Source organism: Nocardioides sp. CFH 31398, from assembly GCF_022436705.1.
Lineage (GTDB): Bacteria > Actinomycetota > Actinomycetes > Propionibacteriales > Nocardioidaceae > Nocardioides.
Genome location: NZ_JAKUHT010000010.1, coordinates 1 through 56770 on the forward strand (window position 1 = coordinate 1; position 56770 = coordinate 56770).

54 protein-coding genes (1 of these 54 cut by a window edge) are annotated in these 56770 nt (G+C 74.1%); 28 read left to right on the forward strand and 26 right to left on the reverse strand.

Annotated features, from left to right (window positions below; genetic code table 11):
• Positions 1-97: 97 nt before the first annotated feature.
• Positions 98-1015, reverse strand: a complete 918-nt coding sequence (locus tag MJ876_RS09135; RefSeq protein WP_240235967.1) for a MaoC/PaaZ C-terminal domain-containing protein — start codon at positions 1013-1015, stop codon at positions 98-100.
• Between the two features lies 1 nt (position 1016).
• A complete protein-coding gene (locus tag MJ876_RS09140; protein WP_240235968.1) occupies positions 1017-2357 on the reverse strand; it encodes a 3-oxoacyl-ACP reductase in 1341 nt (446 codons plus the stop codon).
• 185 nt (positions 2358-2542) lie between these two features.
• On the opposite strand from MJ876_RS09140, the gene MJ876_RS09145 reads away from it, so the two are divergent.
• Both MJ876_RS09145 and MJ876_RS09150 read left to right on the forward strand, forming a co-directional pair.
• Positions 2543-3826: an acetyl-CoA C-acetyltransferase gene (locus MJ876_RS09145; protein ID WP_240235969.1), complete on the forward strand. Its 1284-nt coding sequence runs from the start codon at positions 2543-2545 to the stop codon at positions 3824-3826.
• A 73-nt stretch (positions 3827-3899) separates the two neighbouring features.
• A complete protein-coding gene (locus tag MJ876_RS09150) occupies positions 3900-5903 on the forward strand; it encodes an ATP-binding protein (protein ID WP_240235970.1) in 2004 nt (667 codons plus the stop codon).
• Between the two features lies 1 nt (position 5904).
• On the opposite strand, the gene MJ876_RS09155 is transcribed toward MJ876_RS09150, so the two are convergent.
• From MJ876_RS09155 to MJ876_RS09215, 13 genes are all read right to left on the reverse strand, one after another.
• On the reverse strand, positions 5905-6612 hold the full coding sequence (locus tag MJ876_RS09155) for a TetR/AcrR family transcriptional regulator (protein ID WP_240235971.1): 708 nt from the start codon (positions 6610-6612) through the stop codon (positions 5905-5907).
• 34 nt (positions 6613-6646) lie between these two features.
• Positions 6647-7207 carry a GNAT family N-acetyltransferase gene (locus tag MJ876_RS09160; protein WP_240235972.1) on the reverse strand — a complete coding sequence of 187 codons (561 nt, stop codon included), beginning with the start codon at positions 7205-7207 and terminating at the stop codon, positions 6647-6649.
• Positions 7204-7761 carry a DinB family protein gene (locus MJ876_RS09165; protein ID WP_240235973.1) on the reverse strand — a complete coding sequence of 186 codons (558 nt, stop codon included), beginning with the start codon at positions 7759-7761 and terminating at the stop codon, positions 7204-7206. The genes MJ876_RS09160 and MJ876_RS09165 overlap by 4 nt, the downstream gene beginning before the upstream one ends.
• Before the next feature lie 32 nt (positions 7762-7793).
• The gene (locus MJ876_RS09170; protein ID WP_240235974.1) at positions 7794-9320 is read right to left on the reverse strand and encodes an ATP-dependent DNA ligase; all 1527 of its coding nucleotides are present in this window, start codon (positions 9318-9320) and stop codon (positions 7794-7796) included.
• A 92-nt stretch (positions 9321-9412) separates the two neighbouring features.
• Positions 9413-10528 carry an MSMEG_0565 family glycosyltransferase gene (locus MJ876_RS09175; RefSeq protein ID WP_240235975.1) on the reverse strand — a complete coding sequence of 372 codons (1116 nt, stop codon included), beginning with the start codon at positions 10526-10528 and terminating at the stop codon, positions 9413-9415.
• Entirely contained in the window at positions 10525-11370 is an 846-nt protein-coding gene (locus MJ876_RS09180; protein WP_240235976.1) for a carbon-nitrogen hydrolase family protein, read from the reverse strand. Before MJ876_RS09180 ends, MJ876_RS09175 begins: the two co-directional genes overlap by 4 nt.
• A gap of 1 nt (position 11371) precedes the next feature.
• Positions 11372-12643 (reverse strand): MSMEG_0569 family flavin-dependent oxidoreductase, encoded by a 1272-nt coding sequence (locus MJ876_RS09185; RefSeq protein WP_240235977.1) that lies wholly within the window; start codon positions 12641-12643, stop codon positions 11372-11374.
• On the reverse strand, positions 12640-12948 hold the full coding sequence (locus MJ876_RS09190) for an MSMEG_0570 family nitrogen starvation response protein (RefSeq protein ID WP_240235978.1): 309 nt from the start codon (positions 12946-12948) through the stop codon (positions 12640-12642). Before MJ876_RS09190 ends, MJ876_RS09185 begins: the two co-directional genes overlap by 4 nt.
• Entirely contained in the window at positions 12941-13825 is an 885-nt protein-coding gene (locus MJ876_RS09195) for a carbon-nitrogen hydrolase family protein (protein WP_240235979.1), read from the reverse strand. Before MJ876_RS09195 ends, MJ876_RS09190 begins: the two co-directional genes overlap by 8 nt.
• Positions 13822-15252 (reverse strand): MSMEG_0567/sll0787 family protein, encoded by a 1431-nt coding sequence (locus tag MJ876_RS09200; RefSeq protein WP_240235980.1) that lies wholly within the window; start codon positions 15250-15252, stop codon positions 13822-13824. Before MJ876_RS09200 ends, MJ876_RS09195 begins: the two co-directional genes overlap by 4 nt.
• Complete coding sequence (locus MJ876_RS09205; RefSeq protein ID WP_240235981.1) at positions 15252-16334, reverse strand: MSMEG_0568 family radical SAM protein; 1083 nt, start codon at positions 16332-16334, stop codon at positions 15252-15254. Before MJ876_RS09205 ends, MJ876_RS09200 begins: the two co-directional genes overlap by 1 nt.
• Before the next feature lie 7 nt (positions 16335-16341).
• The gene (locus MJ876_RS09210; protein ID WP_240235982.1) at positions 16342-16866 is read right to left on the reverse strand and encodes an MSMEG_0572/Sll0783 family nitrogen starvation response protein; all 525 of its coding nucleotides are present in this window, start codon (positions 16864-16866) and stop codon (positions 16342-16344) included.
• 50 nt (positions 16867-16916) lie between these two features.
• Positions 16917-17768: an amidohydrolase family protein gene (locus tag MJ876_RS09215; RefSeq protein ID WP_240235983.1), complete on the reverse strand. Its 852-nt coding sequence runs from the start codon at positions 17766-17768 to the stop codon at positions 16917-16919.
• Positions 17769-17900: 132 nt separating this feature from the next.
• Between MJ876_RS09215 and MJ876_RS09220 the strand changes: the two genes are divergently transcribed.
• The 4 genes from MJ876_RS09220 (at position 17901) to MJ876_RS09235 (ending at position 21231) form a co-directional block, all read left to right on the forward strand.
• Positions 17901-19292 carry an AMP-binding protein gene (locus MJ876_RS09220; protein ID WP_240235984.1) on the forward strand — a complete coding sequence of 464 codons (1392 nt, stop codon included), beginning with the start codon at positions 17901-17903 and terminating at the stop codon, positions 19290-19292.
• Positions 19293-19314: 22 nt separating this feature from the next.
• Positions 19315-20232, forward strand: a complete 918-nt coding sequence (locus tag MJ876_RS09225) for a DNA-3-methyladenine glycosylase (protein WP_240235985.1) — start codon at positions 19315-19317, stop codon at positions 20230-20232.
• 85 nt (positions 20233-20317) lie between these two features.
• Positions 20318-20473 (forward strand): CopG family transcriptional regulator, encoded by a 156-nt coding sequence (locus tag MJ876_RS09230; RefSeq protein WP_240235986.1) that lies wholly within the window; start codon positions 20318-20320, stop codon positions 20471-20473.
• Positions 20470-21231 carry a VOC family protein gene (locus tag MJ876_RS09235; protein WP_240235987.1) on the forward strand — a complete coding sequence of 254 codons (762 nt, stop codon included), beginning with the start codon at positions 20470-20472 and terminating at the stop codon, positions 21229-21231. Before MJ876_RS09230 ends, MJ876_RS09235 begins: the two co-directional genes overlap by 4 nt.
• Positions 21232-21465: 234 nt before the next feature.
• Here MJ876_RS09235 and MJ876_RS09240 read toward each other — a convergent pair whose 3' ends face one another.
• Complete coding sequence (locus MJ876_RS09240) at positions 21466-22668, reverse strand: phosphatidylserine/phosphatidylglycerophosphate/cardiolipin synthase family protein (protein WP_240236072.1); 1203 nt, start codon at positions 22666-22668, stop codon at positions 21466-21468.
• Between the two features lie 148 nt (positions 22669-22816).
• On the opposite strand from MJ876_RS09240, the gene MJ876_RS09245 reads away from it, so the two are divergent.
• Positions 22817-24175, forward strand: a complete 1359-nt coding sequence (locus MJ876_RS09245) for a M14 family zinc carboxypeptidase (RefSeq protein WP_240235988.1) — start codon at positions 22817-22819, stop codon at positions 24173-24175.
• A 31-nt stretch (positions 24176-24206) separates the two neighbouring features.
• Here the strand turns inward: MJ876_RS09245 and MJ876_RS09250 are convergent, their stop codons facing one another.
• The 3 genes from MJ876_RS09250 to MJ876_RS09260 form a co-directional block, all read right to left on the reverse strand.
• Positions 24207-25292 carry an alkaline phosphatase family protein gene (locus MJ876_RS09250; RefSeq protein ID WP_240235989.1) on the reverse strand — a complete coding sequence of 362 codons (1086 nt, stop codon included), beginning with the start codon at positions 25290-25292 and terminating at the stop codon, positions 24207-24209.
• On the reverse strand, positions 25289-26164 hold the full coding sequence (locus tag MJ876_RS09255; protein WP_240235990.1) for a hypothetical protein: 876 nt from the start codon (positions 26162-26164) through the stop codon (positions 25289-25291). Before MJ876_RS09255 ends, MJ876_RS09250 begins: the two co-directional genes overlap by 4 nt.
• A gap of 111 nt (positions 26165-26275) precedes the next feature.
• Positions 26276-27862, reverse strand: coding sequence for a GMC oxidoreductase (locus MJ876_RS09260; RefSeq protein WP_240235991.1), 1587 nt, complete (start codon positions 27860-27862; stop codon positions 26276-26278).
• Between the two features lie 133 nt (positions 27863-27995).
• Here MJ876_RS09260 and MJ876_RS09265 point away from each other — a divergent pair, with 133 nt between their 5' ends.
• The 5 genes from MJ876_RS09265 to MJ876_RS09285 all read left to right on the forward strand — a co-directional run bounded on the left by MJ876_RS09265 (position 27996) and on the right by MJ876_RS09285 (position 33153).
• A complete protein-coding gene (locus MJ876_RS09265; protein ID WP_240235992.1) occupies positions 27996-28556 on the forward strand; it encodes a TetR/AcrR family transcriptional regulator in 561 nt (186 codons plus the stop codon).
• 53 nt (positions 28557-28609) lie between these two features.
• Positions 28610-30736: an excinuclease ABC subunit UvrB gene (uvrB, locus tag MJ876_RS09270; RefSeq protein ID WP_240235993.1), complete on the forward strand. Its 2127-nt coding sequence runs from the start codon at positions 28610-28612 to the stop codon at positions 30734-30736.
• Positions 30733-31170: a VOC family protein gene (locus tag MJ876_RS09275; protein WP_240235994.1), complete on the forward strand. Its 438-nt coding sequence runs from the start codon at positions 30733-30735 to the stop codon at positions 31168-31170. Before uvrB ends, MJ876_RS09275 begins: the two co-directional genes overlap by 4 nt.
• 16 nt (positions 31171-31186) lie before the next feature.
• On the forward strand, positions 31187-31753 hold the full coding sequence (locus tag MJ876_RS09280) for a hemerythrin domain-containing protein (RefSeq protein WP_240235995.1): 567 nt from the start codon (positions 31187-31189) through the stop codon (positions 31751-31753).
• 116 nt (positions 31754-31869) lie between these two features.
• Positions 31870-33153, forward strand: a complete 1284-nt coding sequence (locus MJ876_RS09285; protein WP_240235996.1) for a nitrate/nitrite transporter — start codon at positions 31870-31872, stop codon at positions 33151-33153.
• On the opposite strand, the gene MJ876_RS09290 is transcribed toward MJ876_RS09285, so the two are convergent.
• Positions 33107-34162 carry an AbrB family transcriptional regulator gene (locus MJ876_RS09290; RefSeq protein ID WP_240235997.1) on the reverse strand — a complete coding sequence of 352 codons (1056 nt, stop codon included), beginning with the start codon at positions 34160-34162 and terminating at the stop codon, positions 33107-33109. The two genes, MJ876_RS09285 and MJ876_RS09290, sit on opposite strands and share 47 nt — an antisense overlap.
• A 46-nt stretch (positions 34163-34208) precedes the next feature.
• On the opposite strand from MJ876_RS09290, the gene MJ876_RS09295 reads away from it, so the two are divergent.
• The 4 genes from MJ876_RS09295 (at position 34209) to MJ876_RS09310 (ending at position 38331) form a co-directional block, all read left to right on the forward strand.
• Complete coding sequence (locus MJ876_RS09295; protein WP_240235998.1) at positions 34209-35204, forward strand: NAD(P)/FAD-dependent oxidoreductase; 996 nt, start codon at positions 34209-34211, stop codon at positions 35202-35204.
• Between the two features lie 63 nt (positions 35205-35267).
• Positions 35268-36530, forward strand: a complete 1263-nt coding sequence (locus MJ876_RS09300; protein ID WP_240235999.1) for a glycosyltransferase family 4 protein — start codon at positions 35268-35270, stop codon at positions 36528-36530.
• Positions 36524-37240, forward strand: a complete 717-nt coding sequence (locus MJ876_RS09305; protein WP_240236000.1) for a methyltransferase domain-containing protein — start codon at positions 36524-36526, stop codon at positions 37238-37240. The genes MJ876_RS09300 and MJ876_RS09305 overlap by 7 nt, the downstream gene beginning before the upstream one ends.
• Positions 37237-38331, forward strand: coding sequence for a prenyltransferase (locus tag MJ876_RS09310; protein WP_240236001.1), 1095 nt, complete (start codon positions 37237-37239; stop codon positions 38329-38331). The genes MJ876_RS09305 and MJ876_RS09310 overlap by 4 nt, the downstream gene beginning before the upstream one ends.
• A gap of 12 nt (positions 38332-38343) precedes the next feature.
• On the opposite strand, the gene MJ876_RS09315 is transcribed toward MJ876_RS09310, so the two are convergent.
• From MJ876_RS09315 to MJ876_RS09335, 5 genes are read right to left on the reverse strand one after another with little or no spacing between them, the layout of a single operon-like run.
• Entirely contained in the window at positions 38344-39012 is a 669-nt protein-coding gene (locus MJ876_RS09315) for a class I SAM-dependent methyltransferase (protein WP_240236002.1), read from the reverse strand.
• Entirely contained in the window at positions 39009-39788 is a 780-nt protein-coding gene (map, locus tag MJ876_RS09320; protein WP_240236003.1) for a type I methionyl aminopeptidase, read from the reverse strand. The genes MJ876_RS09315 and map overlap by 4 nt, the downstream gene beginning before the upstream one ends.
• A 42-nt stretch (positions 39789-39830) precedes the next feature.
• Positions 39831-40760 (reverse strand): DMT family transporter, encoded by a 930-nt coding sequence (locus MJ876_RS09325; protein ID WP_240236004.1) that lies wholly within the window; start codon positions 40758-40760, stop codon positions 39831-39833.
• Positions 40757-41452 carry an MBL fold metallo-hydrolase gene (locus MJ876_RS09330; RefSeq protein WP_240236005.1) on the reverse strand — a complete coding sequence of 232 codons (696 nt, stop codon included), beginning with the start codon at positions 41450-41452 and terminating at the stop codon, positions 40757-40759. The genes MJ876_RS09325 and MJ876_RS09330 overlap by 4 nt, the downstream gene beginning before the upstream one ends.
• The gene (locus MJ876_RS09335; RefSeq protein ID WP_240236006.1) at positions 41446-42168 is read right to left on the reverse strand and encodes a maleylpyruvate isomerase family mycothiol-dependent enzyme; all 723 of its coding nucleotides are present in this window, start codon (positions 42166-42168) and stop codon (positions 41446-41448) included. The genes MJ876_RS09330 and MJ876_RS09335 overlap by 7 nt, the downstream gene beginning before the upstream one ends.
• 204 nt (positions 42169-42372) lie before the next feature.
• Here MJ876_RS09335 and uvrA point away from each other — a divergent pair, with 204 nt between their 5' ends.
• The 12 genes from uvrA (at position 42373) to MJ876_RS09395 (ending at position 56642) form a co-directional block, all read left to right on the forward strand.
• Positions 42373-45330, forward strand: a complete 2958-nt coding sequence (uvrA, locus tag MJ876_RS09340) for an excinuclease ABC subunit UvrA (RefSeq protein ID WP_240236007.1) — start codon at positions 42373-42375, stop codon at positions 45328-45330.
• Positions 45331-45405: 75 nt separating this feature from the next.
• Entirely contained in the window at positions 45406-45861 is a 456-nt protein-coding gene (locus MJ876_RS09345) for a Rieske (2Fe-2S) protein (RefSeq protein ID WP_240236008.1), read from the forward strand.
• A 53-nt stretch (positions 45862-45914) separates the two neighbouring features.
• Positions 45915-47417, forward strand: a complete 1503-nt coding sequence (locus MJ876_RS09350; RefSeq protein WP_240236009.1) for a M20/M25/M40 family metallo-hydrolase — start codon at positions 45915-45917, stop codon at positions 47415-47417.
• 74 nt (positions 47418-47491) lie between these two features.
• Positions 47492-49492 carry an excinuclease ABC subunit UvrC gene (gene uvrC, locus MJ876_RS09355; RefSeq protein WP_240236010.1) on the forward strand — a complete coding sequence of 667 codons (2001 nt, stop codon included), beginning with the start codon at positions 47492-47494 and terminating at the stop codon, positions 49490-49492.
• On the forward strand, positions 49489-50364 hold the full coding sequence (gene rapZ, locus MJ876_RS09360; RefSeq protein ID WP_240236011.1) for an RNase adapter RapZ: 876 nt from the start codon (positions 49489-49491) through the stop codon (positions 50362-50364). The genes uvrC and rapZ overlap by 4 nt, the downstream gene beginning before the upstream one ends.
• Before the next feature lie 2 nt (positions 50365-50366).
• A complete protein-coding gene (gene yvcK, locus MJ876_RS09365) occupies positions 50367-51365 on the forward strand; it encodes a uridine diphosphate-N-acetylglucosamine-binding protein YvcK (RefSeq protein WP_240236012.1) in 999 nt (332 codons plus the stop codon).
• Between the two features lie 278 nt (positions 51366-51643).
• Positions 51644-52630, forward strand: coding sequence for a DNA-binding protein WhiA (gene whiA / locus MJ876_RS09370; protein WP_240236013.1), 987 nt, complete (start codon positions 51644-51646; stop codon positions 52628-52630).
• A 262-nt stretch (positions 52631-52892) separates the two neighbouring features.
• Positions 52893-53888, forward strand: coding sequence for a type I glyceraldehyde-3-phosphate dehydrogenase (gap, locus tag MJ876_RS09375; protein ID WP_240236014.1), 996 nt, complete (start codon positions 52893-52895; stop codon positions 53886-53888).
• Between the two features lies 1 nt (position 53889).
• Positions 53890-55119, forward strand: a complete 1230-nt coding sequence (gene pgk, locus MJ876_RS09380; protein WP_308192583.1) for a phosphoglycerate kinase — start codon at positions 53890-53892, stop codon at positions 55117-55119.
• A 14-nt stretch (positions 55120-55133) separates the two neighbouring features.
• The gene (gene tpiA / locus MJ876_RS09385; RefSeq protein ID WP_240236074.1) at positions 55134-55904 is read left to right on the forward strand and encodes a triose-phosphate isomerase; all 771 of its coding nucleotides are present in this window, start codon (positions 55134-55136) and stop codon (positions 55902-55904) included.
• A gap of 29 nt (positions 55905-55933) precedes the next feature.
• Complete coding sequence (gene secG / locus MJ876_RS09390; protein WP_240236015.1) at positions 55934-56173, forward strand: preprotein translocase subunit SecG; 240 nt, start codon at positions 55934-55936, stop codon at positions 56171-56173.
• Positions 56174-56276: 103 nt separating this feature from the next.
• On the forward strand, positions 56277-56642 hold the full coding sequence (locus MJ876_RS09395) for an RNA polymerase-binding protein RbpA (protein WP_240236016.1): 366 nt from the start codon (positions 56277-56279) through the stop codon (positions 56640-56642).
• A 1-nt stretch (position 56643) separates the two neighbouring features.
• On the opposite strand, the gene MJ876_RS09400 is transcribed toward MJ876_RS09395, so the two are convergent.
• Positions 56644-56770 carry the final stretch of an alpha/beta hydrolase gene (locus MJ876_RS09400; RefSeq protein WP_240236017.1) on the reverse strand. 491 nt of this gene lie beyond the right edge of the window, so 127 of the gene's 618 nt are visible here — the last part of the coding sequence; its start codon lies beyond the right edge, outside the window; it ends in the stop codon at positions 56644-56646.

Genomic DNA, 56770 nt, shown 5'->3' on the forward strand with positions numbered 1-56770 from the left:
GGGCCCCGGGGGGGGGTGGTGGGCCGGCCGGGGGGGGGGGGGCGCGGGGGGGGGGGGGGGGGGCCCCCCCCCCGCCCCCCCCGCGGCTGCTCCTCGATCAGAGAGTGGTCGTGCGTCCCACGAGGTGCGGCGAGCCGTCCTTCGGCGAGGTGAGCGAGAACAGGTAGCCGTCGCCGTCGCCGCCCGTGGTGGGGCGCGAGCCGAAGGCGACGCTGCCCGGCAGGAAGATCGGCTTCTTGAACGCCACCTGCACCCGGGCCGCGTCGCCCAGGCGGTTCTCGAGCGCGGCGACGCAGCGCGCCAGGCTCCACATGCCGTGCGCGATGTGGCGGGGGAAGCCGAGGGGCTTGGCCGTCAACGGGTGCAGGTGGATGGGGTTCGAGTCGCCGGAGACCGCGGCGTAGCGGCGGCCCAGGTCCGCGGGCAGGGGCCAGCGGACGCCGTTGCCCGGCACGGTCTCGATCGTCAGGCCGGGCTCGGCCGCCTCGTCGCCCCTGCCCCGGCGCAGGTAGGTGGAGGTGCTCTCCCAGACGGTCTCGTCGCCCACGGTCGCCGTGGCCGAGAAGACCAGCGCGGTGCCCTTGGCGTGCGGCCTGGCACCCGACGCCTCGACCCGCAGGCCCAGCGACTCCCCGACGCGCACCGGCCGGTGGGAGGTGATGTCGTTCTCGACGTGCACCGTCCCCACGGCCGGGAAGGGGAACGCCGTGTCGGTCATGATCGCCATGTGCAGGCCGAAGGCGAGCACGTGCGGGTAGGGCAGCGGCACCGTGTCCTTGACCGGGAAGCCGCACACGGCGCCGTACGCCTCGACGTGGGCGCGCTCGATCGTGACCGGGGCGCGGTGGTAGGCCAGGCCGTCGTACGACGACCGCGGGGCCTTCGCGACGCCCGGCAGCCGGTTGACCACGGGCAGCATCGGCAGTGCCGCCCGGGCGATGGTGCCGAGCCCGCCGGGCTCGCCGGTGAGCTCCTTCTCGGGGACCGTGCCGGACGGGGTGCTCGAGGCCGCCACGTCAGGCGCCCAGCATCATCTGGCCGCACACGCGGACGACGTTGCCGTTGACGGCGGTGGAGCCCGGGTGGGCGTACCAGGCGATCGTCTCGGCGACGTCCACCGGCAGGCCGCCCTGCGCCATCGCGTTCAGGCGCTGACCGACCTCGCGGGTCGCGAACGGCACCGCGGCGGTCATCTTCGTGATGATGAAGCCGGGCGCCACGGCGTTGACCGTGATGCCGTCGGTGACCTCGTCGGCCAGCGAGTCCACGAGCCCGATGACGCCGGCCTTGGAGGCGGCGTAGTTGGTCTGGCCGACGTTGCCGGCGATGCCGGCGATCGAGGCGACGCCGATGACGCGGCCGTTGGCGTTGATGACGCCCTGGTCGAGCAGCTCGCGGGTGATCCGCTCCGGCGCGGTGAGGTTGACCGCGATCACGGACTCCCAGCGGTCGGCCTTCATGTTGGCGAGCTTCTTGTCGCGGGTGATGCCGGCGTTGTGGACGACGACGTCGACGCCGCCGTGCTTGTCCGACAGGTGCTGGGCGATGCGCTGCGGCGCGTCCTTCGCGGTGATGTCGAGGGCGAGGTGGTCGCCGCCCAGCTCACGGACCAGCGCGACGAGGTCGCTGGCGGCCTGCGGGACGTCGACGCCGACGACGGTGGCGCCGTCACGGTGCAGCACCCGGGCGATCTGCTCGCCGATGCCGCGGCTCGCGCCGGTCACCAGGGCGACCTTGCCGGCCAGCGGCTTCTCGGCCACGGCGGGCTCCTCGGCGACGGCGGTCTCGCCGTGGGCGCCGATGCGGATCACCTGGCCGGACACGTACGCCGACTTCGGCGACAGCAGGAAGGCCAGGGTGGAGGCGACGGCCTCCTCGGCACCGGGGGCGACGTACACGAGCTGGCTGGTGCCGCCGCGGCCGACCTCCTTGCCGAGCGAGCGGGTGAAGCCCTCGAGGGCGCGCTGGGCGACCCGCTCGGCGGCCGAGGAGGTGTGGGCGGGGTCGGTGCCGACGACGACGAGGCGCGGGCACGTCTCGAGGCGGCGCATCACCGGGGTGAAGAACTCGGTGAGGGCGACGAGGCCCGCGGAGTCGGTGATGCCGGTGGCGTCGAGGACGAGGCCCTTGAAGCGACCGTCGCCGTCGGCCTCGGTGCGCACCTCGACCCCCAGGTCCTTCAGGAGGGTCGGCAGCAGCCCGGCGAGGCGGCCGTCACCGCCGACGAGGACGGTGCCGTCGACGAGGGGAGCACCCTCGGTCCAGCGGTCCAGCCGGACGGGGGAGGGAAGCCCGAGGTTCTTCACGAGCAGCTTGCCGATCGGGGTGGCCGTGAAGCTCTGGTAGCGGTCGCTCATGGTCCTGCGGGTCCTCACTGTCGACGTCGGGCTCGGTGGCGCGTGCTGGACACTGGTGTAACGCGGGGTGTAACTCTGTGTCCACTGTTGGTGAGATGGGACTCACCGGGCTGTGGATCAAGGTTACTCATCAGTAGTGTGGGTCGGGCCAGACCCCGAGCACCCAGAACCTCCAGGAGAGCTCCATGCAGGAGAAGACCCGTCGCGTCGCCATCGTCGGCGGCAACCGCACGCCGTTCGCCCGCTCGAACGGCGCCTACGCGACCGCGTCGAACCAGGACATGTTCACCGCGGCCCTCGACGGGCTGGCCGACCGCTTCGACCTGGCCGGCGAGCGGATCGGCGAGGTCGTCGCCGGGGCGGTGCTCAAGCACTCCCGCGACTTCAACCTGGCCCGTGAGTCCGTGCTGGGCTCAAAGCTGGCGCCCGAGACGCCCGCGACCGACATCCAGCAGGCCTGCGGCACCGGCCTGCAGGCCGTGATCCAGGTCGCGAACAAGATCGCGCTGGGCCAGATCGAGTCCGGCATCGCCGGCGGCTCCGACACCGCCTCCGACGCCCCCATCGCGGTCGGCGAGGGGCTGCGCAAGAAGCTGCTCGCCGCGAACCGTGCACGGACGACCCAGGGCAAGCTCGCCGCGCTCGCCAAGATCCGCCCGGCCGACCTCGTCCCGGCGATCCCGCAGAACGCCGAGCCGCGGACCCGCATGTCGATGGGCGAGCACGCCGCCCTGACCGCCGTCGAGTGGCAGGTCGGGCGCACCGAGCAGGACGAGCTCGCCGCCGCGTCCCACCAGCACCTCGCCGCGGCGTACGAGCGCGGCTTCCTCGACGACCTCGTGACCCCGTTCCGCGGTCTCGAGCGCGACGACAACCTCCGCCCGGACAGCTCGGTCGAGAAGCTCGCCAAGCTCAAGCCGGTGTTCGGCAAGGGCGAGGCCGCCACCATGACGGCCGGCAACTCCACCCCGCTGACCGACGGCGCCTCCGCGGTGCTGCTGGCGTCGGAGGAGTGGGCCGAGGAGCGCGGGCTGCCCGTGCTGGCCTACCTGACGGCGTACGAGACCGCGGCCGTCGACTACGTGCACGGCGGCGAGGGCCTGCTCATGGCCCCGGCGTACGCCATGCCGCGGATGCTCGAGCGGGCCGGCAAGGACTTCGGCTCCTTCGACTTCTACGAGATCCACGAGGCGTTCGCCTCGCAGGTGCTCGCCACGCTCAAGGCCTGGGAGGACCCGGTGTTCTGCAAGGAGCGCCTGGGCCTGGACGACGTCCTCGGCCCGGTCGACCGGGACCGGCTCAACGTGGTCGGCTCGTCGCTCGCCGCGGGACACCCCTTCGCGGCCACCGGTGGCCGCATCGTGGCGACCCTGGCCTCACTGCTCGCGGAGAAGGGGTCCGGCACCGGCGTCATCTCGGTCTGCGCGGCCGGCGGGCAGGGCGTGACCGCGATCCTCGAGCGCCCCTGAGGCCCGCTAGCGGTAGAGTGGCGCGCCGCGGTTGGGCGCCCGCCTGGCCGCGCCTCGGCTGACAGGGGTGGGGGTGTCCGTTCGTGGGGGCGGGGCCACGGTGTTCGTGGCCGGTGCGCTCGCCGTCGCCGTGCTCGCCGTGGGCGCCAGGGTGTCGACGGCCATCGGTGCGCAGTCCCTCGCGCTCGTCTGGCCGGCGTCGGGCGCCAGCCTCCTGTGGTTGCTCGCCTCCCGGGGCCCTCGTGCCCGGGTGACGAGCCTCCTCGCCTCGACCGTCGTGATCGGTCTGGCGATGGCGGTCACCGGGGCGGGCGGGCCGCTCGCCCTGATCGTGGCCGGGGCCTCCGGGCTCCAGCTCGCCGGCTGCTTCCTGCTGCTGCGGCGGTTGACGCCCTCGCTGCTCGGGGTGGGCGGGTCCGCCGGGCTGCACGACCTGCGGTCGTTGGTCGGTTTCCTGGGTGCGCTGCTGGTCGGGACGCTGGCGGGTGCGCTCGCCGCGAGCGGACTGATCGAGGTGCTGGTGCCCGACGAGCCTGCGGGCTCCGGCCTCGGCGACTGGTGGGGCCGGCACTTCGCCGGCGCCGTGATCGTCGGCGCCGTCGGCCACCTCGGCTGGGAGTGGCTGCGCGACCACCGGCGCGGCGGTGTCGACGCCGCGGCCGGGCGCCCGGAGCGGTCCACCCGCCCGACGTCGACGTACGCCCGGTGGCCCGAGGTGGCTGCGCTGGTGGCCGTCACGGCGGCGGCGTACGGCTTCGTGTTCGCCTACGCCGAGGCGCAGCTGGCGTTCGCGCTGGTGAGCGTCGCCGTCTGGGCCGGTGCACGCCTCCCGACGACGTGGGCGGGTCTGCTCTCCGCGAGCTGCGGCGTGGTGGCCTGCGCCTTCACGCTCGCCGGGCTCGGTCCGTTCGCGGGGCTGGACACGCTGCAGCTCAACGCCCTCGTGACGCAGGCCTTCGTCATCACCGTGGTGCTGACGACGCTGGCGGTCGCCGTGGGTCGGGACGAGCGGCTCGCGCTGCTGGCCGAGCTCGCGGAGGCCAACCGCGACAAGGACGCCCGGATCGAGCTGCTCGACGCGGTGACCGAGGCGATGGACGAGGGCATCGCCGTGGTGGACGCCGACGGGCGGGTGGTGCGCAGCAACCGCGCGGCCCGCACCGTCATCCGGTCGGACATCTACCGCCCCGACGGCTCCCGGCTCGAGGAGCACGAGAGGCCGTCGTTCCGCGCGCGGCGGGAGGGCCGCGTGGTGCTGCAGGACATCGCGATCGCCGCCGCCGACGGCAGCCGCCGGATCCTGTCACTGCGGGCGGTCCCCCTCAGCCAGGGCGCGACGGGCGGCGAGGCGCAAGCGGCGCTGGTCGTCTCCCGCGACGTGACCGACGAGCGGGTGGCGCAGGACCGGCTGAGCGAGTTCGCGGAGGTCGCCGCCCACGACCTGCGCACTCCGCTGACCGCGACCCGCGGCTGGGTCGAGCAGGCCGCCGACCTCGTCCAGGACCTCGCGCCGGGCCCGGCACGCGACGGACTCGCCCACGCCCTCGGCCGCGCCGAGAGGACGGCCGACCGCATGGGCGACCTGATCAGCGACCTCCTCGCGAGCGCCGGCAAGGCCACGCTCGAGCCCGAGGAGGTGGCCCTCGGCGGGCCCGACGGGCTGCTGACACAGATCGGGCGCGAGCTGCGCTGCGAGCCGTACCTCGACCTCGACCCGGGTCTGCCCGCGCTGCACGCGGACCGCGACCTGACCCACCAGCTCTTCACGAACCTCGTCAGCAACGCGGTGAAGTACGTCGCCCCCGGCGTGCAGCCGCGCGTCGAGGTGTCGGGCTCGGTGCACGGCGGCCGGGCCGTCCTGCGTGTCGCCGACAACGGGATCGGCGTCCCGGAGGACCAGCGGGAGCAGATCTTCGACCGCCTCCACCGCGCCCCGTCGTCGGCGGGCGCCTACGTCGGCACCGGCCTCGGGCTCTCCATCTGCCGCGACGTGGTGGAGCGGCACGGTGGGTCCATCCGCTGCGAGCCCCGCCCCGGCGGCGGCACGGTCTTCGTCGTCGAGCTGGCGGCGGCCTGACTCAGGAGCGCTGGCCGGCACCCGCCGAGGCCAGGGCCAGCGCGCTGGTCACCATGTGCTCCTTGACCTGCTCCGCACTGATGCTGCCCACGGTCGGGACGCCCGGCGCGGCCTCCTTCACGAGGATCCCGACGCGCGCCAGCTGCAGCGCACCGAGCCCGCTCGCGTAGAGGGTGTTGGCCAGCAGGTGAGGGTCGTCGACGGCGAACTCGCCGGTCGCCGTGCCCGCCTCGAAGGTCTGCGCCAGCACCGCGAGGCACCCCGAGATCGACCGGCCGAGCCGGTAGATGGCGGACTCCGCGATCTCGTCCCACAGCTCGGGCCCGGTCCTCCGCATCAGCGTCTGGGCGCAGTCGACGAAGGCGGGGTGACCCAGGCCGTAGTCGACGAACGCGCGGGTGATCGCGGTCAGGCGGGCGCGGTGGTCGGAGCCGGCCTCGTCCGCGGCCTCGAGCAGCTCGACCCGGAGCTCGTCGAGGTACCCGACGAGGGTGAGCGCGAACAGCTCCTCCTTGCCGGTGAAGTGGCGGTAGATGATGGCGCGGTTGATGCCCACGGCGCGGGCGACGTCCTCGATCTGGGCGTCCCGGACGCCGCGCTCGTCGAACAGCGCCCGGGTCGCCGCGATGATCTCGCGCTCGCGCTGGCGGCGACGCTGCGCGGCCGCCGAGCGGCGTCCGTCGCCCCGAGTGGTCGGCGTGGTGGTCACGAGCCCGAGCGTACGGGACGTGTAACCCGCTGTGTCACGGGTGTGACGCGTCACGGTCGCGCCGCAGCAGACCCAGGACCCAGGAGTCCGAGACGACGCCGTCGACCACGCAGTCCTCGCGCAGCGTGCCCTCGAGCACGAAGCCGAGCTTCTCCAGGACCCGTCGGCACGGGGCGTTCCGCGTGTCCGCCTCGGCCTGGACGCGGTTCAGGTCGAGCGTCCCGAAGGCCCAGTCCAGCAGCGCCCGCACCGCCTCGGTGGCGACGCCCCGCCCCCAGGAACGCCGGACGAAGCAGAAGCCCAGGGACGCGCTGCGGGAGGTGGGGTCCCAGCCGTCCAGCGTGAGCCATCCGAGGAAGTCGCCGGTCGTGCGGTCGACGACGGCCGGGCGGACGCCGCTGCCCTCGTCGGCCATCTCGCGGCAGCGGTCGACGAACGCCGGCGCCCGCCGCGGGTCCGTCCACGCCGGGGCGTCCCAGTAGCGCAGCACGTGGGCGTCGCCCATGAGCGCGAGCAGGTCCCCGGTATCGCCGTCCTCGAACGGCCGCAGCCGCAACCGGGCGGTCGGGAGCTCCGGGGTCGCGAGCGCCGTCACGAGCCGGTCCGCCCGTCGACGCCCTCCCGCAGCAGGTCGACGTGCCCGCAGTGCTGGGCGTACTCGGTGATCATGCGGAGCACCAGCCACCGCAGGTCGACGTCCTCGTCCCAGTCGAGCGGGCGGGCGGTGTCGTCGAGGTCGTGGCCGGCCACGATCCGACGGGAGGCCTCGCACTCCGCGCGCCACGTCGCGAGGTCGTCCTCCAGCGTGGCGTCCGGCGGGGGGTCGAAGTCGGACGTGCCCGGGTGCAGCATCGGCACGTCGAGGCGCTCGAAGTTCTGCTGGAACCACCAGCGCTCGACGCTCGCGAGGTGCCGCACGACGCCGTGGAGCGACATCGTGGACGGCGGCACCGAGCGTCGTCCCGCCTGCTTGGTCGTCAGCCCGCCGCACTTCATCTCCAGGGTGGCGCGGTAGTGCTCCAGGTAGGCCGTCAGCGCCTTCCGCTCGTCGGCCACCCGCGGGATCCGTGGCCGGTCGTCGTCGGGCCAGACGGGGGAGAAGTCGTCGTCGGTGAGCCCCGACTCGGGGCGGGTGCCGTCGTCGCTCATGGGGCCAGCCTCACACGAGCGTCACCCGAGCCTTACACGAGCAAAGCCTGCACCGTGGCGAGCTCGTCGGCCTCGGCCGGGGTCTTGTCGTCCCGGTAGCGCAGCACCCGCGCGAAGCGCAGGGCGATGCCGCCCGGGTAGCGCGGTGAGCGCTGGACGCCGTCCAGGGCGATCTCGACGACCTGCTCGGGCCGCACGTGCACGACGTGGCCCTCGCGGTGGGTCTCCAGGCCGAGGAAGCGCTCGGTCTGCCAGGCGAGGATCTCGTCGGTCATCCCCTTGAACGTCTTGCCCAGCATCGTGAAGCCGTCGCCGTCCCGCGCGCCCAGGTGGATGTTCGACAGCCAGCCGCGGCGGCGGCCGGAGCCCCACTCGACCGCGAGCACGACGAGGTCGAGGGTCAGGCGCGGCTTGACCTTGACCCAGGCCGCTCCGCGTCGGCCGGCCTCCCAGGGCGCGTCGAGCGACTTCACCACGACGCCCTCGTGCCCCTCGGCCACGGCGGCGCGGGCGAACGTGTCCGCCTCCTCCGGGTCGGCGGTCACGAGGCGCCGCACCCGGTGCTGCTCCGGCACCAGCCCGTCGAGGGCCGCGAGGCGGTCGCGGCCGGGGGAGTCCAGAAGGTCCTCACCGTCGAGGTGCAGCAGGTCGAAGAAGTACGGCGTCACGACGGCGGCGCCCTCCTCGTGCGCGCTCGCGGTACGGGAGGCGGTCTCCTGGAAGGGCCGCGGGCGGCCGTCGGGTCCCAGCGAGATCGCCTCGCCGTCGAGGACGACCGTCTCGGCCGGTAGGGCCCGCACCGCGTCGACCACCTCGGGCAGCCGGGCGGTGATGTCGTCCAGCGAGCGGGTGGCGACGAGGACGTCGTCGCCGCGGCGGTGCACCTGGATGCGGATGCCGTCCAGCTTGGTGTCCACGGCGACCTCCCCCCCGACGGTGCCGCCGACCTTCTCCAGGGCGTCACCGACCGACGGCGCCGTCGAGGCCAGCATCGGCGTGACCGGCCGCATCACCTCGAGCCCGATCTCCCCGAGCGCCTCCTCGCCGCCCGTCACCGCGGCCCGGGCGGCGACGACCGTGGAGCCCGCGAGCATCGCGGCCCGACGTACGGCGGTCAGGGGCGTCCCCGTCGCCCGGGCGACCGCCTCCTGGACGAGGGAGTCCAGCGCCCCCTGCCGCACCTCGCCGGTGACCAGCCCGCGCAGCCACCGCTGCTCGTCGGCGGTCGCCGCGCCGAACAGGCCGGCGGTGGCCCCTGCCCGGGCGTTCTGCGACCCCGGGCCGGCGAACGACGCGATCGCCTCGAAGGCCTCGTGCACCCCGACCACGGTGAGGGTCGGTCCGGCGGCCGGCTCGGGCAGGTCGGTCAGCGAGCGCCAGCCGAGGCCGGTCCGCCGTTGCCGCAGCGCGCCGCCCAGGTAGGAGGTCACCACCTCGACCTCGAGGGGCGCGTCGGCGTCGGCCCGCGCGAACAGCGCGGCGAGGGCCGCGACCTTCTCCTTGCGGGAGCGGGTCGCGGCAACCGCGGCGGACGTGGCGACGAGGTCGGCGAGCAGCACGGCACCATCGAAGCACCCGGCCCCGACGTCCCCGGGTGCTCCGTGACGTCGTGCACCCCGTCACCTCCCGCAGTCGCGCAGGACGTCACGGACTACCGGGTCGGGTGCGGGGTTCGGGCGAGGCCGGCGTAGAAGTCCAGGTGCGCCGCGGCCGCCGCGTCCCAGGTGTACGACGCGGCGAGGCGACGGCCGGCCGCGGGGTCGGGCGGGTCGGCGAGCACGGCGGCGAGGGCGTCGCTGATCCCCGGCACGTCGGCGCCGTAGGAGACCGTGTCGCCGAGCACCTCCCGCAGCACCGGCAGGTCGCGGGCGACGACCGGGACGCCCGCGGCGAGCGCCTCCATCGCCGCGAGCCCGAAGCCCTCCTTGACCGACACCATCGCCAGCACCGACGCCTGGGCGACCAGGGACGGGAGCTCGTCCTCCGTGAGCGTCCCCAGCACCAGCGGCTCGACGCCGAGCTCGGCGGCCCGCGCGTCGAAGCGCGCCCGGTAGGCCCGGTAGTCGAACAGCGTCTCGCCGCCGCCGAGCACCAGGCGCAGCCCCGGGTGCTCGCGGCGCAGCAGCGCGAACGCCTCGAGCAGGTCGAGGCTCGCCTTGCGGGGCTCGATGCCGCCGAGGGCCAGCACGTAGGGGCCGAGCAGGTCCGCCCACCGGCGCCGACCGACCAGGTCGTCGGCGCCGGCGGCGAAGCGGGCCGCGTCGACGCCGTTGGGGATGACCGTGGGGGAGAGCCCCCAGCCGTCGCGGACCTCGGTGGCCACCGCCGCGGACACGCAGATCCGGGCCTGCGGGGCGACCAGGGCGCGCTCGTGGCAGGCCGCGAGCTCGGGGGTGGTGAACGTGTCGAGGTGGTGGACGGTCCGCACGCAGGGCAGCGCCGCGTTGGCGGAGATGCAGTCCTGGGCGTGGACGACGTCGTAGCTGCCGCGGTGCCGCGCGAACGCCCGTCGCAGCTCCTCGATCGAGCGCACGATGCGGGCGCCCACCTCCTCGCCCTCCTCGGCCTCGAACGGCACGGCCCGCACCCCGACCGCCGGGTCCACCGGGCGGAAGAAGGTGGCGTCACCGCCGCGCGCGAGGGTCCACACGTCGACCTCGGCCCCGGCCCGCGCGAGCGCCTCGGCCAGCGCGAGCGTGTGGACGACCCCGCCGCGAGGGCGGGTGGAGTAGGTCAGCAGGGCGACCCGTGGCGACGGACGGCTCACGTCGCCACCCGGTACGACGACGGCGCGAGCTCCGCGAGGTGGTGCAGCGTGCGCCGGGCGCGGGCGACCTCGGCCGCGACGTCCACGTCGGCGACGGCGATCCCGCCCTTGCTCCCGGTCCGGGCGAGGACGTCGCCACCGGGGCCGACCACCTTCGCCTGGCCGAGGAAGCGCAGCCCGCCGGTGACGCCGGTCTGGTTCGCGGAGACCCAGACGACCTGGTTCTCCGCGGCCCGGGCGCCGTCGTACAGGTCGAAGAGGCGGGACTGCCGGTCCGCCGGCAGCCGTGCGGCCCGGTCGGTAACGGACGCCGGCCACGCCGACGGGCACAGCAGCACCTCCGCCCCGTCGAGGGCCAGCGAGCGGGCGGACTCCGGGAACGTCTTGTCGTAGTCGACGAGCATCCCGAGGCGTCCCACCGGGGTGTCGAAGGCGTCGAAGCGCTGGCCGGCGGCGTAGACCACCGACTCCCGGACCGCCCGGTGCACCTTCCGGTGCGCCCCTAGGAGGCCGTCCCCGCTGAGGCAGACCGCGGTGTTGTGCAGGACGGTGCCGCGGGCCGTGACCCCGGCCTCGGTGAGCCCCAGGCACAGGACCATCGGGCCCGCCGCCGCGCCGAGGCGGGCCAGCTCGGGACCGTCGAGGCGCAGGGCCGGCGGCGGGTCGGCGGCGTCGGGGTTGCGCAGGTCGCCGAGGTAGCCGCCGAGGGTCGACTGCGGCAGCACCAGCAGCTGGACGCCGCGGGCGCGCGCGTCGGCCACCACCCGCTCCACCTTCGCGACGGCGCGGGCCAGGTCGCGCCCGAAGTGGGCGGCGACGGCGCCGATCCGCGTGGCCGCCACGTCAGCCCGCCAGCCGCCGACGGGTGGCGCCGACGATCGTGCCCGCCACGTGCTCCGCGTCGGCGGCGATCCCGAGGAAGCGTCCGGAGCCCCAGGTGTGCAGCCAGGGCAGGCCCAGGAAGTACAGGCCGGGCAGCGGGGCGACGCCCCGGGAGTGGGCCGGGCGACCGCCCCCGTCGAAGACCGGCGCCCCCACCCACCGGTAGTCCGGTCGGTAGCCGATCGCCCACACGATGCTCGTGACCCCCTCCGTGACGAGGTCGAGCGCGGTCGGGTCCTCGTCGGGTCCCCACACCGGCGTGTACGGCGACCCGGGCGGCGCGTCGAGGCCGGCCCGCTCGACGTGACGGTCGATGTCGGCGCAGATGGAGTTGTAGACCCGGTCGGCGTCGTCGAGCGCGGTGCGCAGCGTGGGCGCGAAGCCGAGCGTGTGGCCGCCGGCGCCGTCCAGGAGGCCGTCGAGGACGCCGTAGAGCCGCATCCCCTCCAGCGCGAAGCGCCGCAGGTCGATGTCGCGGCCGCCGTCTCGCCCGGTGACGTAGTGGTTCGTCTTCTCCCGCGCCGCCAGGCCGCCCGGGTACTGCCCGACGGGGGTGTCGTAGAGCCCCATGTCGGCCAGCCAGGTCATGGTGTCCCGGCCCCGGTAGGTGCGGGCCACGCGGGGCGCGTCGCCGAGGGCGAGGTGCACCCGGCGTCCGGCGAGGTGGAGGTCCTCCGCGATCTGCGTGCCCGACTGGCCGCTGCCGACGACGAGGACCTCGCCAGCGGGCAGCTGGTCGGGGTTGCGGTAGTCGCCGGACTGCAGCTGCGTCACGGCCGGGTCCACCGCGGGCGCCCAGGGCGGCACGATCGGCAGGTGGTAGCCGCCGGTGGCCACGACCACGTGGCCGGCGCTCCAGGTCTGCGGCCCGTCGGGGCCGACCGCGGTGACGACGTACCCGCCGTCGACGCCGGGCGCCAGCCCGGTCACCCGGGTGTGCTCGCGCACCGGGGGGCCGAAGGTCGGTGCGTAGCCGCCGAGCCAGGCGACGACCTCGTCACGGGTCATGAAGCCGTCGGGGTCGTCACCGTCGTAGGCGTAGCCGGGCAGCCGGCAGTGCCAGTTCGGGGTGACGAGGGTGAAGGAGTCCCAGCGCCGGTCGGCCCACTCGTGGCCGAGGGTCTCCGCCTCCAGGACGACGTGGTCGACCCCGGCGCGCACCAGGTGCCAGCTCACGGAGAGACCCGCCTGGCCGCCGCCGACCACGACCACGTCCGTACGTCGCTCGCTCATGCCGCCCCCTCCGCCGGCGGGAGGGGCGGCTCCACGCTCAGGACCTCCACGACGTCGTCCGGCCGGTGCCGCTCCGCCGAGGTGCCGACGGCCTCGACGGTGGCCGCGGCCCCGGTGCAGGCGAAGCCGTACTTCGCGCGCACCCGGCGGTCCGCCTCGGTCATGGCCGCGAGGCAGCGCGCCACGAAGTCGTCGACCCGGTACCGCTCGCCGGCGGCGAGGTGGTCGTGCACGACGAGGGAGGGGGACCAGTGGTCCTCCACTCGCCCGTCGGGCCACCGGACCCGCACGGTCGCCTCAGGCACCGCGCACCCCCGGGCCCCCGACGGCCACCGGCTCGCGGTAGAGGTCGGGACGCCGGTCCTGCAGGAAGGACATGGACCTGCGTGCCGAGCCGAGGGCGTCGTCGAGGTCCACCGAGGCGAGCGCCATGCCGGCCGCCGTGCCCGTCGAGTCGAGGACGTCGCCGCCCGGCCCCACCACCTCGGCGTGCCCCACGAACCGCAGCGAGCCGAAGGTCCCGGTCTGGTTCGCCGCCACCCAGACGACCTGGTTCTCCAGGGCGCGGGCGGCGTCGAAGAGGCGGTACCGGTGGGTCCAGCGGTCGTCGAGGAGGTCGCCCGCGCTCGCCGTGCGCGAGGCCGGCCAGGCGGAGACGCAGGCGACCACGCGGGCGTCGTCGAGGGCCAGCACCCGTGCGGCCTCGGGGAACGCCTTGTCGTAGCAGATCAGCATGCCCATGCGGCCGATCGGCGAGTCGAAGGCGCCGAACGAGTCCCCGGCGCCGTAGTGGAGGTGCTCGCCGAGCGGCTGGTGGACCTTGCGGTACAGCCCGATCACGCCCTCGCCGGTCACGGCGGCGGCGCTGTTGTAGCGGTACGTGCCGTCGCCCTCGCAGAAGCCGACGACGACGGTCATCTCGCGGGCGATGGCGGCGACCCGGCGCAGCTCGGGGCCGCCGAGGTCCATCACCGGCGGGAGGTCGTCGGGCGCCTCGTCGTGGGTGCCGTCGCGGCCGGAGCCGAGCACGGACAGGTAGCCCCCGAGGCAGGCCTCGGGGAACGCCAGCAGCTGGACGCCACGCGCGCGGGCGGCCCCGACGTACGTCTCGATCTGCGCCAGGTTCTGCTCGACGTCGCGCCCGAAGGAGTCCGCGACGGCGGCGAGGTGGGTGGTGGTCATGCTGCTCCCAGTCCGGTGACGGTGGTGGTGACGGCCTCGGTGACGACGCCGTCGGGCCAGCGCAGGCCGACCCCCGCGCCCTCGACGAGCTCGCCGCAGGTGCGGCTGGTGACGGTCGGCGGCAGGCCGTCGGCCGGGGCGCCCGGCACGTCGGCGGTGACGACGGCGAACCCGGGGAAGCAGGTCAGCCAGTCGCCGGCGGCGACGCCGACGGGTGCCGGGGCCCCGGCGACGTCCAGGACGGCGCGGCACCCGCTGGCCTCGGCGAGCATCCCCGCCGTGCCGACGGCGCCCGCCATCGAGACGTCCTTCGCGGCGGCCGGCGCGAGCCGACGTACGACGTCCCCGGTCGCGCGCAGCTCCGCGGGCGTGCGGGAGGTCGTGGAGTCCCACTGGGCGCCGGTGTAGCCGGGTCGCCACCCGCCACCGAGGTCGGCGGTGAGGCGCAGCGCGTGGCCGGGGCGGCCACCACCGCCCGGCACCGGGGACGCCGTCCGGCCGAGCGCGGTCACGCTCAGCGCCGCGGGCACGCCGAGCTGGGTGTGGCCGCCGAGCACGGGCACGTCCCAGGCCGCGGCCGCGTCCAGCAGCCCCCGGACCACGCGGCGCGCGAAGGAGGCGTCGCGGGCCCCGACGGCGTCGAGGATGCCCACGGGCGCGGCGCCCATGGCGGCGAGGTCGTTGAGGTTGACCAGGACGGCGCACCACCCCGCCCACTCCGGGTCGCGCTCCACCATCGACGGCAGGATCGCGTCGCAGGCGGCGACGAGCGGGGCACCGGGGACGGGGGAGGCGTCGTCGCCCACCCAGCCCGCACCGCCGCCGCCGAGCGGGTGCTGGGCCAGTCCGTCGAGGAGGCCCGCCAGCGGCGCCTTCGTCGCGTCCACGAGCCGCTGCACCCGGTCGACCGGCCAGCCCATCTCGAGGTGACGGACGCCGTGACGGGTCACGGGGCCGCCGCGGGGCGACCAGCCCAGGCGGGTGAACAGGCCCGCGTGGCGGGCCTGGACGAGGGCGTCGAACCGCAGCGCCCCGAGGCCCTCCACGGTCGCGCAGGCCGCGCGGACCAGGGCGGCCGCGGCGGCCGAGCGGTGGCCGCGGGCGGCCGGGTCGACGACGAGGCGGCTGCCGCGCCACCAGCCGAGGTCGCGGTCGGTCCGCTCGGCGGGGTGCACGCGGACGCCGCCGAGCAGCACGCCGTCACCGGAGCGGGCGACGAGCACCACGGTGCGGGGGTCGTCGTCCGCGTCGTCGCGGTCGTGACCGGCGAACAGCCCTTGCGCGTCGACGAACTCGCGGCGCCGCAGCGCGTCGTACGCCACCCGCAGCGGGCCCTCGGCCTGCTCGACGTGCACGGGGGCGACGGCACCGGCGACGACACCGTGGCGGGGCAGGCCGGTGAGGATTCCGTGGTCGAGGGCCGGCATCACGCCCCCTCGCAGGACAGCGCCGAGCAGGCACCGCAGGCCGCGCAGCCCGCGGCCTGGTCGGCGCCGGCCATGCCGGCGGCCCGCAGCGCCGCGGCCACCCGGGCGGTGACCCGGTAGACGACCTCGCGCGGCGGCGCGCCCGCGCCGTCGACCTCGGTGGCCAGGGTCCCGGCCAGCGGGCGGAACGGCACCACGAAGGGGTAGACCCCCATGGCGATGAGCCGCTCGGCGCCGGCGACCAGCTCGTCGGGGTCCTCGCCGAGACCGACGAGCAGGTAGGTCGAGACCTGGTTCCAGCCGAAGACCCGGACGGCCTCGCGCCAGGCGGCGTCGTACTCGGCGAGGGGCACGCTGCCCTTGCCCGGCATCCACCGCCGGCGGACGTCGTCGTCCAGCGACTCCACGTGGATGCCGATCGACGCCGCGCCCGCCTCCTTCAGCGCGGTGATCGTCGCGAGGTCGCCCGGCGGCTCGCACTGCACCTGGACCGGCAGGTCCGGCACGGCCTCGCGCACGGCCCGCACGCAGCGGGCCAGGTGGGTCGCGCCGCGGTCGCGGCCGTTGGAGGTGCCGGTGGTCATCACCATCTGGGTGACCCCGTCGAGCCGGACGGCGGCCTCGGCGACCTCGGCGAGCTGGGCCGGGGTCTTCACCGCGGTGGTCGACCCCGCCCGCAGGGAGTCCTCGATCGCGCAGAAGCGACAGCGTTGCGACTCGTCGTAGCGGACACAGGTCTGGACGACGGTCGTCGCGAGCACGTGCCCCGAGTGGAGGCGCGCGATCTTCTCGTAGGGGACCCCGTCGGCGGTGACGAGGTCGTAGAACCGGGGCCGGGCGACCGTCTCGACCCCGAGGCCGACGTCGGCGCCGTCGAGCAGGAGCCGGCCGCCGCGGACGGCGTACGGGCTGCGCGGGTTGAGCGGGACGGCCGCCCCGACCCCGTCGATCAGCACGTGACCGTCGTCGGAGGGCCCGGCCCCGCCGCGCCGCGAGACGGGCGGGTCGAGCAGGCGGATGCCCTGGAGGGCGAGGTCGACCCTCGTCGAGGCCGGGGTCGATCCCGGGGTCGGGGCGGTCACCGGGGCCTCAGAGGTTGTAGACGGAGTTGATGATGGCGCCCTTGTTGGCGAAGTGGATGACGCAGTCCTGCACGTCCAGCGGGTGGCAGGGGACGACGCCCTCGATGAGGTCCTCCTCGCGGCAGCCGTGCAGCGCGAGACCGAAGCGGCAGCAGAAGACGGTGCCGCCCTCGCCGATGAACGTCTTGATCGAGTCGTTCATGTTCTGGTTGCCCGGGAACGCGACGTCGCCGGTGGTCGGGAACCCGCGGGTGTCCATGCACGCGAGGGTCCCGGGACCGTAGAAGTACAGCGTCGAGTCGAAGCCCTTCCGCAGCGCCCGGGTGGCCTGCAGGATCGCGACGAAGCTGACCGAGGACTCGTGCGGGATGCCGTGGACGAGGGTGAGGTAGCTCTGGCCCTCGGAGGCCTGGTAGTCGGGGAAGATCTTGGTCGAGCCGTAGAGGTTGGTGCCCTTCGCCTGCGAGGGGTGGGCCACCTCCGCCACGGACTTCTCGATGTTGGCGAGGATCTCGTCGTCGAACACGGACATGGGGTGTCTCCTGTCATCGGGGTGGGACATCGGTGGGTGGGGCAGGGTGGTCAGGCGGCCCCGTAGAGGGCCTCGAAGTTGTCGCGGAAGAAGAGGCGGGCGATCTCGCCGTCCCCGGACGCGGCGGCGAGCCGGGCGTGCTCGCCCGCGAAGTCGCCCCAGGGGACGTCGGTGGCGAACAGGACGCGGTCGTGGCCGACGCCGCGGCGCTCGACCTCGGCGACCAGCCAGGCGGGCGCGAAGCCGACGGCCCAGCTGGTGTCGGTCCAGACCTGCTTGCCGGCCTCGACCCAGTCGAAGAACCGGCCGCCGATGAGCTTGAGGTGGCCGCTCATGCCGCCGCCGAGGTGGACGAGGTGGATCCGGGTCGCGTCGCCGTACGTCTCGACCAGCCCGCCGACGCGGTCGACGTCGGACGCCGCCCCCGGCGAGGTGTGCACGTGAACGACGAGCCCCAGCTCGGCGGCGGTCGTGAAGATCCGCTCGAGCTCGACCGCGCAGTCGGGGTCGTCGACCCCGCCACCGAGCAGGAAGCTCGTCTTGAGCGCGGCGACGCCGCTCTCGGCGGCGAGGGCGAGCGCCCGGTCGTTGCGGGCGGCGTCCGACGACTTCGGCGAGACCCACAGCCCGCACCGCACGCGGTCGTCGGCGGCCGCGGCCTCGAGGGCGAGGTCGTTCAGCGCGAAGGCGACGTCGGGGTCGGGCACGCCGTAGTTCGGCAGCACCAGCGCCCGCTCCACGCCCTGCTCGTCGAGGCTGCGCCGGAAGTCCGCGACCGTGGACGCGGCCGTCGTGTCGGGGTTGATCGGCGGCCCGCCGTAGAAGGGGAAGCTCGGCAGCACGCCGATGTGCCGGTGCGCGTCGTACGGCGCGGCGACGGCTCGGCGGGCGGGCTGGCTCATGCGACGAGTCTTGGAGCGCAGTGTTTCGCAGTGGTTTCGTCAGGAAACCGATCGGCGAACCGCTGTGTCAGATCCGTGTTACCGACCCTCCCGCCCTCCCCGGACCCGGCCGTCGTGTGCTGGGCTCGTGCGGTGGCCGACCTGCCGATCGCACGGGCGATCTCGCTGCTCGCCGCCCGCGAGCCGGACGCGGTCGCGCTGCGCGCCGACGACGGGACGACGACGACCCGCCGCGAGCTCGACCGCCTCACCGACCGCGTGGCCCGGCGCTGGGTCGTCGACGGCGTGCGGCCGGACGCCCTGGTGGCGCTCGGCTGCCCCGACCCCGTCGACCTCGTGCTGGCGGCGGTAGCCACCTGGAAGGCAGGCGCCACGCCGATGCCCGTGCCGCCGGGCCTGCCCGCCGCGGAGCGGACGGCGGTCCTCGACCTCGCCGCGCCCGCGCTCGTCGTGGACGGGCCGCTCGACCGCGCCGGACCCTCCGACGGTCCGCCCCTGCCGGCGCACGCGGCGTCGTCGTGGAAGGTCGCGGCCTCCTCGGGCAGCACGGGGCGGCCCAAGCTCGTGCGCGCGACGGCCCCCGCCCGGGTCGACCCCGACCGGGCGGTGGCGCCGTTCGTCCCGCACCGTGCCGTCCAGCTCGTCGCGGCGCCGCCGCACGCGGGCGCCGGGTTCGTCTACGCCCTGCGGGGCCTCATGACCGGCCACGAGCTCGTCCTGATGCCGGCCTTCGACCCCGGGCGGTGGCTCGACCTCGTCGCCCGCCACCGGGCCACCTGGGCGGTGCTGTCGCCGACCTCGATGCGGGCCGTCCTCGAGCACCCGGAGCGTCCGGCGGCCGACGTCGACTCCCTGACGTCCGTGCTCCACCTCGGCGCCCGCTGCCCGCGGTGGCTCAAGCGCGGCTGGCTGGACTGGCTGGGCCCGGACCGGGTCGACGAGCTGTACGCCGGGACGGAGTCGTCGGGGCTCGCGCTGATCGGGGGCCGGGAGTGGCTCGCGCACCCGGGCTCGGTCGGGCGGGGCGTCGGCGGGACCCGCTTCCGCGTGGTGCGTGCCGACGGGTCGGACTGCGCGCCGGGCGAGACCGGGGAGGTGCTCATGCGGCGGGACCGGACGACCTACGACTACGTGGGCTCGCCCCGCACCGACCGGGACGGGTGGCACACCCTCGGCGACGCGGGCCGTCTCGACGCCGAGGGCCGGCTGTGGGTGCTCGACCGGCTCGCGGACGTCGTCCGGGTCGACGGCGTCCTCGTCGCGCCGTCCGACGTGGAGGAGGTGCTGGGCGAGCACCCGGCCGTCCGCTCGGTGCTGGCGGTGGGGGTCGAGGACGGCGACGGGACCGGCCTGCGCGCCGTGGTCGAGACCGACGACCTCGACGCCGTCCGCCGCTGGGCCGTCGGACGGTTGCGCCCTCCGCAGCTCCCGGTGGCCTGGGAGACCGCCACCGGGCCGCTGCGCGACGTCGCCGGCAAGGCCCGCCGGGCGGCGTGGACCCGGCCGCGGGCGGGGGAGGCGTGAGCGCCGTCCTACGGTGGACGGCGTGGACCGGGGACGACGACGGGTGTGGCGGCCGGACTGGCCGTGCCCCGTCGCGCTGAACCTGCGCATCCTCAAGCGGGGGAGTGACGCGGCCTTCCGCATCGACCCCGACGGCACCGTCTGGCGCGGCATCCGCACCCCCGAGGGCCCGGCGACGCTCGTCGTCCGGGCCAGGGACGCGCTCGGGGAGGTGCACGCCGCGGCCTGGGGCGACGGGGCCGACTGGGCGCTGACGCAGCTGCCCGCGATGTGCGGCGCCGAGGACGACCCCTCGGGCTTCGTGCCCGAGCACCCGGTCGTGGTCGAGGCGTGGCGACGCCACGAGCACTGGCGTCTCACCCGCACCGGGCTGGTGTTCGAGGCGCTGCTGCCCGCCATCCTCGAGCAGAAGGTGACGGGCAAGCAGGCGTTCGCGGCGCAGCGGCTGCTGGCGCGCCGGTACGGCGAGCGCGCCCCGGGGCCCGGCGCGGAGCACGGCCTGTGGGTGCCGCCCACGCCGGCGGTCGTGGCGTCCATCCCGTCGTGGGAGTGGCTGCGGATGGGCGTCGACCCCGCCCGCTCGAAGGCCGCCGTCCGCGCCGCCCGCGTGGCCGACAGCCTCGAGCGTCTCGTGGACGTCGACCACGCCGAGGCCGACCGGCGGCTCCGGACGCTGCCCGGCGTGGGCGTGTGGACCTCCGCCGAGGTCCGCTTCCGCGCCCTCGGCGACGCAGACGCCGTCAGCTTCGGCGACTACCACATCGCCAAGAACGTCACCTGGGCCCTGACCGGCACCGTCGGGGACGACGACGACATGGCCGCCCTCCTCCAGCCCTTCCGCCCGCACCGCCACCGCGTGCAGCGACTCGTCGAGCTCGCCCACCTGTCACGCCCCCGCCGCGGCCCCCGCCTCACCCTCCCGACCCACCTGCCCGGCTGAGCACGTCGCTCCCTGAGCGCAGGTGGGGCCCCGGGTCCCGTGGCCCGTCCTGGCGTCCGCCTGCATAGATTGCTAGCATCCTCGTATGCCGTCACCCAGCCGTGCGGGCAAGACCCAGTTCAACGTCTACCTGCCGCCCGACCTCGTGCGCCGCGTGAAGCACCGCGCCGTGGACGAGGAGACCAGCCTCTCCGCGCTCGTCGAGCGCGCCCTCGTCGCCTACCTGGAGGAGAACGCATGACCACGCAGTCCACCCGGGCCACCCACGTCCGCGACCTCGTCCGCCCCGTGCGCTTCACCGACGACGTCGAGGCGGTGGCGGTCTTCCTCGAGACCCTCGGCCTCGCCCGCGAGAGCGAGGCCGACGGCGGCGGCTGGGTCGTGCTGGGCGCCGGCCGCGGCGCGGTCGCCGTCCACAGCGCCGCGTCCAGCGACCTCGGCGCCGCCGCGGGGGAGACCCACCTGTCGTTCGTCTCCTCCGGCCTCGACGACCTGGTCGCCGACCTGCGCGGCACCGGCCGCGACCTCACCCCCTACGACGAGGCGTGGGGCCGGGCGCTCGTGGTCCCGGCGCCGGACGGCCGCGAGATCCAGGTCGACACCGACTCCGGGGCGGAGTACGGCTACCACCAGCGCCCGGGCGCACCGGACGAGCGCTGGACGGTGCGACCGGTCTGGTACCTCCCCCTCGACCTGCGGGACGACGCCCGGGCACTGCTCGGCGCCTTCGGCCTGGCGCCCCGCCCCGGCGAGGACGAGTGGTGGGCGGCCTGCGAGGGCCCGGGCGGAGCCGTCGGCCTGCACCGACCGACCGAGGGGTCCCCGGCCTGCGAGCTCGGCCTGGAGACCTCCGAGCCCCTCGCGGACGTCGCCGCGCGCCTGGTCGCCGCCGGTCACCCGGCCGAGGTCCGCCACGCCGAGGGCGTCGGTGAGCTCGTCCGCGTCACCGACCCGGACGGCCGGGAGCTCGAGGTCCACGCCTCGCCGCAGCCGGTCTAGGGCTCGACCCGCGGTCGCGGCCTCGCAGGCTCAGCCGCGCGCTCGCTCGACCTGGCCCGCGTCACGACCTCGCAGGCTCAGCCGCGCGCTCGCTCGACCTGACCCGCGTCACGACCTCGCAGGCTCGGTCGTGGCGGGTACGGGTCTCGACCCGCGGTCGCGGCCTCGCAGGCTCAGCCGCGCGCTCGCTCGACCTGACCCGCGTCACGACCTCGCAGGCTCGGTCGTGGCGGGTCACAGCAGCGGGCGCAGCGGGGCGAGGATCGCCTCGGCGAACCGGCGCTGGAACGAGCGGGCCTCCCATTCCTCCAGCGACAGCTCGACGGTGTTCGAGAGGTCGGTCAGGAAGATCTCCTCGAGCTTCGACGCCATCGAGGCGTCGATGATCTCGACGTTGATCTCGTAGTTGCCCTGGAGGCTGAGCCGGTCCACGTTCGCCGTGCCGACGGTCGACCAGCTGCCGTCGATGGTCGACGTCTTCGCGTGCACCATCGCGCCCGAGTAGCGGAAGATCCGGACCCCGGCGACCAGCAGCTGCTCGAAGTAGCCGCGGCTGATCCAGTCGGCGACGACGTGGTTCGACGTCATCGGCAGCAGCAGCCGGACGTCGACCCCGCGCATGGCCGCGACGCGCAGCGCGTCGACGAAGTCCTGGTCGGGGATGAAGTAGGCGTGCGTCATCCAGATGTTCCGCGAGGCCTTGGCGATGGCCTCGAGGTACATCGCCCGGATCGGGAAGACGAGCTGGCGCGGCACGTTGCGCTGGAACCGGATCGCCGGTTCCCACCGCGACGGCGTCTCGAGCAGCAGCGGCCGCTCGGAGGTGAGGATCAGCCGGCGGCGGTTCAGGTTCCAGAAGTCGGCGAACGCGCGCTTCAGGTCCCAGACCCCGGGCCCGGTGATGCGGACGTGGGTGTCGCGCCACTCCGTCTCGTACGCCGTGCCGATGTTGTAGCCGCCGACGAAGCCCACCTCGTCGTCGACGACGAGGATCTTGCGGTGGTCGCGGCCGTAGCGGCGCAGGTCGAAGATCCGCAGGCCCGCCGTCCACACCGGGTAGCGCAGCACCTTGACGGGCTCGGGGAACCGCTTGAAGCGCGGCGAGACGACCAGGTTCGCGAAGCCGTCGTAGATGCAGTGCACCTCGACGCCGCGGCGGGCGGCGTCGATGAGCGCGGTCTTGAACCGCTCGCCGACCTCGTCGCCCTTCCAGATGTAGGTCTCGAGCAGCACCTGCCGCCGCGCGCCCGCGATCGCCGCCAGCATGTCGGCGTAGAGGTCGCGCCCGTAGGTGTACGTCGTCACCTCGCCGCCGCCGACCGGCACCGACCGCGGCGGTGTCACCGGGAAGGGCTTCGGCTTGCGCCCGCGGCGGCGGTAGGAGTCGGTGAGGGTCAGCCCCACGGCGGTGAGGAGCTGCACGCCGACGAGCCCCATCAACGCCCGACGCAGCACCACCAGCCACGTCTCGGCGGGGGTGGGACGGCGAGTCGGCACGGCGTCAACCTATAAGCAGGACCCTGGCGCCCGCGGGTGAGGACTGATAGCAACCTCTCAGCACATCCACTCATTCTCGGGAGAACCTGTGTCTGCTGTCCTGCGCTCACGCGCGCTCGCGCCCGTCCTCGGGCTCGCGTCCCTCGCCCTCCTCGCGGGCGGCACGTCCGCCGTCGGTGCCCCCGGCGGCGCCGCCTCCGGCTCGGAGCCGCCCTCGTCGTCCCGCTCGTACGACGAGGCGCAGCCCGGCGACCGCGCCTTCGTCCGTGCCCGGCAGTCGTGCAGCGAGGCGCCGCGCGACCTGCCCGTCAACCAGTTCACCGACCACCGCGAGCTCGGCGTCGAGCTGGCCCGCATCGCCCGCGTCAGCGACGGCCGCGTCGAGGTCGACGAGATCGGCCGCAGCAACCGCGGCCGCGAGGTCTGGCAGGCCAGGGTCGGCACCGGCGACGAGGTCGTGATGCTCGTCAGCGAGATCCACGGCAACGAGAAGACCGGCACCGACGCCATCCTCGACCTGCTCGACTGGGTCGGCACGAGCGAGTCCCGGAAGGCCGAGCGCTGGCGCGACGAGCTCACCATCGTCGCCATCCCGAAGATGAACCCGGACGCCGCGGAGCTCGACCGGCGCGGCAACGACCAGACCTGGCGCCAGGTCCAGGCGCGCTTCCCGCAGCTCCGCGGCGCCCAGCCCGCCTGGAACTACTACACGAGCCCGAACATCCAGGGCGACGACTACAGCCAGCGGCCCGACTTCGACGCCAACCGCGACTTCAACCCCGACCTGGACTACCGCCCGCGCGCCGAGGACTTCCCCGGCAGCTCCGCGGAGACCGGGTGGTACATCACCCCCGAGGCCCGCATCGTCCGCGACGTCTACCGCGGCCTGAGCGACGAGTTCGGCGAGGTCGACACCTACGTCGACCTGCACCACCAGGGCGCCTGCTACGTGATGCCGGACGACCCGGACGAGTACGTGACGCTGTCGATCTCCGGCCAGTTCGTCGCCGACCCCGCCACCAAGCCCGAGTACGCCGAGTACGCCGACACCTACGACCTCGACTACTCCAAGCAGCTGAACGTCGCGGTGAACCGGTCCCTGCAGGCCGCCGCCGCGGACCGCCCGCTGTTCGGGAACGTGACGCTCTACCCGCAGGACATCGACCTGCCGGGCACCGCGCTCGGCTCGTTCGCGCTCAACGGCAGCGGCGCCGTCCTGTTCGAGGTCCGCGGCCAGACCCAGACGCTCGGGCAGCGCTACCGCGCGGTGCTGACCCGGTCGGTCTACCTCGGCCTCGACGGGATGCTGTCGTCGATCGCGACCGGCCAGGTGAACCGCCTCGACCCGGCGGAGTACGACGCCATCCCGCCCCGCGGGCCCAACATCGGGTCCGGCGAGGACGAGGACGCCCGGGTCCTGCGCGACGCCGACCGCCTGGAGCGCTGAGCCGGCGGACGTCGGACCGGGTGGGCCGTCGTCAGCCGACACCCAGCAGCGCCGTCATCTCCTCGGCGGCGACGCACTGGGAGCCGGGGACGGCGGCGACGCCCAGCACGGCCGCGGCGACGTTCGCGACGTCGCAGTTGCGCACGGGGGCCGGGTCGTCCATCCCCGGACGGCCCGCCCCCGGGTCGGTCAGCCCCGGCGCGAGGGCGTAGAGGTCGCCGGTGGCCACGCCGGGTCCGGCGACCGCGAACGGGATCCGGTACTCGACCGGGGCCGTCGGGTCCCCGTGGCCGCGGCCCCGGCCGCCGTGGTCCGTGGTCAGTACGACCACCGTGTCGCGGCGCAGCTCCGGCGTCGCGTCGACCACCTCGAGCAGGCGGCCGACCGAGGCGTCGGCGTCCTCGACGGCGTCCAGGTACGGCGCCGACATCCAGCCCGACGCGTGCCCGGCGTTGTCGGGCTGCGCGAGGTGGACGAACAGGAAGTCCGGCCGCTCCGTGCGCAGCTCGCGCGCGGCGAGGCGCGTCAGACGGGCGGCGCCCGGCTCGAAGACGTAGCGGTCGACGTCGTTCGGCCAGGTGGTGGGGAAGACCTCGAACTTCGGCTTGCCGGTGAACAGCGCCGTGCTGCCGCCCGCCGCGTGGACCTGCGTGAAGATCGACCCGACCTCGCCCGAGCCGTCCCCGGGGACGACGGCGCCGAGCACGGGCTCGTTCCAGACGACGCCGTGCCCGCCGAGCTCGGGCAGGGCCGTGCGGCCGGTGACCATGCCGGTGTGGTTGGGCAGGGTGACGGTGAGGTCGTGGTCGGTGCGCGCGTCCATCGTCGAGGCGCCGCCGTCGAGGACGGACCACATCGCCGGGGCGCCGGCACGGCCGACGGTCTCCAGTGCCCCGGGGGTCAGGCCGTCGACGGAGACGACGACCACCCGCCGCTCGAGCGCCGGGCCGGGGGCCGGGGCCTGCCGGCGTTCCGCGGTCCGCTGCCCGCCCGCGGCCTCGGGCCGGTCGGCCCCACCCCCGAGCGGCAGGTCCAGCCCGAACAGCAGGAGCCCGACGACGGCCGCCAGGCCCACGACGACGCCGGCCGTCTCCACGACGCCGCGTCCTCCGCTCACGGGGCCTCCGCGCCGCGCAGCTCGCCCGCCGCCCGCATCCAGTAGCGGTAGACCACCGGCGAGACGGCCTCCCGCGACGTCGCGTAGACGGTCATCGACCAGGGGTGGTCGGCGTACATGACGGCGCTCTTGTACTCGCCCTCGCCGAAGTCGGCGCCCACGCTGTCCCACTTCACGCGCCCGGCCGGCATGACCTCGGGGTCGACGCCGAAGTCGGACAGGTAGTGGCTGCGCGCCTCCTCCAGGTCGTTCCAGAGCGAGAAGTTCACCCGCGTCCCGTCGAGCTCGCAGCTGCGGAGGGTGCGGTTGACGGAGGTCATGCGGCGGCACCGCTCGAAGTCCACGCGGGGGAAGACCCAGCCGAAGCCCTGGCGGGAGTCGTTCGGGCCGGCGGGGCAGGCGCGCTCGGAGACGGCTGGGTTGCCGGTCCAGCAGGTGAACCGGAGCTCGGCCGTCCCCTGCCCGCCCTGTCGCGCCGCGCCCCGGCGTGGGCCGCCCCGCTCGGCGCGGTCGGCCCGCTGCGCCGAGCCGGCCTGCTGCTCGCCGTCACCGTCGTCGAGCACGCCGAAGCCCACGACCAGTCCGGCGGCCACGCCGGCCAGGACGAGGAGGAGGACGAGGGGGACCATCAGCGAGGCCCGGGGCCCGCGGCCGCCCCGGGACGGCGGGAGCGGCTCGCCGTAGGGGGGACGGCTGCCGCCGCCGTCGGTGTCGCCCCAGCCCCGCGCCGTGGTGGCCTGGTCCCAGGGATACCGGGAGGAGCCGCTGTCCGGGCTCAGGTGGGTCACGGCCCCGGCGCCGCAGCGCTCGCACGGGCCGTACGGCCGGCTCAGCCGGGTGCCGCAGTCGCTGCAGAAGGTGCCACCGGGCACGGTCGTCCCCCAGGTCCCCGCGGCGCGTCCGTGGTCGCGGTGCCGGGATGCTAACCCGGGCGGCCCGGGTGCGGCGCCCCTGCGCGGCAGGGGCGCCGACCCGCGGGGGCGCTAGATCAGGGCGTCGGCGACGTCGCGACGCACGATGCGGGACATCGCCCGCTCGGCGACCGCGGCGATGGTCATGGACGGGTTGCACGCGCCGGCGGTGCCCGGGAGCAGCGCGCCGTCGAGCACGTAGAGGCCGCGCTGGCCGCGGACCCGGCCCTCGAGGTCGCACACGTCACCCATGCCGGCGCCGCCGAGCGGGTGCCAGGTCGAGGGCGCCACGAGGTTGGTGTCGAGGAGCACCGACCCCGGCCCGGCGATCTCGGCGACCCGCGGTCCGATCCGTGAGGTCTGGATCGCCGCGTCGTTCTCGGGCGCCCAGAGCAGCCGCGCGGCGTCGGTCACGGGGTCGTGCAGCCAGCGCCCGCGGGCGGCGCTGACGCCGTACCCCACCATGATCGTGCTCCGCGGGTCGACGTCGACCCCGCCGAAGGCCACCGGCGGGATCGAGGCCTGGATGACGGTGTTGGCGCGGGCGGGGTCGTCCCACTCGCGGCTGGAGAAGACGACGGGCCCTCCCTGCACGCGGGGGAACTCGGGGTTGGTCCAGACGTAGATGCGGTCGGCGTTGCTGCCCCAGTTGCGCCCCAGGCCGTCCGGCAGGTCGGGGACGGCGCCGTTCGCGGCCGCGCGGACGAGCATGCGGGTGGTGCCCGCGCTCCCGGCGCCCATGACGAGCGTGGGGGTGGTGATCACGACGGTCTCGCGGGCGTTCCCGCGGACGTCGGTGCGCACCACCGTCACGCGCCACTCACCCGATCCGGTGCGCTCCACGTCGGTGACGCGGTGCAGCAGGCGGACGTCGAGGCGCCCGGTGGCCTCGGCGGCGCGCAGGTAGGTGACGTCGAGGCTGTGCTTGCCCCCGTTGTTGACGCCGAAGGCGCAGTTGCCGTTCGTGTACGACGGCGTCATCTCGCCACGCAGCTCGCGCTCGGCGAAGGTCCAGTCGATCGGCATGGGCACGCGGTCGACCGGGTAGCCGGCGGCCCGGGCGTTGCGCCGGAAGATCCGGGCTGGCTCGTACGGCGCGGCGGACACGATGCTGTCGGGCGCCGTCTCCAGGCGCAGCATGCGGCGCACCCGCCCGTAGTGCTCCGTCATCTCGTCGTAGTCGAGGCCGCCGGGGAACTCGGACTCGAAGACGGCGCGGCTCGGCTGCAGGGTCATGCCCTGGTAGGTCAGCGAGCCCCCGCCGTACCCGACGCCGGACAGCACCGTCATCGTCGGCCCGGCGACCGAGTTGAGCAGGCCGGCGTACGGCGCGAGGCTGAGGCGACGTCCGAACAGCTCGGGCGCCGAGCCGTAGAACAGCAGGCGCTCGTCGAGCGTCTCGACGGTCGGGAACGTGTCCGAGTTCGGGCCGGTGGGCCAGGCGCGGCCCTGCTCGAGCAGCGTCACCGGCACGCCGGCGCGGGTGAGGCGCAGCGCGGCGACGGCTCCGCCGAAGCCGGAGCCGATGACGACGGCGCGGCGCCGCTGACGGCGGACGGGGACGGCTGCCGCACGGGCGGCGACCGGGGCGCCGACGAGGGCGGCGGCACCGACACCGGCACCGAGCAGCGAGCGGCGGGAGAGGGCGGGAGTGGACACGAGTCCTCCGAGGGGAACGGGGTCGGGACGGCCGCGCGGCGGTCGTGGTTTCAGTGAACGACCGATCACCGAACATGAAAGTAAGCAGGTGTCTCGGATCCGTCAAGGGTCGGTCGGCCCCTAGGGTCGACGGGTGGCCATCGACGGACTGCGCCCCGAGCGCGCCGACACGGTGCGCAACCGCGCCCGGATCCTCGACGCGGTGGACGAGCTCGCGCGAGGGGGCGAGGAGGTCACGGTCGTCGCGGTCGCGCGGCGGGCGGGCCTGACGAGGGCGACCACCTACCGCCACTTCCCCGACCGGGAGGCCCTCCTGCTGGGGGTGCTGGCCGAACGGGCCGCGAGCGTCCTGGGGCCTCTCGTCCCCGAGCTCGAACGCCTCCCGCTCGCCGACGCCATGCGGCACCTCGCGAGGACCGTGACCACGCAGGTGGCCGAGCACGCCCACCTGGTCAGGGTGCTGGGGCCGGAGCTGGACGGCCTGGTCCGCCGGGTCGTGCCCGACGAGCCCCTCGCGGGCGACCTCGCGCGGCGCCGGGCCTCGGGTCAGGGAGCGGGCGACCTGGACGACGCCTGGCTGGCCCCGGCGGTGCGGGCGCTGTGCCTCGCCGCCGCCCGCGCGGTCGCCCACGGCGAGCCGGCCGACCACGTCGAGGCCCAGCTCGCCGAGAGCCTGCTCCGGCTGGTCGCCTGAGCCTCCGACGTCCCGGGCAGACGTTGTCGGCGCCCGGTCGTAGATTGATCGGCATGCGACCCGTGACCGATCTCGAGCGCCGTGTGGCGCCGTTCAAGGTGGTCTCCGACTACGAGCCCGCCGGCGACCAGCCCGCCGCCATCACCGAGATCTCGAAGCGGATCGACGGCGGCGAGCAGGACGTCGTCCTGCTCGGCGCCACCGGCACGGGCAAGACCGCGACGGTCGCCTGGGTGGCCGAGCAGGTGCAGCGGCCCATGCTCGTCATGCAGCCCAACAAGACGCTGGCGGCGCAGTTCGCCAACGAGCTCCGCCAGCTCTTCCCCGACAACGCGGTCGAGTACTTCGTCTCCTACTACGACTACTACCAGCCGGAGGCGTACGTCCCGCAGACGGACACCTACATCGAGAAGGACTCCTCCATCAACGAGGAGGTCGAGCGGCTGCGGCACTCGGCGACGAACTCGCTGCTGACGCGGCGCGACGTCATCGTGGTCTCGACCGTGTCCTGCATCTACGGCCTCGGCACGCCGCAGGAGTACGTCGACCGCATGGTGCGGCTCAAGGTGGGGGAGGAGCGCGACCGCGACACCCTGCTGCGCCGGCTCGTCGAGATCCAGTACACCCGCAACGACATGTCGTTCACCCGCGGCACCTTCCGGGTCCGCGGCGACACCCTCGAGATCTTCCCGATGTACGAGGAGCACGCCGTCCGCGTCGAGTTCTTCGGCGACGAGATCGAGCGGCTGATGACGCTGCACGCCGTCACCGGCGAGGTGATCACCGAGGACGCCGAGCTGTACGTCTTCCCCGCCAGCCACTACGTGGCCGGTCCCGAGCGCATGGAGCGGGCGATCCGGGGCATCGAGGCGGAGCTCGCGGAGCAGCTCCAGGTGTTCGAGGCCCAGGGCAAGCTGCTGGAGGCCCAGCGGCTGCGGATGCGGACGACCTACGACATCGAGATGATGCGCCAGGTCGGCTCCTGCGCGGGCATCGAGAACTACTCGATGCACATGGACGGCCGCAGCCGCGGCTCGGCGCCCAACACGCTGCTCGACTACTTCCCCGAGGACTTCCTGCTCGTCGTCGACGAGTCCCACGTCGCGGTGCCGCAGATCGGCGGCATGTACGAGGGCGACATGTCCCGGAAGCGGAACCTGGTGGAGCACGGCTTCCGCCTGCCGAGCGCGATGGACAACCGGCCGCTGCGGTGGGAGGAGTTCCTCGAGCGCATCGGCCAGACCATCTACCTGTCGGCGACCCCGGGCGACTACGAGCTCGACAAGGTCGGCGGCGACGTCGTCGAGCAGATCATCCGCCCGACCGGCCTGATCGACCCCGAGGTCATCGTCAAGCCCACGAAGGGCCAGATCGACGACCTCATGGCCGAGATCCGCGACCGCACCGACAAGGGCGAGCGCGTGCTGGTCACGACGCTGACCAAGAAGATGTCGGAGGACCTCACCGACTACCTGCTCGACCACGACGTCCGCACCCGCTACCTGCACTCCGAGGTCGACACCCTCAAGCGCATCGAGCTGCTCCGCGACCTGCGGCTCGGCAGCTACGACGTCCTCGTCGGCATCAACCTGCTGCGCGAGGGTCTCGACCTGCCCGAGGTGTCGCTGGTCGCGATCCTGGACGCCGACAAGGAGGGCTTCCTGCGCTCCGACAAGTCGCTGATCCAGACCATCGGCCGCGCCGCCCGCAACGTGTCGGGCCAGGTGCTGATGTACGCCGACACGGTCACCCCGTCGATGGCCTCGGCCATCGACGAGACGAACCGCCGCCGCGCCAAGCAGGTCGCCTACAACACCGAGCACGGTGTCGACCCGCAGCCGCTGCGCAAGAAGATCGCCGACATCACGGACATGCTGGCCCGCGAGGACGAGAACACGCAGGCCCTGCTGGAGACGTGGGCCGGCACCGAGGCCAACTCCCGCGCCGGCGGGGTCAGGGCGAAGGCGAAGCAGCCCGTGCCGGCCCTGAGCCGGGCCAACGGCGAGGCCCCACCGGTCGCCGAGATGCCCACCGCCGAGCTCGCGACGCTCGTCCAGGACCTCACCACGCAGATGCACGCCGCCGCGGCCGAGCTGCAGTTCGAGGTGGCCGCCCGCCTGCGCGACGAGATCGGGGACCTGAAGAAGGAGCTGCGCCAGATGATGGAGGCCACCCGGTGACGGCGCGGTCGGTCCAGGTCACCGTCGACTGCGCCGACCCCGCCCGTCTCGCCGCCTTCTGGTGCGAGGTCCTCGGCTACCGGGTCGACCCGCCCCCGCCGGGGTTCGACTCCTGGGACGCCGCACTGGCCGCATGGGGGGTCCCGGAGTCGGAGTGGAACTCCCGCTCCGCCTGCAGCGACCCCGACGGCGCCGGTCCGCGTCTGTTCTTCCAGCGGGTGCCCGAGCCGAAGGGCGTCAAGAACCGCCTGCACCTCGACGTCCGAGCCGCGCCCGGGCTGGAGGGCGACGCGCGCATGGCCGCGCTCGAGGCCGAGGCGGAGCGGCTGGTCGGCCACGGGGCCACGCGGCTCTCGCGCACCGACCCGGGCGGGGTGCAGGCCGGCCACCTGGTCATGGCCGACCCGGAGGGCCACGAGTTCTGCCTCGACTGACCCGTAGGGTCCGGTCATGAGCACCTCCATCGACCTGGGCCGGCCCGTCGAGGGTGACGTCGTCGACCTGATCCTCGACGACCACCGCCGCTTCGAGACGCTGCTGCGCGACCTCCGCGACGCCACCGCCGACCGGGACGCCGTCCGCCGCGCCTTCTCCGCCCTCCACGTCGCGCACGCCCGGGCCGAGGAGGAGCACGTGTACCCGCGCCTGAGGAAGCGCGAGGCGGTGAGCGAGCACGAGGCCGAGCACGGCGAGGAGGAGCACGCCGAGGGCCACGAGGCGCTGCTCGCCGTCCTCGAGCTGAAGGGCACCGACACCCAGGCGTTCGACGACGCCGTCGAGGCGCTCGCCACCGCGGTGAACCACCACCTCACCGAGGAGGAGCTCACCATCCTGAACCCCGCCCGCGACGGGGTGTCCGACCGCGAGCGGGCCGAGCTGGGCAAGACCTTCGCCGAGGCCCGCAACGCCCACATCGACGACGACTGCGGCGCGGTCGAGAACGTGCGGAGGATCGTCCGCGAGGCCGAGCGGGAGGGGCTGCTCGACGAGGACGACGAGGACGACGAGGCCCACTAGGACGAGGGCGACGGCGGCCCGCACCACGGCACGCACCGCGGCACGCACGGCGTCACCGACGACCGTCGCCGAAGCGGCCCCGGGGGTCCGGACGCCGTATCCTGGGGCGAGTGCTCATGCCTTCCCGCCGGACCCAGCTGACGGTCTGGGGCGTGGGGCTGGCGATCTACCTGCTGGCCGTCTTCCACCGCTCGTCGCTCGCCGTCGCCGGGCTCGAGGCCTCGGAACGTTTCGGGATCTCGGCGGCCCAGCTGTCCACCTTCGTCATGCTCCAGCTGCTCGTGTACGCCGCGATGCAGGTCCCGGTCGGGCTCATGGTCGACCGGTGGGGCTCCCGGTCGGTGCTGCTGACCGGGACGGCCCTCATCGTCGTCTCGCAGGCCGGCTTCGCTCTTGCCGACACCTACGCGCTCGCCGTCCTGGCGCGGATCGGCGTCGGGGTCGGCGACGCCATGACCTTCGTGTGCGTGCTGCGGATGCTGAGCAGCTGGTTCGCCCCCCGTCGGATCCCGCTGATGACGCAACTGACCGGCACGCTCGGGCAGTCCGGCGCGATCGTCGCGGCCGTCCCCATGACCTGGGCGCTCGGGACCGTCGGGTGGACGGGCGCCTACCTGATCGCCGCCGGCGCCAGCCTCGTCGTCGGTGTCGTCGCGTTCCTGGTGCTGTCCGACACCCCCGAGGTCCGACGCCTCCGGGGCGCCCCGATCTCGCTGACCGCGGTCCGGATCAGCCTCACGGCGTCCTGGGCGCAGCCCGGCACCCGGCTGGGCTTCTGGATCCACTTCACGACGCAGTTCAGCTCGACCACGATGAGCCTGCTGTGGGGCTACCCGTTCCTCGTGCGCGGCGAGGGCCGCACGCCCGCGGAGGCCGGTCTGCTGCTCAGCCTCATCATCGTCGCGGTCATGGCCTCCGGCCCGCTGATGGGCTGGTTCATCGGCAACCACCCGTGGCACCGGTCCACCCTCGCCATCAGCGTCGTCTGGGGCCTCGCGCTGACGTGGGGCGCCGTCCTGCTGTGGCCCGGCAGCGCACCCCTGTGGCTGCTGCTCCTGCTCATGGTCGTGGTCGGCATCGGGGGACCGGCCTCGATGATCGGCTTCGACCTCGGCCGGACGTCGAACCCCTCCGAGCGCCTGGCCAGCGCGACCGGCCTGATCAACCAGGGCGGCTTCGTCGCGAGCCTGGTCCTCGTCGTGGCCATCGGGATCGTGCTCGACGCGTTCACCCCGGGCACGAGCACGGCGTACTCGCCCGAGGCGTTCCGCTGGGCGATGAGCACGCAGTACGTGCTCTGGGGCCTCGGCCTGCTGCAGCTGTGGCGCTGGCGGCGCTCGACCCGCGCCCAGATCAGGGCTCTCGGCGGCGGGCCAGGACACGTCCCAGGAACGGCATGAGCAGCAGGATGACCAGCAGTCGCACCACCTGCAGCGCCAGCACGTAGGCGGCGTCCGCGTCACTGTCCAGCGCGGTGGCGAGGACGGCGAACAGCCCGCCGGGCGTCGTCGCCAGGTACGCCGTCAGCGGGTCGACGTCCGTGGTGAGCACGAGCAGGCCGCCGAGGCCCGCGCACGCGAGCACCAGCGTCACGATCAGCCCGACGACCGCGGGCAGCATCGACGCGATCGAGCGCAGCGACTCCCGGGTGAAGCGCAGGCCGACCTGCACCCCGATCACGGCGTAGGCCGGCCACTGCAGCCAGGCGGGCACCGACACGGTGCCGAGCACGCCGGTCGCCGCGATGACGACCGCGACGGCCAGCGGCCACAGGAGCCCGCCCGCCGGCACGGACAGCACCCGCGCGAGCAGGAGGCCTCCGCCGACGGCGAGGACGACGAACAGCAGGTCGCCGGGCAGGTCGGTCCCGGCGGTCACGGCGGCGCCGCCGCCCGCGGTGCCGCCGTACAGCGCGACCGCGACGAGCGGCATCACCAGCAGGATCAGCAGCACGCGGAGGTACTGCACGACCGCGACCACCCGCTCGTCCGCCCCGAGCTCCCGCGACACGGCGACGACGCCCGACGCGCCGCCCGCGATCATCGAGAACACCCCGGTCGCCAGGTCGACGTCGCGCCGCAGCGCGAACACCCAGCCCGCGCCCAGGCTGAGCCCCAGCGAGGCGAGCACGACCAGCGCGATCGGGACGATGTCGGCGCCGAGGCTGCGCAGGGTGTCGGCGGTGACGACGGCGCCGATGGTGGCGCCCAGCACCGCCTGGCCCGAGCGCGCGGCCAGCGGCGGCAGGACCAGGCTCACCGGGGAGGTCAGCGCCCACACCAGGCCGGCGAGCAACGGCCCGAAGAGCGCCGGGGTCGGGGCGCCGACGGCCCGCAGGAGGGCCGTGGCGGCCACCGAGCCGACGAGGACGACGAGCCAGCCGGCGGCGGTACGGCGGGCGGACGTCATCGGTGCCACTGTCCCAGAGACCCCTTCGCGGGGCAGGATCGCCTCCATGACGAGCGCGGGGACCGTGACGGGGCCCACCGAGGTCGACCTGCTGGTGATCGGCGCCGGCCCGACGGGTCTGTACGCCGCCTACTACGCGGGCTTCCGCGAGATGCGGGTGGCGGTGGTCGACTCGCTGCCCGAGCTGGGCGGCCAGGTCACCGCGATGTACCCCGAGAAGCAGATCCTCGACGTCGCGGGCTTCCCGAGCGTGAAGGGCCGCGACCTCGTGGCCGGCCTCGTCCAGCAGGCCGCGACCGCGCACCCGTCGTACTTCCTGGACCGCACGGCGACCTCGATGGAGCACGTCGAGGGCGGTGAGCGGGTCTGCGTGCGCCTCGACGACGGACAGGAAGTTGTCTGCGGCGCCGTCCTGGTCACGGCGGGGATCGGCAAGTTCAGCCCGCGCCCGCTGCCGGCCGGCGACGGGTGGCTCGGCCGGGGGCTCGAGTTCTTCGTGCCCAGCTTCGCGCCCTACGGCGGCAAGGACGTCGTCATCGTCGGGGGCGGGGACTCGGCGTTCGACTGGGCCCAGCACCTGGAGCCGGTCGCGCGGTCGGTGACCCTGGTGCACCGCCGTGAGGCGTTCCGCGCCCACGAGCGCACCGTCCGGGAGGTGACCGAGAGCCGCGTCGAGATCGTCACGAGGGCGCAGGTGACGGCCCTGCGGGGCGAGACCACGCTGGAGGAGGTCGAGCTGGACGTCGACGGCGAGACGCGGGTGCTCCCGGCCCAGGCCGTGGTGGCCGCGCTCGGCTTCGTCGCCGACCTCGGCGCCCTGCAGCAGTGGGGCCTGGAGACCGACAAGCGGCACGTGCTCGTCGACACCCACATGCGCACCAACCTGCCCCGCGTGTACGCCGCGGGCGACATCACGGAGTACCCCGGCAAGGTCCGGCTGATCTCGGTCGGCTTCGGCGAGGCGGCGACGGCCGTCAACAACGCCGCCGTCGACATCGACCCCGCCGCGCACGTGTTCCCGGGGCACTCGTCGAACGCCTGAGGGCCACCCCTAGGCTGGCCGGGTCGGTGTAAACGGGAGTTACCGGACCGGGCGGAGGGGTCGATGCGGGTCGCGTTGCTGTCCTACCGCAGCAAGCAGCACGTCGGCGGCCAGGGCGTCTACGTCCGTCACCTCTCCCGCGAGCTCGTCGCGCTGGGCCACTCCGTCGAGGTGTTCTCGGGCCCGCCCTACCCCGTGCTCGACCCGGGCGTGGGCCTGACCCGGGTCCCGAGCCTGGACCTCTACCGCGAGCCCGACCCGTTCCGACGCCCCGCGCTGCGCGAGTTCCGCGACCGCGTCGACGTCCTCGAGTACCTGACGATGTGCACCGCCGGCTTCGGCGAGCCCCGGACGTTCGGCCTGCGGGTGCGCCGGCTGCTGCGGGGGCGCCTCGCCGACTTCGACGTCGTCCACGACAACCAGACGCTCGCGGACGGCGTCCTCGCGCTCGAGGGCGACGGGCTGCCGGTGGTCACCACGATCCACCACCCGATCACCCTGGACCGCCGCATCGACCTGGCCGCCGCGACGTCCTGGCGGCGCCGCCTGACCCTCCGCCGCTGGTACGGCTTCCTGCGCATGCAGCAGCGCGTCGCGGCGGCGTCGCCGTCCGTGCTCACGGTCTCGCGGGCGTCGGCCGACGACATCGTCCGCGAGTTCGGCGTCCGTCCCGACCGGTTGCGCGTCGTCCCGCTCGGCGTCCCCGACGGGTTCGTCCCGCCGACGGCGCCCCGGGTGCCCGGGCGGATCCTCGCGATGGCCAGCGCCGACGCGCCGCTGAAGGGCATCCCCACCCTCCTCGAGGCGTTCGCGAAGCTGCGCACCGAGCGCGACGTCTCGCTGGTGCTCGTCGCCAAGCCGGCCCGCGGCGGCGTCACCGAGCGCCTGGTCGAGCAGCTCGGCATCGGCGAGCACGTCACCTTCGTCCACGGCCTCAGCGACGCCGAGCTCGTCGCGGTCATGGGCTCGGCCGAGGTCGCCTGCGTGCCGTCGCTGCACGAGGGCTTCTCGCTGCCCACCGCCGAGCTCATGGCCTGCGCGACGCCACTCGTCGTGTCCCGCGCGGGCGCCATCCCCGAGGTGGTGGGGGAGGACGGCGTGTGCGCCGACCTCGTCACCCCCGGTGACGTGGGCGAGCTGGAGCAGGCGCTGGCCGCGCTGCTCGACGACCCCGACCGCCGCGCCGCCATGGGTGCTGCCGGACGGACGCGGGCGCGGGAGCGGTTCAGCTGGCGCGCGGTGGCCGAGGCCACCGCGGCGTCGTACACCGAGGCGGTCGAGCGTCACCGCCGCGAGCATGAGGGGCAGGAGGCACCGCCGTGCTGACCGTGGACTTCGACCGGCTCGGCCTGCGGCCGGGGGAGCGGATCCTCGACATGGGCTGCGGCGCCGGACGCCACGCCTTCGAGGCCTACCGCCGCGGCGGCGACGTGATCGCCCTCGACCAGGACGTCGAGGAGCTGGAGAACGTCCGGGAGCTGCTCGTCGCGATGGGTGAGGAGGGGCAGGTCCCCGAGGGTGCCTCCGCCGACGTCAAGGAGGGCGACGCCCTCGCGCTGCCGTTCGGCGACGGCGAGTTCGACCGGGTCGTCGCCGCCGAGGTGCTCGAGCACATCCCCGACGACCTGGGCGCGATCAGCGAGCTCGCCCGCGTGCTGCGACCCGGTGGCACCATGGCGGTCACGGTGCCGCGCTGGCTGCCCGAGGCCGTGTGCTGGGCGCTGTCGACGGAGTACCACTCCAACCCGGGCGGGCACATCCGCATCTACACCGACGCCGAGCTCGAGACGAAGCTGCGCGGCGCCGGCCTGGAGCTCGTCGGCAAGGACCACGTCCACGGCCTCCACACGCCGTACTGGTGGATCAAGTGCGCCGTCGGCGTGCGCAAGGAGAGGCACCCGCTGGTGCGCGCCTACCACCAGGTCCTGGTCTGGGACATCATGAAGCGGCCGCTCGCCACCCGCCTCGCCGAGCGCGTGCTGGACCCGCTGGTCGGCAAGAGCCTCGTCCTCTACCTGCGCAAGCCGGCCGGATGACGGGCCTCCCCGCGGTGCCGGGCGTGCTGGACGCCGCGCTGGTCGACGCGACCGTCGCCTCGATCGAGCGGACCCAGGAGCGGGACGGCGCGATCCCGTGGGAGCCCGCGCGCCACGTCGACGTGTGGAACCACGTCGAGGCGGCGATGGCCCTCGTCGTCGGTAGCCGCACGGACGCGGCCCGCCGGGCGTACGACTGGGTCCTCGGCCTCCAGCGGCACGACGGGTCCTGGCCCACCGCGGTCGTCGACGGGGTCGTCACCGACGACGCGGGCGACGCGAACTTCTCGGCGTACCTCGCGGTCGGCGTCTGGCACCACTGGCTCGTGGAGCGGGACGAGGCGTTCGTGCGGCGCTGCTGGCCCGCCGTCCGGGCCGGCCTGGACTGGGTGACCTCCCTCCAGATGCCCTTCGGTGGCATCCCGTGGCAGGAGTGCTGGACCGACGGCGCCCCCTCCCACGTGCACGAGGACGGCGCCCTGCTGGCCGGGTCGTCGTCCATCTACCAGGCGCTGCGCGCCGGGGTCGCGATCGCCGAGCTGCTGGGGGAGCCGCAGCCGGACTGGGAGCTCGCCGGCGGCCGCCTGGGCCACGCGATCCGCCGCCACCCGGCCGAGTTCGCGGACAAGTCCACCTTTGCGATGGACTGGTACTACCCCGTCCTCGGCGGCGCCGTCCGCGGCGAGGAGGGCGTGGCCCTGCTCGACGCCCGCTGGGACGACTTCGTCGTCGACGGCCTGGGCGTGCGCTGCGTCGACACGAACCCGTGGGTGACGGGCGCCGAGTCCGCCGAGCTCGTCATGGCGCTCGACGCGGTGGGGCAGCACGACCGTGCGCTGCGGCTCTTCGCCGACCTGCAGCACCTGCGCGACGACGACGGCCGCTACGCCACCGGGTTCGTCTACGCCGACGGCGTCCGCTGGCCCCCCGAGCACACCACCTTCACCGCCGGCGCCGTCGTCCTCGCCGCGGACGCCCTCGGCGCCCGCCACGGTCGCGCCACCGGTGGCTCCGGCATCATGCGCGGCGACGGCCTGGCCCCACCCTTCGGCGAGCTGACGCCGCACTGCTGCGCGACCACCGCTGGTTGAGCTCGACCACCGCTAGGTGACCGGGTCGCCCGCGTCGCCGCGCACGCGCCGGAGCACGCGCATGGAGCCGAGGGCGTCCTCCTCGGCGAAGTCCCCGGAGGCGAGGGCGCGCCGCCACACGTCGTACGGCGGGCGGCCGCCGTCCGCGGGGTCGGGGAAGACGTCGTGGATGACGAGCAGGCCGTCCGTGCGCACCCAGGGCGCCCAGCCGGTGTAGTCGTCGTGGGCCGGGGCGTCGCCGTGGCCGCCGTCGACGAACACCAGCGCGAGCGGGGTGCGCCAGATCGCCGCCACCGTCGCCGACTCGCCGACGAGCGGCACGACGACGTCCTCCAGGCCGGTGTCGACGAGGGTCCGGCGCAGGAACGGCAGCGTGTCGATGCGGCCGGTGCGCGGGTCGACCAGGGACGGGTCGTGGTGCTCCCAGCCGGGCTGGTTCTCCTCCGACCCGTGGTGGTGGTCGAGGGTCAGGACGACGGCCTGCGGGCCGCCGACCCCGCGCGCCGCGGCGCCGAGGTAGACCGCGGACTTGCCGCACCACGAGCCGATCTCCAGCACGGGGCCGACCGCCAGGGCCCGCTTAGCCCAGTCGTGGAGGAACAGGCCCTCGTCGTCCGGCATGAAGCCGGTGGTGGCGCGGGCTGCACCCAGCAGTTCCGCGGGGGGGAGCTCGGGCGTCACGCCGCCAGGAACGACCGGTCGGTGAGGACGATCGGGTCGCCGTCGGTCACGGCGATGGTGTGCTCGCTGTGGGCGCCGCGGGAGCCGTCGCCGCTGCGCAGCGTCCAGCCGTCGTCGTCGGTGTAGATCTCGTCCGTGGTGTGGAGGAACCACGGCTCGATCGCGATGACGAGGCCGGGCTTCAGCGGGAAGCCGCGGCCGGCCTTCCCGTCGTTCGGGACGTGCGGGTCGCCGTGCATGGTCCGCCCGACGCCGTGACCGCCGAACTGGGTGTTGATCTTGAGGCCCTCGGCGCGGGCGACCTGCGCGATCGCGGCGGAGATGTCGCCGATGCGGTTGCCGGCGCGCGCGGCCGCGATGCCGGCCTCCAGGGCGCGCTCGGAGGTGTCGATGAGGCGCAGGTCCTCGTCGCGGGGCGTCCCGACCACCACGCTGGTGGCGGAGTCGGCCACCCACCCGTCGACGGCGACGGCGAAGTCGACGCTGAGCAGGTCGCCGTCCTTCAGCGCGTAGTCGTGGGGGAGCCCGTGGAGGACGGCGTCGTTGACGGAGGTGCACAGCACCTTCCCGAACGGCGAGGCGCCGAAGGAGGGGTGGTAGTCGATGTAGCAGGACTCCGCGCCGCGGTCCTTGATCATCCGGTGGGCGAGGGCGTCCAGCTCGAGCAGGTTGACCCCGACGTCGGCCGCCCCGCGCAGGGCCTCGAGCACCTCGGCCACGAAGCGACCCGCGGGACGCATCTCCTCGATCTGGGCGGGCGTGCGGAGCTCGATCATGGCTCCCAGCCTAGGCCGCGGCGCCGGCCGCCCGAGCACCGGTCACTTCGGCTCCGGCTCCTCCAGCTGCCGCCCGAGACTGGCGATGGCGAGGAGCACCAGCGCCGAGCCCACGACGCCCGGGAGGGTGAGCGCCTCGCCGAGGAACGCGACGGCGATGAGGACGGCGGTCACCGGCTCCAGCAGGGTCGCCAGGACGGCGTTGCCGCTGGACGTCGTCCGAAGCCCGGCGAAGAGCAGCACGTAGGCCAGCGCCATGGTCACCACGCCCAGGTAGACGAGCAGTGACCAGGCCACGGGGTCGGACGTGGTCAGCGGCTGGTCCAGCACCAGCGCGGCGACGACACCGAGCGGCACGAGCGCCGCGCAGACCACCGACAGGGTCGCGGTCGCGGTCGGGACGGCGCCGTACGTCTTCGTCAGGGGACCGCCGAACTCGGCCGACAGGGCGTAGGCGGACCCCGACGCCAGCGCGATCAGCACGCCGGCGACGGTCGTCTCGCCGCCGGGGGCGTGACCGCCGCCGACGAGGGTGACGAGCAGCAGGCCGGTCAGCGCGGTCGCGACGGTGAGGAGCTGCGGGACGGACGGCGGCCGCCGGTCGCGGGCGGCGTGGAGCACCAGCAGCAGCACCGGCGGGATGCCCATCGCGACCACCGTGGCCACGCTGACCCCGGTGGCGAGGACGGCGACGAAGAACAGCATCTGGAAGGCCGCCGTGAGCAGACCGACCAGCACCGCCCGCCCACCGGCCTCGGCCAGCAGGCGGCGGCACGTGGTCCAGTGCCGGCCGACGGCGACGACCGCGACCATGACGAGGACGGCGGCCACCGAGCGGTAGGCGCCCATCATCAGCACCGACAGCGACGTCCGGTCGCCGACGATCGCGACCGCGGGGCCGATGGTGCCCCAGACGACCCCCGCGGCGCAGACCAGCAGCAGGCCGCTGGCTGCGCGCGGCGGCGCCGTCACCACCCGCGCTCGCGCCACTCCGCGAGGTGGGGGCGCTCGGCGCCGAGCGTGGAGTCGTCCCCGTGGCCGGGGTAGAACCAGGTGCTGTCCGGCAGCGTGCCGAACACCTTGGCCTCGAGGTCGTCGAGGAGCGAGGCGTTGTCCTCCGCCGACCAGGTCTTCCCGGGGCCGCCCGGGAAGAGGCTGTCGCCGGTGAACAGGTGCGGGTGGCCGCCCGGTGTCGTGTCGTCGTACACGAGCGCGACGGAGCCGGGGGTGTGGCCGACGAGGTGGATCACGCGGAGGGTCACCTCACCGACGGTGACCTCGTCGCCGTCGCGCAGGTGCCGGTCGACGGTCACGCCGGTCTGCTTGGCGGTCTCCTCGGCGTCCGGCTCGCCGACGAGCACCTCCGCCCCGGTGGCCTGGACGACCTCGGCGAGGGCGCGGTGGTGGTCCCAGTGCTGGTGCGTCGTGACGACCCGGGTCAGGCCCGCGTCGCCGACGAGGTCGAGGAGGCGCGTCGCCTCGTCGGCGGCGTCGACGAGCAGCTGGTCGCCCGTGGCGGTGCAGCGCAGCAGGTAGCAGTTGTTCGACATCTGCGGGTCGACGGCGACCTTGGTGATGCGCAGGGCGTCGAGCTCGCGGACGTCGGCGTCACCACCGGGGGAGACGGAGCCGGTGTAGCCGGACGGGTCGGGGGAGGTCACCATCCGGCGATCCTAGGGAGGGGGTGGTCCGAGGCGAGACCGGAGGCGTCACCCCGTCCCGACAGCCACCAGGCGAGGTCGGCGGACGACCCGGTGACGACGGGATCGGCGTCCGTGCCGCCCGCGACCGACCAGCTCCGGTCGAGGTCGCCGGCGTACACGGTGAAGGGCACCACGTCGGACGCTTCGCCGGTCTCGGGGCTCAGCGAGCGGGCGCGGCTGTCGATGAGCCAGGCGCGGAAGTCACCGGGCCAGGAGGTGGCGTCGTAGGCCCCGGTGTCGAGGTCGACGTGGTGCACCTCGACCTCCGCGCGGCGGATCTCGGGGAACTGGGCGAGGACCCGACGCATCCCGCCGGGGTACCACTCGACCTCGACCGGCAGGGTGCTCTCGAGCAGGGACCCGAGGACCTCGGCCAGCGCGGCGGTGCTCGCCAGGAACCGCTCGCGCAGCTCGGTGCACGTCGCCGCGGACAGCTCGTCGATGTCGGACGCCCGGGCCTCGGGGGACTCGTAGAGCGCCACGGGCTCCTGGGTGCGGGCGCCCTCGGCCCCGCGCGCCATGGCCTCGGCGTTGAGCGCGAGGTGCGCGACGACGTGGGCGCGGGTCCAGCCGGGCAGCAGCGACGGCGCCGCCAGCAGCGGTTCGTCGAGGGCGTCGACGCTCCTCACGAGCCGGCGCGTGGAGTCGGTCAGGGGCAGCAGGTCCACGCTCGGCATGGTCGTCATGATGCACCGACCCGCGGGGCCGGAGATCCTCCCCACACCGTTGGGTACCTGCTACGTCGGCGTGGCAAGGTGGTATCACCCGCGGCTCGGACCTCCCCCCGGACGGCGCGGCGCCTTGCGCCGCACGCCGCGCTGACGAACACTTGTTCGATCACGACGACCTGCCCACCCAGGCACCGAAGGACCGCCCGCCACATGGCCGACCAGCTCATCATCCGCGGCGCCCGCGAGCACAACCTCAAGGACGTCTCCGTCGACCTCCCGCGGGACGCGCTGATCGTCTTCACCGGCCTGTCCGGGTCGGGCAAGTCGAGCCTCGCGTTCGACACGATCTTCGCGGAGGGTCAGCGCCGGTACGTCGAGTCGCTGTCGGCGTACGCCCGCCAGTTCCTCGGCCAGATGGACAAGCCCGACGTCGACTTCATCGAGGGCCTGTCGCCCGCGGTGTCGATCGACCAGAAGTCGACCTCGCGCAACCCGCGCTCGACGGTCGGCACCATCACCGAGGTCTACGACTACCTCCGGCTGCTCTACGCCCGCGCCGGGCGCCCGCACTGCCCGACCTGCGGCGCGCCGATCGAGCGGCAGACCCCGCAGCAGATCGTCGACCGCGTGCTCGCGCTCGAGGAGGGCCGCCGGTTCCAGGTGCTCGCGCCGGTCGTGCGCGGCCGCAAGGGCGAGTACGTCGACCTGTTCCGCGAGCTCCAGACGCAGGGGTTCAGCCGTGCCCGGGTCGACGGCGAGACCCACCCGATGGACGACCCGCCCAAGCTGGACAAGCAGAAGAAGCACACGATCGAGGTCGTCGTCGACCGCCTGTCGGTCAAGGAGACCGCCAAGCGGCGCCTCACCGACTCGGTCGAGACCGCCCTGCGCCTCGCGGGCGGCCTGGTGCTGCTGGAGTTCGTCGACCTGCCGGCGAAGGACCCGGGCCGCGAGATGCGGTTCTCCGAGAAGATGTCGTGCCCCAACGACCACGCCATCGACACCGACGAGCTCGAGCCGCGGTCCTTCTCGTTCAACTCACCGTACGGCGCCTGCCCGGCCTGCACCGGCCTCGGCACGCGCCTGGAGATCGACCCCGAGCTGGTCGTGCCCGACCCCGGCGCGTCGCTCGCCGACGGCGCGATCCAGCCGTGGAGCGGCGCCCACGTCGCCGACTACTTCCTGCGTCTGCTCGGGGCGCTCGGCGACGAGCTCGGCTTCGACGTCGACACCCCGTGGGAGGACCTGCCCCGGAGCGCCCACGCCGCGATCCTGGGCGGGCACCCGACGAAGGTCCACGTCCGCCACCGCAACCGCTACGGACGCGAGCGCTCGTACTACTCGGAGTTCGAGGGCGTCGCGAAGTACGTCGAGCGCCGCCACCGGGAGGCCGAGTCCGACACCAGCCGCGAGCGCTTCGAGGGCTTCATGCGGGAGGTCCCGTGCCCGACCTGTCGCGGCAGCCGCCTCAAGCCGGTCTCGCTCGCCGTCACCGTCGGCGGCCGTGACATCGCCTCGGTCTGCGCCCTGCCGATCAGCGAGGCCGCCGGCTTCCTGCGCGAGCTCGAGCTCACCGGTCGTGAGCGCCAGATCGCCGAGCAGGTGCTGAAGGAGATCAACGAGCGCCTGACCTTCCTGCTGGACGTCGGCCTCGACTACCTGACCCTCGACCGGCCCTCGGGCTCGCTGTCGGGCGGGGAGGCGCAGCGGATCCGGCTCGCCACGCAGATCGGCGCCGGCCTGGTCGGCGTCCTCTACGTGCTCGACGAGCCGTCCATCGGTCTCCACCAGCGCGACAACCACCGGCTCATCGAGACGCTGGTCCGCCTGCGCGACCTGGGCAACACGCTCATCGTCGTCGAGCACGACGAGGACACCATCAAGGTCGCCGACCACGTCGTCGACGTCGGGCCGGGCGCCGGCGAGCACGGCGGCCAGGTCGTCCACTCCGGCTCGGTCCAGGGACTGCTGGAGCACCCGGACTCCCTGACCGGCCGCTACCTGTCCGGCCGCGAAGAGATCCCGATCCCCGCCGTACGGCGCCCGCGCACCGTCGGCCGCGAGCTCACCGTGCACGGTGCCCGGCAGAACAACCTGGACGACGTCACCGCCACGTTCCCCCTCGGGCTCTTCGTCGCCGTCACCGGCGTCTCCGGGTCCGGCAAGTCGACGCTGGTCAACGACATCCTCTACACCTCGCTGGCCAAGCAGCTCTACAACGCCCGGACCGTGCCCGGCCGGCACCGCAAGATCACGGGCGTCGAGCACGTCGACAAGGTCGTCCATGTCGACCAGTCGCCCATCGGCCGCACGCCCCGGTCGAACCCGGCGACGTACACCGGGGTCTTCGACCACGTGCGCAAGCTGTTCGCCGCCACCCCGGAGGCCAAGGTCCGCGGCTACCAGCAGGGCCGGTTCTCGTTCAACGTCAAGGGCGGTCGCTGCGAGGCGTGCGCCGGCGACGGCACGATCAAGATCGAGATGAACTTCCTCCCGGACGTCTACGTGCCCTGCGAGGTCTGCCACGGCGCCCGCTACAACCGCGAGACGCTCGAGGTCCACTACAAGGGCAAGACGATCGCCGACGTCCTGCAGATGCCGATCGAGGAGGCCGTCGACTTCTTCGAGGCCGTCCCCGCCATCAACCGGCACCTCAAGACGCTGGTGGAGGTCGGTCTCGGCTACGTCCGCCTCGGGCAGCCGGCGACCACGCTCTCCGGCGGCGAGGCGCAGCGCGTCAAGCTGTCGGCCGAGCTGCAGAAGCGCTCCACGGGCCGGACCGTCTACGTGCTCGACGAGCCCACCACGGGCCTGCACTTCGAGGACATCCGCAAGCTCCTGCTCGTCCTCGGCCGCCTGGTGGACGCCGGCAACACGGTGCTGGTCATCGAGCACAACCTCGACGTCATCAAGACCGCCGACTGGCTGGTCGACATGGGCCCCGAGGGCGGCACCCGCGGCGGCACCGTCGTCGCGGAGGGCACGCCCGAGGAGGTCATGGCCGTCGAGGCGAGCCACACCGGCCGCTTCCTGGCCCCTCTCCTCGAGGGCAAGGAGGCCACCCGCAGCCGGGCGAAGCGTCCGCCGAAGGACGAGCTGCCCGTGCGCAGCCGCACCGCCACCGCGGCCCGCAAGCGGGCGGCGCGCAAGAAGGCGGCGGCGAAGTAGCCGCTTCCTGAAGACTGGCTGAGGAGTCGCCCGGGAGGACGGGTGCGCGGGGGTCCGCTGGCTACGCTCGCCGTCATGAGCGCTGCCCCCGACGCCCTGCCCGAGGCCACCGGCCACCGTTGCCTCTCCCGCCGCTCCGCGATCGGGGGCGTGGCCTGCGCGGGCCTCGCCGTGCCGTTCCTCGCCGCCTGCAGCTCCGACTCGAGCTCGCAGTCCGGCTCCGACGGCGGGCAGACCGCCGACGCCGGCACCCCGCTGGCGCCGACCAGCGACATCCCGGTGGGCGGCGGGGTGATCTACGCCGACCAGGGCGTCGTGGTCACCCAGCCGACCGAGGGCGACTTCAAGGCGTTCGGTGCGGAGTGCACCCACCAGGGCTGCACGGTCACCGAGGTCACCGAGACCATCGACTGCGCCTGCCACGGCAGCTCGTTCTCGCTCGAGGACGGCGCCCCGACCGCGGGGCCCGCCACCGACCCGCTGCCCACGGTGGAGATCACCGTCGAGAACGACGAGATCACGGTTGCCTGACGCTCTCCCCGAGAGCATTGCCGCCCTCCGGGGGGCTGCGTAGGGTCCCGCGCATGCCTTCTCGGGACACTCACAGCACCCTGCCCACTCTCGACCAGCCGACCCACAGGTCCGGCGGTCCCCTCTCCCGCCGGACCGTCCTCGGCGGTCTCGCCGGGTCCGTCGCGGTCGTCGCCGCGGGCCGACCGGCCTGGGCCGTCGACAGCCCCCGCCCCGGCGCCACCCGCGGCCCCTCCCTGGCCACGGTCGACCGTCGCGTCGTCCGCGAGGTCCGGCCGGAGCAGCTGCTGCGGCACCTGCGGGCCCTGTCGGAGGACATCGGGCCCCGCATCGGCGGCACGCGCTCGGAGTACGACGCCGCGCAGTACGTCGCCGCCCAGCTCGACCGGCAGCGCCTCGCCGTACGCCTCGAGCCGTTCGCCGTCGCCGACAAGTTCCTCGCGCAGGTCGACGACCCGCGCGGCCAGCTGCCCGACGACGTCTGCTGGCAGGCGGGCGCCTCGCCGGACGCCGCGCTCGACGTCCGCGTCGCGGGCGACGCCGTCGACGTCGGCCCGGCTGCCTCGCCGACCTGGCCCGACGACGTCACCGGGCGCGTCGTCCTCGCCGACGACCCCCAGAACGCCACGGACCCCGTCGCCCGGGTCGCCGCCCGGGCGGCGTTCGTCGCGGACGCCGAGTCCCGCGGCGCGGTCGCCGTCGTCCTGCTCCCCGCCGACCTCGCCTTCCCGCGGCGGGCCCAGGCGTCCTCCCCGCGCCTCGTGCCCGGCACCGGCTCCGTGCCGCCGCCGACCACCGTCGCCGGCATCCCCGTGCTGGGCGTGGCGCAGGTCCAGAAGCAGCTGCTGCGCGAGGACCTCGCCGTCCGGCCGCTGCGCCTCGAGCTGTCGACGGTCGCCCACCGGGGCCTCACCAGCCACAACGTCATCGGCGAGCGACCCGCCGGGCGTCGCGGCGGCACGTCGCCGCTCGTCTACGTGTCGGCCCACTACGACACCGTGATCGGTGCCCCCGGTGCGAACGACGACGGCTCCGGCACCGCCCTGACCCTCGAGCTCGCCCGGGTGTTGACGAAGCTCGGGAAGCTGGAGGCCGGCGTCCGCTTCGCGCTGTGGGGGTCCGAGGAGCAGGGCCTGATCGGCTCGCGCCACCACGTCGCGCAGCTCGCCCAGCCGGAGCGCGACCGCATCCGCGGCGTCTTCCAGAACGACATGGTCGGCACGAGCTGGTCGCCGGCCACCCGCTACTGGCAGCTGTCGTTCGACGGGCAGGCCAACCCCACGACCCAGAGCGTCACCGCCGCCGCGGAGCGGCTCGGCTACGCCCTGCAGATCTCTCCCGTCACGCAGCGCGGCGCGAGCGACCACCAGTCGTTCCAGGAGGTCGGCATCGCCTCCGCCAACTTCTCCTGGCGCGGCGAGTCGAGCCCGGCGCTGCTGGAGCCGCCGTACCACAGCCCCGAGGACACCATCGCGAAGAACATCAGCATGGACCGCCTCACCGTCAGCACCGAGCTGATCGGCTGCGCGACGTACGACCTGGCCTCGCGCCGCTGACCGACCCCGGCCCCCCGCAGCCCCACCCGGGCCGCCGCCGACCGGACGTCGGCGGCGGTCCGTAGGCTTGGCGGGTGGCATCGGGACGCACGTCGAGGACCTCGCGGGGGCCGCTGGCCTACCGTCCGGAACCCGGCTCGATCCCCACCCAGCCGGGTGTCTACCGGTTCCGCGACGCGAAGGGCCGGGTCGTCTACGTCGGCAAGGCGAAGAGCCTGCGGGCGCGGCTGTCGTCGTACTTCCAGGACATCGCGAACCTCCACCCGCGCACCGCGACGATGGTCACCACCGCCGCCAGCGTCGAGTGGACGGTGGTCGCCACCGAGGTCGAGGCGCTGCAGCTGGAGTACTCCTGGATCAAGGAGTTCGACCCCCGGTTCAACGTCAAGTACCGCGACGACAAGTCGTACCCGTGGCTGGCGGTCACGACGGGGGAGGAGTTCCCCCGCGTCATGGTCGGCCGCGGTGCGAAGCGGAAGGGCACCCGCTACTTCGGGCCGTACAGCCACGCCTGGGCGATCCGCGAGACCGTCGACGTCCTGCTGAGAGTCTTCCCGATGCGCTCCTGCAGCGCCGGGGTGTTCAAGCGCAGCCAGCAGATCGGCCGGCCCTGCCTCCTCGGCTACATCGACAAGTGCGCGGCCCCCTGCGTCGGCAAGGTCACCGCCGAGGAGCACCGGGCGATCGTCGACGACTTCTGCGACTTCATCGGCGGGCGCAGCAAGCCCTTCATGACCCGCATCCGCAAGGAGATGATGGCGGCGTCGGAGGCGCAGGAGTACGAGCGCGCCGCCCGCCTGCGCGACGACCTCGGCGCCATGGAGCGGGCGCTGGAGAAGCAGGCCGTCGTCCTCGGGGACGGCGCCGACGCCGACGTCATCGCGTTCGCGGAGGACCCGCTGGAGGTCGCCGTCCAGATCTTCTACGTCCGCGGCGGCCGCATCCGCGGGCAGCGGGGCTGGGTCGCCGACCGCGTGGAGGAGGGCGGCACGCCCGAGCTGGTCGAGAACTTCCTGCTCCAGATGCACGCCGGGGAGTCCGGCGACGCGATCCCGCGCGAGGTGCTCGTCCCGGCCCTGCCGCCGGAGACCGAGACCCTCGAGCAGCTGCTGAGCGAGCTCCGCGGCGCGCGCGTCGGCATCCGCGTGCCGCAGCGCGGCGACAAGAAGGCGCTGCAGGAGACCGTGGCGCGCAACGCGCTGCAGGCGCTGGGGCTGCACAAGACTAAGCGCGCCAGCGACCTCACCACCCGCAACCGGGCGCTGGAGGAGATCGCCGAGGCGCTCGACCTCGAGGAGGCGCCGCTGCGGATCGAGTGCTTCGACGTCTCGAACCTGCAGGGCACCGAGGTCGTCGCCTCCATGGTCGTCTTCGAGGACGGCCTGTCGCGCAAGAGCGAGTACCGCCGCTTCGTCATCCGTGCCGTCGACGGCCAGAACGACGTCGCCTCGATGCACGAGGTCATCACCCGGCGGTTCAAGCGGCTGCTCGACGAGCAGTCCAACAGCCTCGAGCAGCAGACCGACTCCGGGCCCATGCTGGTCGACCCCGAGACGGGCCGGCCCCGCAAGTTCGCCTACGCCCCCGGCCTGGTCGTCGTGGACGGCGGCCCGCCCCAGGTGGCGGCCGCCCAGCGGGCGCTGACCGAGCTGGGCATCGACGACGTCCCCGTCTGCGGGCTGGCGAAGCGGCTGGAGGAGGTGTGGCTGCCGTCGGAGCAGGACCCGGTGATCCTGCCGCGCTCCTCGGAGGGGCTGTACCTGCTGCAGCGCGTCCGCGACGAGGCGCACCGCTTCGCGATCAACCACCACCGGGGCCGACGCAGCAAGTCGATGGTCGAGAGCGCCCTCGACGACGTCCCCGGCCTGGGGGAGGTGCGGCGCAAGACGCTGCTCAAGCACTTCGGCTCGCTGCGCAAGCTCCGACTCGCGGAGGTCGACGAGATCGCGCAGGTCCCGGGCATCGGTCCCCGCACCGCGGCGGCGATCAAGGAGGCGGTGGCGCCGGATCCGGGCCAGGATGCTCCCGTGAGCGTCAACACCGCGACCGGCGAGATCCTCGAGGACGGCGCATGAGCGCGACCGTCACCGACCCCGGCGAGCTGGTCGTCGTCACCGGCATGACCGGCGCCGGGCGCAGCACGGCGGCGAAGGAGCTGGAGGACCTCGGCTTCTACGTGGTCGACAACATGCCGCCCAGCCTGCTGCGCGACGTCGTCCGTCTGGTCGACGAGAGCGCCGGTCGCAGCCAGCCGGTAGCGGTGGTCGTCGACGTCCGCTCGGGGTCGTTCTTCGAGAGCCTCCAGGCCAACCTCGCGCAGGGTGCGACGGGCCGACGGACGACGTTGCTGTTCCTCGACGCCTCGGACGACGTGCTCGTCCGGCGGCAGGAGGCCGCTCGGCGCCCGCACCCGCTGCAGGGCGGCGGACGTCTCCTCGACGGCCTGCACCGCGAGCGGACGGCCCTCGCGGACGTGCGCAGCAACGCGGACCTAGTCATCGACACCACGACGCTGAACGTCCACCAGCTCACGGACCGCGTGGCCGAGGCGTTCGGCACGCCCGACACGACGCGGCTGAAGATCTCCGTGGTGAGCTTCGGCTTCAAGTACGGCATCCCCGTGGACGCCGACCTGGTCGCCGACATGCGGTTCCTGCCGAACCCCTTCTGGGTGCCCGAGCTGCGGTCGATGAACGGCCGTGACGGCGACGTCGCCGACTACGTCATGGGCCGGCCCGGGGCGTTGGAGTTCCTGGACCAGTACGTCCCCCTCGTCGAGACCGTCGCCGCCGGCTACCTGCGCGAGGGCAAGCGGTTCGCGACCATCGCGATCGGCTGCACCGGCGGCAAGCACCGCAGCGTGGCGATGTCCGAGGAGGTCACGCAGCGGCTGCGTGACCTCGGCTACGACGCCCGCGCCACCCACCGCGACCTGGGCCGGGAGTAGGCGTGGCCGCCGACCGCCCCGGCGAGGGCTCGACGCAGTTCGCCCAGTCGGTGGTCGCCCTCGGGGGCGGCCACGGGCTGTACGCGACGCTGAGCGCGCTCAGCCGGCTCATCGACGACCTCACCCTCGACGAGCTCACGGCCGTCGTGACGGTCGCCGACAACGGCGGCTCGTCGGGTCGCCTGCGGGGCGAGTTCGGCGTCCTCCCGCCGGGCGACCTGCGGATGGCGCTCGCCGCGCTGTGCGGCGACGACGAGTGGGGCCGCACCTGGGCCGACGTCCTCCAGCACCGGTTCGCGGGGGCGGGGGAGATGAACGGCCACGTCGTCGGCAACCTGCTGATCGTGTCGCTGTGGGAGCGCCTCGGCGACCACGTGGAGGCCCTCGACTGGGTGGGCCGCCTCCTCGGTGCGCGCGGCCGGGTGCTCCCGATGGCGACCACCCCGATGGACATCACCGCCCGCGTCCGCGACGTCGGCGCCGCCCCCGACGCCCCGACCCGCACCGTCCGCGGCCAGGTCGAGGTGGCCACGGTGGACGGCGAGATCGTCTCGGTCGCCCTGGACCCGCCCGAGCCCGAGGCCTGCCCCGAGGCCGTGCACGCGATCCTCGCCGCGGACTGGGTCGTCCTGGGCCCCGGCTCGTGGTTCACCTCGGTGATCACCCACCTCATGGTCCCCGGGCTGCGCCAGGCGCTGGAGAAGACCGACGCCCGGCTCGTCGTCGTCCTCAACCTCGAGCCGCAGGCGGGGGAGACGGGTGGCTTCGCCGCCGAGGACCACCTCGCCGCCCTGCTCGAGCACGCCCCCGACCTCGCCATCCACGCCGTCGTCGCCCACGGCGCCGGGGTCGGCGGCCCGGACGACGTCGCCGCCCTCGAGCGCGCCGCCGCCGGCGCCGGCGCCCGCCTCGTCCTCGCCGACGTCGCCGCCCCCGACGGCGGGGCCCGCCACGACCCCGCGCTCCTCGCCGACGTCCTCGGCGAGCTGTTCGCGACCTGAGGCCGCGCCGGCCGGCCCATGTAACGCGGGGTTACGGCTTGTGCACACGGCACCGGCACCCCACCGAGGGACCACAACCCCGCGGTGGATGCGGTGATCACGCGGTCGGACCACCGGTCCCGGCGCGGCTCCCGACCTCTCGTGAGCCCTCCGGCCACCGTCGGACGCGCCGAACGACACGAGGCGCGGCGCTCGGCGTGTCGCGCTTCTCACGTCCGGTCCCTGGCCTGACCAGGCAACGCGCGAGGGTCGTTGACCGTCGTGGCAGGATCACCCGCATGGCGATGACGGCACAGGTCAAGGCGGAGCTGTCGAGCACCCGGATCACGAAGACCTGCTGCCGCAAGGCGGAGGTCGCCTCGCTGCTCCGCTTCGCCGGTGGCCTGCACATCGTCTCGGGCAAGATCGTCGTCGAGGCCGAGCTCGACACGGGTGCCGCGGCCCGCCGCCTGCGCACCGACGTGGCCGAGGTGTTCGGCCACAGCTCCGAGGTGGCGATGGTCCAGGGCAACGGCCTGCGCCGCGGCAGCCGGTACGTCGTCCGCGTGACCAAGGACGGCGAGGCGCTCGCCCGCCAGACCGGCCTGCTCGACCAGCGCGGTCGCCCCGTGCGCGGCCTGCCGCCCCACGTCGTGTCCGGAGGCGGTTGCGACTCCGTCGCCGCGTGGCGCGGCGCGTTCCTCGCGCACGGGTCGCTCACCGAGCCCGGCCGCTCCGCCGCCCTCGAGCTCACCTGCCCCGGACCCGAGGCCGCCCTCGCCCTCGTCGGCGTCGCCCGCCGGCTCGGCATCCCCGCGAAGGCGCGCGAGGTCCGCGGCGTCGACCGCGTCGTCATCCGTGACGGCGACGCCATCGGCGCCCTGCTCACCCGCCTCGGCGCCCACGAGTCGCTGATGGCCTGGGAGGAGCGCCGCATGCGCCGCGAGGTGCGCGCGACCGCGAACCGTCTCGCCAACTTCGACGACGCCAACCTCCGCCGCTCCGCCCGCGCCGCCGTCGCCGCCGGTGCCCGCGTCGAGCGCGCGATGGAGATCCTCGGAGACGACGTCCCCGACCACCTCCGCATGGCCGGCACCCTCCGCCTCGAGCACAAGCAGGCGTCGCTCGAGGAGCTCGGCCAGCTGCACGACCCGGTCCTCACCAAGGACGCCATCGCCGGCCGCATCCGCCGCCTGCTCGCCATGGCCGACAAGCGCGCCGAGGAGCTCGGCGTCCCCGGCACCGAGGCCTCGCTCACGGAGGAGATGCTCGCCGAGGACGCCTGAGCGCGTCCTCCCGCGCGGGGGTTTCACCAGCCGGCTGGTGAAACCCGGACCTGGCCCCCGAAACTTCGTCAGCCAGGTCGGCACATCACCAGCCGGCTGGTGAAACCCCGGCAGGCCCAGCCCACGGAACCACCCGCGCGAACGCCCGCGGCGGGGGTGGGCCGGTTACTCGACGGTACGGCGGACAGCGGTTCCGCGAGGTCGGTGGCGGCCGATAGTGTCGAGGCGTCCGCCACACCCAGCGACTTCAGGAGCACTCGCAGTGACCGTTCGCGTAGGCATCAACGGCTTCGGCCGGATCGGCCGCAACTTCTTCCGGGCCGTCCAGGCGTCGGGCGCCGACATCGAGATCGTGGCCGTCAACGACCTGACGGACAACGCCTCGCTGGCGCACCTGCTGAAGTACGACTCCATCCTCGGCCGTCTCGGCCAGGACGTGACGAGCTCCGACGACGCGATCACCGTCGGCGGCAAGGAGATCAAGGCCTTCGCCGAGCGCGACCCCGCCGCCCTGAAGTGGGGCGACGTCGGGGCCGACGTGATCGTCGAGTCCACCGGTTTCTTCACCGACGCCGAGAAGGCCAAGGCGCACCTGGCCGGTGGCGCCAAGAAGGTCATCATCTCCGCGCCCGCGAAGAACGAGGACGTCACCGTCGTCATGGGCGTCAACGAGGGCGACTACGACCCGGCCAACCACTCCGTCATCTCGAACGCGTCCTGCACCACGAACTGCCTGGCGCCGATGGCGAAGGCCCTGAACGACGGCCTGGGCATCGTGCAGGGGCTCATGACGACGGTGCACGCCTACACCGCCGACCAGAACCTCCAGGACAACATCCACAAGGACCTGCGGCGCGCCCGCGCGGCCGCGCTCAACGTCGTCCCCACCTCGACCGGCGCCGCGAAGGCCATCGGCCTCGTGCTGCCCGAGATGAAGGGCAAGCTCGACGGCTACGCGCTGCGCGTCCCGGTCCCGACCGGCTCGGCGACGGACCTCACCTTCGAGGCCTCCCGCGAGACCTCGGTCGATGAGGTCAACGAGATCGTGAAGGCGGCGGCCGACGGCAGGATCCTCAAGTACTCGACCGACCCGATCGTGTCCTCCGACATCGTCACCGACCCGGCGTCCTGCATCTTCGACGCGCCGCTCACCAAGGTGATCGGCAACCAGGTCAAGGTCGTCGGCTGGTACGACAACGAGTGGGGCTACTCCAACCGCCTCGCGGACCTGATCGTCCACGTCGGCGCCACGCTCTGACGTGGCGGTCATCGACGGCCCGCTCGAGGGTCTCGGCGACGTCGCCGGCAAGCGGGTGCTGGTCCGCTCGGACCTGAACGTCCCGCTGGACGGCACCCGCATCACCGACGACGGCCGGGTTCGCGCCTCGGTCCCGACGATCTCCGCGCTGGCCGACGCCGGCGCGCGGGTCGTCGTCGTGGCCCACCTCGGGCGGCCCAAGGGAGAACCCGACCCGGCGTACTCGCTGCGGCCCGTCGCGGACCGGCTCGGTGAGCTGTTGGGGCGGCGGGTCGCCTTCGCCACCGACACGGTCGGGGAGTCCGCGACCGAGACCGTGGCCGGGCTCGGCGACGGCGAGGTGGCGGTGCTGGAGAACGTCCGCTTCAACGCTGGAGAGACCTCCAAGCAGGACGAGGTCCGCTCGGCGTTCGCCAGCGAGCTCGCCAAGCTCGCCGACGCGTTCGTGTCGGACGGGTTCGGCGTGGTGCACCGCAAGCAGGCCAGCACGTACGACGTCGCCCTGCACCTGCCCAGCGTGATGGGCGCGCTGGTGGCCTCCGAGATCGACGTCCTGCGGCGTCTCACCGAGGACCCGCAGCGCCCGTACGCCGTGGTCCTCGGAGGCTCGAAGGTCTCCGACAAGCTGGGCGTCATCGACAACCTGCTCGGCAAGGCCGACCGGCTGCTGATCGGCGGGGGGATGGTCTTCACCTTCCTCGCCGCCCAGGGGAAGTCGGTGGGTGCCTCGCTGCTGGAGTCCGACCAGGTGGAGCGCTGCGCGGAGTACCTGCGCCGCGCGGACGAGCTCGGCGTGCAGCTGATCCTTCCGACCGACGTCGTCACCGACACCTCCTTCCCGTCGGGCGACCGGGAGCCGCTGCCGAGCACCGTGTCGGTCGACGAGATCGACGACGACGCCATGGGCCTCGACATCGGTCCCGAGTCGGCGGCCGCGTTCGCCGACGCGCTCCGTGACGCGCGGACGGTCTTCTGGAACGGCCCGATGGGCGTGTTCGAGACCGACGCCTTCGCCGACGGCACCCGCGCCGTCGCGCAGGCGCTGGTCGAGTGCACCCGGAACAACGGCCTGACGGTGGTCGGCGGCGGCGACTCCGCGGCGGCGGTGCGCACGCTCGGGTTCGCCGAGACCGACTTCGGCCACATCTCGACCGGTGGCGGGGCGAGCCTCGAGTACCTCGAGGGCAAGGAGCTGCCCGGCGTCGCCGTCCTGGAGAGGAGCACCGCGTGAGCAGGACCCCCCTGATGGCGGGCAACTGGAAGATGAACCTCGACCACGCCGAGGCCGTCCACCTGGTGCAGAAGCTCGCGTGGACGCTGCAGGACAAGCGGCACGACCCGGCGAAGGCGGAGGTCGTGGTCGTCCCGCCGTTCACCGACCTCCGCTCGGTGCAGACGCTCGTCGACGGCGACCGCCTCAAGATCGCGTACGGCGCGCAGGACGTCTCGACCGAGGCCTCCGGCGCCCGCACCGGCGAGATCTCCGCGCACATGCTCGCCCGGCTCGGCTGCTCCTACGTCGTGGTCGGCCACTCCGAGCGTCGCGAGCACCACCACGAGGACGACGCCCTCGTCAACGCCAAGGCGAAGGCGGCGCTCGGGGAGTCGATGACTCCCATCGTGTGCGTCGGCGAGGGCCTCGACGTCCGGCAGGCCGGGGACCAGGTCCCCTACACGCTCGCCCAGGTCGACGGCTCGCTCGCCGGGCTCTCGGCCGAGCAGGTCGCGGGTCTGGTCGTCGCCTACGAGCCCGTCTGGGCCATCGGGACCGGCGAGGTCGCCACCCCGGACGACGCGCAGGAGGTGTGCGGCGCGATCCGCGCCCGCGTGCGCGAGGTGTGGGGCGACGCCGCGGCGGACGGCGTCCGCGTGCTGTACGGCGGGTCGGTCAAGGCGGCCAACGTGGCCGGGATCATGGCCAAGGACGACGTCGACGGGTGCCTCGTCGGCGGCGCCAGCCTGCAGGCCGACGAGTTCGGTGGCATCTGCAGGTTCTACGACATGCCGGTGCTCTGAGCCGTGCCGCGTGACGTAGGGTCCTCGTCGTGACTCTGGTGTTGACGATCCTGCTCATGCTGACCAGCCTGCTGCTGATCGTGATGGTGCTCCTGCACAAGGGGCGTGGCGGCGGGCTCTCCGACATGTTCGGAGGCGGGGTGTCCAGCTCGCTGGGCGGCTCGTCCGTCGCCGAGCGCAACCTCGACAGGTTCACCGTCGGGATCGGCATGATCTGGTTCGCCTGCGTGGTGGCGCTCGGACTGCTGTACGCCTACGGAGCCGCCTGAGCACGAATCACGCGGCGTCGTCCTTGGGGAGGAGACGGCGCCGTACACCGCGGTCGCGTCGACGGGACGCACCGCAACCGGACACACGAACTGGGAGGGACACATGGCCGGAGGAAGCGGAGCCAACGCGATCCGGGGGAGCCGCGTCGGCTCGGGCCCGATGGGCGAGGCGGAGCGCGGCGAGGCCGCGCCGCGTCAGTCCGTGACGTACTACTGCTCGCAGGACCACCGCTCGGTGGTCGCGTTCTCGGTCGAGGCCGAGGTGCCCGACACCTGGGACTGCCCCAAGTGCGGCCTGCCGGCGAGCCTCGACGCGGAGAACCCGCCGGAGGCCCCGCGCATCGCGCCGTACAAGACGCACCTCGCCTACGTGAAGGAGCGTCGCAGCGACGAGGAGGCCGCGAGCATCCTCGACGAGGCCATCGCGACCCTGCGCTCGCGCCGCAAGGCCGGCGAGATCGTCTTCTGAGTCACCGGTCCTGGAGGTGGTCCCTGACCGCCTCCAGGACCTGCTCGCCCTCGGGCGAGTCGAACAGCCCCTGGGCGTGCGCGTCGCCGGGCACGAGAAGCAGGTCGGCGCCGTCCACCGCGCCCGCG

What these genes read in the sequence shown, in the direction of transcription:
- MJ876_RS09140 (WP_240235968.1), bottom strand. Translation starts at nt 2,357, where the DNA reads ATGAGCGACCGCTACCAGAGCTTCACGGCCACCCCGATCGGCAAGCTG.
- MJ876_RS09145 (WP_240235969.1), top strand. Translation starts at nt 2,543, where the DNA reads ATGCAGGAGAAGACCCGTCGCGTCGCCATCGTCGGCGGCAACCGCACG.
- MJ876_RS09165 (WP_240235973.1), bottom strand. Translation starts at nt 7,761, where the DNA reads ATGAGCGACGACGGCACCCGCCCCGAGTCGGGGCTCACCGACGACGAC.
- MJ876_RS09185 (WP_240235977.1), bottom strand. Translation starts at nt 12,643, where the DNA reads ATGAGCGAGCGACGTACGGACGTGGTCGTGGTCGGCGGCGGCCAGGCG.
- MJ876_RS09195 (WP_240235979.1), bottom strand. Translation starts at nt 13,825, where the DNA reads ATGACCACCACCCACCTCGCCGCCGTCGCGGACTCCTTCGGGCGCGAC.
- MJ876_RS09200 (WP_240235980.1), bottom strand. Translation starts at nt 15,252, where the DNA reads ATGCCGGCCCTCGACCACGGAATCCTCACCGGCCTGCCCCGCCACGGT.
- MJ876_RS09210 (WP_240235982.1), bottom strand. Translation starts at nt 16,866, where the DNA reads ATGTCCGTGTTCGACGACGAGATCCTCGCCAACATCGAGAAGTCCGTG.
- MJ876_RS09215 (WP_240235983.1), bottom strand. Translation starts at nt 17,768, where the DNA reads ATGAGCCAGCCCGCCCGCCGAGCCGTCGCCGCGCCGTACGACGCGCAC.
- MJ876_RS09230 (WP_240235986.1), top strand. Translation starts at nt 20,318, where the DNA reads ATGCCGTCACCCAGCCGTGCGGGCAAGACCCAGTTCAACGTCTACCTG.
- MJ876_RS09235 (WP_240235987.1), top strand. Translation starts at nt 20,470, where the DNA reads ATGACCACGCAGTCCACCCGGGCCACCCACGTCCGCGACCTCGTCCGC.
- MJ876_RS09240 (WP_240236072.1), bottom strand. Translation starts at nt 22,668, where the DNA reads ATGGGGCTCGTCGGCGTGCAGCTCCTCACCGCCGTGGGGCTGACCCTC.
- uvrB (WP_240235993.1), top strand. Translation starts at nt 28,610, where the DNA reads ATGCGACCCGTGACCGATCTCGAGCGCCGTGTGGCGCCGTTCAAGGTG.
- MJ876_RS09280 (WP_240235995.1), top strand. Translation starts at nt 31,187, where the DNA reads ATGAGCACCTCCATCGACCTGGGCCGGCCCGTCGAGGGTGACGTCGTC.
- MJ876_RS09285 (WP_240235996.1), top strand. Translation starts at nt 31,870, where the DNA reads ATGCCTTCCCGCCGGACCCAGCTGACGGTCTGGGGCGTGGGGCTGGCG.
- MJ876_RS09290 (WP_240235997.1), bottom strand. Translation starts at nt 34,162, where the DNA reads ATGACGTCCGCCCGCCGTACCGCCGCCGGCTGGCTCGTCGTCCTCGTC.
- MJ876_RS09295 (WP_240235998.1), top strand. Translation starts at nt 34,209, where the DNA reads ATGACGAGCGCGGGGACCGTGACGGGGCCCACCGAGGTCGACCTGCTG.
- MJ876_RS09300 (WP_240235999.1), top strand. Translation starts at nt 35,268, where the DNA reads ATGCGGGTCGCGTTGCTGTCCTACCGCAGCAAGCAGCACGTCGGCGGC.
- MJ876_RS09310 (WP_240236001.1), top strand. Translation starts at nt 37,237, where the DNA reads ATGACGGGCCTCCCCGCGGTGCCGGGCGTGCTGGACGCCGCGCTGGTC.
- map (WP_240236003.1), bottom strand. Translation starts at nt 39,788, where the DNA reads ATGATCGAGCTCCGCACGCCCGCCCAGATCGAGGAGATGCGTCCCGCG.
- MJ876_RS09330 (WP_240236005.1), bottom strand. Translation starts at nt 41,452, where the DNA reads ATGGTGACCTCCCCCGACCCGTCCGGCTACACCGGCTCCGTCTCCCCC.
- MJ876_RS09335 (WP_240236006.1), bottom strand. Translation starts at nt 42,168, where the DNA reads ATGCCGAGCGTGGACCTGCTGCCCCTGACCGACTCCACGCGCCGGCTC.
- uvrA (WP_240236007.1), top strand. Translation starts at nt 42,373, where the DNA reads ATGGCCGACCAGCTCATCATCCGCGGCGCCCGCGAGCACAACCTCAAG.
- MJ876_RS09345 (WP_240236008.1), top strand. Translation starts at nt 45,406, where the DNA reads ATGAGCGCTGCCCCCGACGCCCTGCCCGAGGCCACCGGCCACCGTTGC.
- MJ876_RS09350 (WP_240236009.1), top strand. Translation starts at nt 45,915, where the DNA reads ATGCCTTCTCGGGACACTCACAGCACCCTGCCCACTCTCGACCAGCCG.
- rapZ (WP_240236011.1), top strand. Translation starts at nt 49,489, where the DNA reads ATGAGCGCGACCGTCACCGACCCCGGCGAGCTGGTCGTCGTCACCGGC.
- whiA (WP_240236013.1), top strand. Translation starts at nt 51,644, where the DNA reads ATGGCGATGACGGCACAGGTCAAGGCGGAGCTGTCGAGCACCCGGATC.
- tpiA (WP_240236074.1), top strand. Translation starts at nt 55,134, where the DNA reads ATGGCGGGCAACTGGAAGATGAACCTCGACCACGCCGAGGCCGTCCAC.
- MJ876_RS09395 (WP_240236016.1), top strand. Translation starts at nt 56,277, where the DNA reads ATGGCCGGAGGAAGCGGAGCCAACGCGATCCGGGGGAGCCGCGTCGGC.